Origin of the sequence: Wolbachia endosymbiont (group B) of Camptogramma bilineatum (assembly GCF_947251825.1) — a bacterium.
Classification (GTDB): Bacteria; Pseudomonadota; Alphaproteobacteria; order Rickettsiales; family Anaplasmataceae; genus Wolbachia.
Map to the genome: position 1 here is coordinate 518,379 of NZ_OX366391.1, position 57,671 is coordinate 576,049.

A 57,671-nucleotide genomic window follows, 5' to 3' on the forward strand; every position below is an offset into this window, starting at 1 on the left:
GCTTGAAGCAGATTTCACTCTTTCTGAATATGATACAGAGCTCTTTCGGCTATTTGGGTTGATAAATGGAAACTCGGTTTCTTTAACGCTTCGTGGAGGAATGCAAGGAAGTGGAAGTAATGATATTGAAGGAGTAATTATCAACCTCAGGGGAATATTCAAAGAATTTGACTTTGGTAGCTGGAAACCTGCTAAAAAAGCAACGCTAAAGTGTACTGTAGCTGCTCATTATTATAAACTTACGATAGGTGGCAATGAGCTGATAGAGATCGATGCTGAAAATATGATTAGAAAGATAAATGGTGTTGATCAGATGGCCTTGCTACAAACGATTCTAGGGATTTAATGTAATAGACGGATGCCTTTTTACTTCTTTATTGAAAAATTACTGATAATACTGTATAATTATTGATGTTTTTTAGGCATTTGTGCTATGGCTTTATCTAAATTTCTCGACCCTAAGAATGATGTAGCATTCCGCCGTATCTTTGGTACAGAAAAGAATAAAGATATCCTCATTCACTTTCTAAATGATATTTTGAGCTTTACTGGCAAAAATGCAATACAGGATATAGAGTTTTTAAGTACTATTCAAGATCCTGATATTGCATCTAAAAAGCAAAGTATTGTTGATGTGCTATGTAGAGATTCCACAGGAGTGCAATGGATAATTGAGATGCAGGTCGCTAAAACCAAAGGCTTTGAAAAACGTGCCCAATACTACGCAGCTAAAGCTTACTCAAGACAAGCTGACAAGGGCGATCAATACCATGACCTTAAGGAAATTATCTTTATTGCTATAGCAGATTGTATACTATTTCCGGATAAGTCTGAGTATAAATCAAAACACACCATTCGAGATGAAGATACTAATGAACATGATCTAAAAGATTTTTACTTTGTATTTATTGAACTGCCTAAATTTTCCAAAACTAAAGAAGATCAGCTTTCAAATATAGTTGAGAAGTGGGTGTATTTTTTTAAGTACGCTGATGAAACAAGTGAAGAAGAATTGGAAAGGATAACAGGAAGTGACGTAATAATCAAAAAAGCGTATGAAGAGCTAAACAGGTTTAACTGGTCAGAAAAAGAGTTTATAGCCTATGAACAGGAGACTAAGCGTATTCGTGATGAACAGGCTGTCCTTGCTCAAAAACTTGATGATGCCAAAAAAGAAGGAAAGATTGAAGTTGCAAAAGCGATGTTGACTAATGATGTTGATATTAACACTATTGTCAAGTGTACAGGTCTTTCTGTCGATGAGGTTCAAGAATTAATTCAAGTTGAAGGGAAATAACCCCTATTATCATCTTTATATTGAGAAATTTAGTATGAAGAATCGTTAATCAAACACAAAAACTATAGTAACAAAAATTAGTTATGTAAAAGCCGATATAGACTTTTATTTAATTAACTTTTTCAGGAGAAGTATGCAAGCTATAACACTTAATAACCCAATAACAGTTGATGGAATTTCTGTCTCAGAATTATCGATACGTGAACCTAAAGTAAGAGATTTACTTGCTATAGAACGCATAGAAGGCGAAGCTTTAAAAGAAGTAGCTTTAATTGCTAATCTAGCATCCGTACCAAAAGAAGTAGTTGAAGATTTATGTATTAAAGATTATGTAGAAATACAGAAGGTGCTAAAAGGTTTTTTGTCGCCGCTGGAACAGAGGAGTTAAGATTCAATATTTTAAAACTTAGCTCAACAACAGGAAGTGGAATTGAGCAAATTATTAATATGAGTACAAAAGAGTTTCTAAAGTGGTTAGAAGTAAGTGAAGGAGTAACAAAAAAATGTCAATGCTTTCAATAAAAATAGGTGCAACGTTAGATGGCAGTTTTAATAATGCAATGACAGGTAGTGCAGCAAAGCTTTCTAAGTTGGGTGATAGTATAAAGCAGCTTGATTCATCAATGAAATCGGTTTCCAAATTTAAGCAATTAAATCATGATGCCCTTCAAGCCATGAAGAATTGGAAGGAAGCGGAGAAGAAAGCGAAAGAATCAGCTACAGCAATTGCTAAAGAGAAGAAGGAAAAAAAAGAGCCAAGCAAAGCACTGAGAAATGAATTCGAAAAATTGAAAGCATCGGCATCAAAGGCAAAAGAGGCTTATATTAAAAAGAGAGATGCACTTCACACATTAAATGAAGAAATTAGGAAAAGTGGAAAGGATGTTAAATCTTTAGTGAGAGATCAAACTAAACTTGGTTCATCTATTGAAGTACTAAAAGGAAAATACAGTAAATTAGGATCTGTAATACAAAAACAGCAAAATGCTTTAGCAAGAAAAGCGCATTATAGATCACAAGTAATGGAGACTATAGGACTAGGTCTTTCGCTTGCAGCGCCAATTAAAGTTGCGATTAACTTTGAAAGTGCTATGGCTGATGTTAAGAAGGTTGTAAAGTTTCAGAATGATGAGGAATTTAATAAGTTTAGTGAGAATATAAAGAAGTTATCCCGTAAAATACCTCTATCAGCTACAGAATTAGCACAAATAGCTGCAAGTGGTGGACAACTTGGAATTCAAAAAGATAAGTTAATTGGATTTACAACAACAGTAGCTAAAATGGCCACAGCATTTGATATGTCTGCAGAAGAAGCAGGTGATTCTATAGCTAAGCTTGCCAATGTTTATGGAATTGAGGTAGCAGGCATGGAAAGAGTAGGTAATATTATAAATCACCTTTCAGATAATAGTGCTGCTAAAGCAAAGGATATGGTCCAAGCACTTGCTATAGTTGGTGGTACTGCAAAACAGTTTGGTTTTGATATTAAACAGACAAGTAGTTTAGTAAATGCCTTTATTAGCCTGGGCAAACAACCTGCAAAAGCAGCAACTGCAATAAACGCTCTACTTAGTAAACTTCAGACTGCTGAAGGACAGGGGAAAAAGTTTAAAGCAGCATTGGAAGATGTGGGAATAACTGCAGAAGAGATGACACAAAGGATTAGCAGAAATGGCCAAGACGCACTACTTTACTTTTTTGAAACTCTAGAGAAGGTAGATAAACAGGAACGTTCGCAAATCCTTCTTGATCTGTTTGGTCAAGAGTATCAAGATGATATTGCATTACTAGTTGGAAGCTTAAAGAATTATAAAGATGCCATAAATCATTTAGCTGATGAGGAAGAATTTAAACAGTCCATGCAAGAAGAGTTTAACAATCGTGCAGCAACTACAGCAAATAACTTACGATTACTGAGGAATGCGATAGCAGAGGTGGGAATGAATCTGGGCTCAGTAATGCTACCTCCTTTAAAGTGGATAAGTAATATTCTAAGAGAGATAACTAACCCCATAGCTTGGTTTTCAGAAAAGTTTCCAGTTATTACTACAGGAATAATGAGTATAATTTCAGCTCTTATTATTGGTAAGATTGCAGTGGTAGGTTTTGGTTATGTATTTGCATTGGCTGGAGGTGGAATATTAACTTTTAAGGCTATTTTGCACGGAACACTTTTACCAGTATTAACTTCATTATCAGCACGAGTAATTCCAGCAGTAATCATGGGGCTGAAAGCTTTAACGCTAACCAATCCTATAGGAGCTGCTGTTGCTGGACTATCAGTTGGTGCAGCGCTTGTAATCGCTAATTGGCAGAAGGTAAAGGACTTTTTCTCAAGTATCTGGAAATCAATTACAAAACCTATAGAAAATTGGATTGGTGTAGGAAAATTGTTTAATGATAATCCAATAAAAGCATTTGAGAAACCAGTAGAAGCAAAAATAGGCAATACAACTAAGATAATCAGTGAAAATAGAAGTATTTTTAGTAAAGGAAATCCTTTATTAAATAATAATACTTTTAGTGGAATTTCGAATAGTAGAACGAATATTGAAAGTACTAGAGTGATTACAGAAAAAAGTTCTGTAGCAGATAATTCAGAGAAAGTTTTAAAAGACTGTGAAAAGTGTGAACAAAAAATTTTTAATCAAACTTTTACATTTAATATAAGTATAAAAGCAGAACCTAACCAAGATGTACGTAGTCTTGCTGATGAGTAATAAAAAGAATAAGAGAAAAATCGCGTGACGTTCTGTTTGATTCAATAGAACCAATTTACTAATGCTATCACTTGGTCAGCATAAGCTTTCTCCAACAAGTTTAAGGTATAGTAAAGAAAACCGTTGGAGTACAATTGAGTGTATTGGTAAAATACCTTCATTACAAAATATTGGCCAAGGTACAGAAAATATAGACTTAGAAGGAATAATTTATTTCCATAATCTCAATGATTTAAATCAATTAAAAAGTATGAAAGAAGCTGAGGAAAATCAGGAACCAAGTATCTTAGTAGACAATTTAGGAAATGTTTTGGGAAGATTTGTTATTGTGCGGTTAGAAGAAAAGCAAACGTCGTATTTTCCATGTGGATTACCAAAAAAGATAGAATTTAGCTTAAGTTTAAGGCGTTATATATGATAGTACATTATATAGCACGAGAAAATGAAATGTTAGATTACATATGTTTTAAACACTATGGATATAGCTCTGGAGCAGTAGAAATAGTATTGGAGGAAAACCCTGGACTTGCGGAGTATGGAAGTTTTTTGCCTGCAGGATTAAAGATCAGGTTACCTACAATACAGAGCAATTAAAAAAATCGAAGTTAAAAGTATGGGAATAAATGAAACCTGAATTTAGCATTGAAGGAATAAAAGATCATGTAATATCGGTGCATCTTACTGATGAATCTGGTACTATAGATGATGTTGCAGAGGTGTGCGTTGATTATGGCAATGAAAACGTGGAAGTTCCAAGTGAATTGAACATAGCGCTGGGTTATAAGGAAACGGGAATCTTTCCAATGGGTATATATACAGTCAACGAAGTTACGATACAAGGCCCACCTAAGACTCTACTAATAAAAGCTCATGCAACAAATTTAAGAATATCTTTAAAAGCAAAAGTATCAAAAGAATGGCATCAAATTACCATAGAAAACTTAGTGAAAGAAATAGCTCAAAAACATGGATATGGACATAAAGTCGATGAGAAATTTAAAGACGTACTTATATCTCACATCAATCAAACTGAGGAGAGTGATATAAGCCTTCTAACGAAAATAGCAATAGAGCGTGAAGCAATGGTAAAATTAGCTGGTGGGTATATATTATTTATTTCAAAAAACATGGCAAAATCAGCCACAGGAAAAGCTTTAGGAACAACGACTATTAGACCTCAAGACACAATTAATTGGAAAGTGCATTTTACCGTACGTGATAAATACAATTCAGTAGTAGCAAAATGGCACAGCTATGAAAAGGGTGAAACTATTAAAGAAATAGTTGGTAGCGGCGAACCAAGTTATATTATGCTAGAAATTTACCCAAATGCAGAGTCAGCGCTAAGCGCAGCAAATGCCAAATTGAAACAATTGAAGCGTAACAATGAAACTTTAGATATAACTATGTCTGGTAATCCAGAGTTATTTGCAGAAGCAAAGCTTAATCTTATAGATTTTAATCAAGCAGTAGATGGTGAATGGATAGTTAATAGAGCAGAGCATACTCTAAATAGCTCAGGTTACCTTACTATGTTATCAGCATCTTTAAGTAAGTAATGTTAAGGAAAAATAAGTACATAGTCTATTCAATGTAAAGAAACTACTGAATATGAGTCAACTAAAATGTAATGAAAAGGATAAAATACATTTTGTATGGTTTATATCATTAATAGTATGTGTTGTTGTTACATATTGCTACCAAAAATCCAAAGCTAACGAGAATTACAGAAAGATACTACAAGTAGCTACTGTAAGTTGTAGTTTAGAAACAACGAGATTTTTAGTAAAAGATATAATACCAAACTTAAGCGAAACTGCATTACATTATGCAGCAAGAGAAGGATGCTTAGATACTATTAGATTTTTAATAGTAGAAGAGAAAGTAAATATAAATGCAATCGATAAGAATGCTTTTAAAAGGACAGCTTTACATCATGCTGCAGGTGAAGGGCATTTAGGAATTGTAAGGTTCTTATTAGAAAAAGGCGCGAATCCTAACATAAAAGATAATGACGGAAAAGGAGCTAGAAAAATAGCTGTAATGGCATCGCGACACGATAAAAACAAACCTTATAAAGAAATAATAAAGTTACTGGCTAGAGCAGAGGAACAGTACAAATCAGAGAAGTAGTTACTATAAAGTAGTTATCCATAATAAATCCACATTTAAGTAATTATGAAAAATCAAAAAATCCCAATCGCAGTAATTGTAACGATGTTAATACAGACGGTAGCGGCGATTTGGTGGCTTGCCAAACTGGATTTACGAGTGCATATACATGAAAAACTCATAAAACAAAATAATGGATTAACTGTTACGGTATATCGTCTGGAAGAGCGGGTAAAAAATCTTTCTGAGGAATTGGATGAATTCAAAGCTAACTCAAAGTAACTATTCTAGCATATAAGGCTTAGAATGTGATTGGCGATCTTCCCAATTTTCGATGTATTGCTCAACTAGTGGAGAATCTCCAGTTATGATCAATAGATTCTCAGCATTCTTTTTCTGGGCAGCATCAGAGAAATTGAACGAACCCGTAATGATTTTTTGATTATCAATGATCATAATTTTGCTATGTGAAATTGCAGGTTTATAGTCTATATATATTGGTATTCTTTGATGAAACAGCTCATTGATAACGCTATACTTTGAGCTCACTTGCGATTCGTCGAGAATAACCTTAATATCAACACCACGTTTTTTTGCTCTAATTAAAGATTGTGCAATAGGCTTTGAGGTAAATTGGTATGCCTGAACCAACACGGATTTTTTAGCATGATCCATAGAATCAATTATTAGATTGGTACAATTTTCTCTAGGAGTGAAACATACAGTAGTACTTGGACAAGAAACACACCCTGATAAAAGTGAGCAAGTTAATAAAACTAATAAATATCTACTCATGACTAAATACATCCTTTCAATTGACGGTGGTGGTATAAGGGGCATAATACCAGCAGTAATTCTAGCAGAAATAGAAAAGAGAGCAAGGAAACCTATTTATCAAATTTTTGATCTTATGGCTGGTACTTCAACAGGCGGAATTGTTGTAGCTGGGTTATGCAAAAAAGATGAACGGGGAAATCTCCAATATTCAGCAAATGATTTAGTTGAGCTTTACCAAGAATACGGGTCATATATTTTTAAATCTTCATTCTTCAGGCGATCAATATTATCTTGGTTTAACTGTGCACAATACCCACATAAAAATATTGAATTTGTACTGGATAAATATTTTGGTGATGATACTCTACAAAATACTTTAAGTAAGGTACTGATAACAAGTTATGATATTCATAACAACTATCCTTTCTTTTTTAAGAGTTGGAGAGAAGATAGAGATTTTGTCAAATTAAAAGATGCACTCAGAGCTACAACGGCTGCACCTACTTATTTCATACCAAAATATCTAAAAATTGACCAGATAGACAGAGTATTAGTGGATGGAGGGGTTTTTGCAAATAATCCAGCAGCTTGTGCATATGCAAGTGGTAAGAGGTTATTTCCAAATGATGAGATTATACTGCTATCAATAGGTACTGGTGGAACAAATAGAAGTATAAAGTATGCTAACTCAAGGAGATTTGGCAAAATAGGGTGGATCAAGCCACTACTGAATGTGATGTTTGCTTCTGGATTGGATTGCGTTGATTATCAACTAGAACAAGTAATAGATGATAAATACATAAGAATACAATCGCAATTGAAAGTAGCATCGACTGAGATGGACAATATTACACTCAAAAACATCAAATTTCTTCAGCAAGAGGCAAATGCAATGATAGAAGGTAATCAAAAAGTAATCGATAAATTCTGTGATGTTTTATCTTGATACGTAGAAATGCCAAAAAAATTCTGCAGAGCTAAATAAGGGTTTAGAATAGATAATATATTGTACTAGACACAACTTAATCTGACAGCAACGAATTAACTGACAGAAGAATTGAGGTAGTTAAAACTAATATCAGTCTCTTGTTTAACGTTACTAATATTTTTCTAAAAAGCAATGTGTTTGCTATCAAGAAAAGTCTGCATAGGCGTTTTACCATAGCAATATTTACCTGAGTGAGGCCTGGTCTCATTGTAAGAGCGTAACCAATGATCAACATCTATCTGCAAATCTTCTAAAGAACTGTAGATTTTCTTTCTAAAGATAATATTGTAACACTCATCTTGCATAGTTTTATGAAACCTTTCGCATATGCCATTAGTTTGTGGTGAATTGGCTTTAGTTCTTGAATGATCAATATTTTCAATTCCCAAATAAAGCTGATAAGCGTGATTTTCTGGTTTACCACAATATTCTGTACCTCTATCAGTCAAAATGCGCAATAATGGCACGTTTTGTACATCGAAAAATGGTATTACTCTATCATTCAGCAAGTCGGCAGCGGTAATAGCAGTTTTATCTGTATAAAGCTTAGCAAAAGCCACTCTCGAATATGTATCAATAAAAGTCTGCTGGTAAATGCGCCCAACGCCCTTGATATTGCCTACGTAATAAGTATCTTGAGACCCTAAATAACCTGAGTGTTCTGTTTCAATTTTACCGTGAGCTTCTCTTTGCTCTTTAACTTTTTCCAATGCTGCAAGTTGCTCTTCAGTTAAAATTATGCCGTCTTGTGCAACCTTTGCTTCAAGGGCTTTAAGTCTTTTTTTGAACGTTTCAATGTCATTTCTTAGCCATACAGATCTTACGCCACCTTCGGAAATTATTACACCCCTTTTTCTCAGCTCATTTGCAGCTCTTTGTTGTCCATATGCTGGAAATTCTGTAGCTATGCCAATTATTGCCCTTTCTATATCTTCGGAAACTCTGTTTGCTAATAGGGGTTTTTTCTTACTTATTTCATGTAATGCTCCTTCTCCCCCACTTTCATATAACTCCTTAAATCGATAAAATGTATCACGCGAATAACCCATCACCTTACACGCTTGTGATACGTTACCTAATTGCTTTGCTAGTTCTAATAACCCTAACTTTGGTTTTAGTATTTTTGTTTGTATCGTACTCATATCTAACACTCCTTTCTTTTATTATTTTATAACTTACTTTTTTAAAGTGTCAGATCAAGTCTTGTTTAATACAAATATATTAACTACTTTTACTTATATCTCAAACACAATTCAATTTTCACACTCACCCAACTCACCAACAGTTAGGCCACTTGCTCGCAAAATAATATCAATAGAAACATCTGCCTTTGATAGATTCTTTGCAACCCTGATTTTTTCTGCTTTTTTAACTTTTTCCTTGCCACTTTTCATATCTTCAGATAGAGATTTGACTAATGCATCTAACGATTCTTGATTCTCATCTTCTCTGTACTCATCCATTAAACTCAATAGCTTTTTGCTATTCTCATCTTCACATTCTGTTATTTTAGGCAACAGAGCTTTTATTAAACTCAATAGTTTATTCTCTTCTTTACTTTCTCTCGTTTTAGGTAGCAAAACTTTAATATTCACTGATAATTCTCTTGCTATTTCATATAATTTATCAAATGATATGGCAGTATATCCTTTTTCATATTCGTGTATTTCCTTGAGCGTTAAATCAACTTTATCCGCCAAATCTTTTTGAGTATATCTCCTTATCAATCTCCATTCTCTTATTCTTTGCCCTACTCTGTAATATATAGAATCAGTGCAGACTTCTTTTCTTGTATCATTATACTCGTAAATAGATAAGCCGGTTGCTTGGGAAATTATGTCAACTGACACTCCTTCTTTAACTAGATTTTTTGCTACCTCTAATCTTGCCTCCTCTTGATTGATTTTCTCGCTAATATGAACAAACCTGACTAATGAAGGTACTATTTTGCCTAACTTTTGATTCTCGTATATTTTTGTTAGATAGAGTATTTCCTCGTCTTCATAGCTGTCTTCCCTTACTATTACTGGTTCAGGTAATAAATCTACAACATCAACTGATAATACTCTTGCTATTACATATAGTACTTCAATTGGAATAGAACTATACCCATTTTCATAGCTGTTTACCTCTTGGTATGTTAAACCTATTTTACTTGCTAATTCTATTTGAGTATGCCCTCGCATTAACCTGCTATTTTCCATTTTTTGCCCTATTTTGTAACTTATAGGACTAACATCTCTTACAGAAACAAACATATATACCTTATTTAGAAATAAATTTTCATCCAATTTGATCAGCAGATAAATCAACTACTTGCAAAATAATATCAAGAGGAATTCCCCCTTTTACTAAATCCCTTCCAACTTTAATCCTTTCTACCTCTCTCACTTTCTCCTCACAAAGCCGTATTCCTTCAAACAGAAATTTTATTAATGCATTACGTAGTTCTTGGCTCTCAATTTCTTTGTATTCTTTAATCAAATCAGGTAGCTCATTTTTCACTTTACTCCCTTCCTCTATTAGTAGATCCGTAATATTAATCGATAATGCTTCTGCCATTTCATATAATTTATCAAGTGGAACAGCAGTCCTTCCTTGTTCATAGTTGCTTATTTCGTGACGTGTTGTATTCATTTTCTCTGCTAAATCTTTTTGAGTATATTCCCTCACCAGCCTCCATTCTTTTATCTTTTTTCCTATTTGGCAGTATATAGAACCTGTTTTTTCTTCAACACATTCATCAGCAGACAGACCAATTGTTTTTGCAACAATATCAACAGAAACTCCTGCTTCAACCAAACCCTTTGCAATTTTTACTTTCTCTGCTTTCCTACTACTTTTTTCACTAACTTGGACAAATTGGGTTAATAAACAAAACATTCTAAGTAACTCCTGATCATTAATCTTTTTATATTCTCTTACTAGATTTAATATTTCCTCTCCCCCATCTTCAAGACAGCTTTTTGATACAGGAATAAGATCAGTAATACTGATTGATAGTACCTCAGCTATAGCATACAACCTTTCAATTGAAATTCTACGGTTCCCTTTTTTATATTGCAGTATTACCCAGTACTTTACACCAAGTTTCTCTGCTAAATCTTTCTGAGTGTACCCTCGCTCTAACCTCCAATTTTTTACTTTTTGCCCTACTTCATAGTCTAAACTTCTTTCCACAAAAAGAACCTTGCATATAATATTTTCTACTATATCTCAATTTTGTTAAGGCTCCAGATATAATGGTAGATTCTGAAACCTTAAAGTTAACCCATAAAATGAAGAAAGAAGGTTGGTTAAAGCCCTCTAAAGGTTTCTTTACTACCTCCACATACCCTATTTACCCACGAAGACAATACTTCATCATTGCTAACCTCTTTTATAGCATACTTTTCACTCCATATGCCACATCTAGTGAAATTACCTTTCTCTACTGCTTCTTTAACTTTCATTCTACCAAAAAGGCAGTTTTTTCCAATTTCTTCGCCTCTTTTTTGTAACTCAGCCCACATTTCCTTATTTGCTACTCTAACCTGCACCTGATCTGCCTCTTGGTACAATATAATATTTAGCTTACCAACGCTTGTAGGAAATTCTAACATGACAGAGCTACCATCTGAAATATCAGTATAGTTTCTTATACCTCCCTTCTCACTTTTAACTTCAACTGCATTATTGCCAATTTTAAAAATATTACTTCCTAACTCTCTGTTTGCTTTCAGTACTTTGGCAACTTCTACCTTGCTGTCCTCAGAGAATTCCACAAAAAACGTCCTATTATCTATTTCTAGATCTATTAAAGCTCCTTCCTGAACAGCACTTTCACCAGCTTTTCCTAGTTCTTCTAGTTGCTTATCTATCTGTGGCTGAATTTTTGGTTGTAGCTCATTATAGATTTCACCTATCAGTTTATTCTGCAATAAAGTATCATGAAACTCTGCACCGCTTAGCATTAATTTACGTATTAGCTTTTTTCGATCACTTTTTTCTAATCTGTGAAAATGTGTACCTAATACTACATATTCTGCAAAACTCCATTCCCCATCATTACATGCATTTAGCCTTGCTCCAGCAGCTAGTGCTTCGTCTACAGCCTTGTGCAGTTCGTTTACGTTCTTTGCCTCTACTACAGCACTCTTAAACCAGCTCAACTTTTCTGCACTTGGCTTTATTTTTTGCAAAGCTGAAGTAAATGGATTTAAATCTTCTGCTTGATCATTTAAAGGTTTTGTGCCATATATATAGTCAAGTCCTTTCCCATAGTTGATTTGGTTTTCGCAAACTTCTCTACCAGGGAAAGGTACTACTTCTTTATCTACAAGCTTTTTAGCCTTGTTAATTTTGCTTACAAAAGTAGACTGCTGGTTAGCACGACCAATTCCTATAATAGCATTTAGCATCTCACCTTTTGATAATTTATCAAGATTAACGTTTAACTCGTAGATGCCTCCTTCCTTATCACCAAAAGGTACGATTATTTTATTGCTCATACAATTACCTCCACTATTAAAAATACTTTTCAAATGTACAATTGTTATACACTCTGCTACTCATTATAAATTATAGCGAGTGGATTTGCAAATACTTTCTCTTAATCAGTTTAGATGCTAAATTCTTTCTTTTTGCTATAACAATCCACTTTCTCTAAAGCTAAAATACCCTGCACTTGTGATGATAATGTGATCAAATAACCTAACGCTTACAGTACTACATGCTGCTGCTAAACTCTTCGTTACTGCTTGATCTTCTTCTGATGGTTCTAAACTCCCACCTGGGTGGTTGTGTGACATTATTATTAATGCTGCATTTTTTATTAATGCTTTTCTTGTAATTTCCTTTATGTATACTGGTGCTTTTTCCATTTCACCAATATAGGATTCTTCTCCGATTAATTGGCGCCTTTTATTCAAGTACAGTATTTTTACACATTCCCTTTCTGAGTGGACTATACTTACGTTCAAATATTCTACTAGCCCTTGCAAGTCCATTATTGGCTCACTCTTAAGCTTTTCTCTCAATACCCTTTCTAGTGTTTCCTTAACGCACATAATCATTGCTACTGCAGAATCAGTTACTCCTTCTATAACTTTCAGGTCATCCATTTCTCGACCTAAAATCCTTCCTACTCCTGCATAGGTATTCACCAGATTTTTAGCAATTTCCTGAGCCTGCGGCCTTTCATGTACTGCACTTAGAAATGTTTCCATTATTTCACGATCAAGTAGTGCTTTGCCTTTGCTTTCTAATATTCTGAATTCGATTTCTTCTTTACTTTTATTCATATAATTTACCCTTCACTAACAACAAACTTTTTTTTAATATTTACTGCTGTTTTTTTATCAGCATTGGCATAGGGCCATAGCTTTCACGTGAAGTCAAATCAATTTTTAAATCTTTTTTACTTATTTTTTCATCAAAAAGTAAAAGTGTTAATAGATACTGATTTTTTTATTTTAAATTTGTTGAATTTCGTCTAAAGAGATGCCCACTGTTTTTAAAATAATATTGATAGAAATTCCTTCCTTAACTAAATTCTTTGCAATTTTCATCTTTTCTACTCTCTTCACTTTCTCTTTGCAAACTTGTATGCTTTCAAACAGAGATTTTATTAGTACATGACGTAATTCTTGGCTTTTAATCTTTTTGTATTCTTCTATTAACCTTGATAGTTCCACTTCACTATTCTCATTTTCTCTTGTTTCTGGAAGCAGACCTGTAATATTAATTAATAGTACCTTTGCTATTTCATCTAACATTTTAAGTGAAACAGCAGCTCGTCCTTGTTCATATTCATATATTCTTTGATTTATTATGCCTACTTTACTTGCTAAATCTTCTTGAGTGTATCCTCTTCTCAACCTCCATTCTTTTATTCTTTGACCTACTTTATACGGAATAGAAATTTTTTTCTCATCATTATCATATTCATCAATAGATAAACTGGTCGTTTGAGAGATAACATGAGCAGAAACTCCTTCCTTAACTAAACCCTTTGCCACCTCTACTTTTACTGCCTTTCCACTTTCTTCCTCACTAATACGGATGAATTTAGTTAATAAATAAAACGTTTCACGTAATTCTTGGTCCTTAATCTCTTTATGTCTTCTTACTAGATTTAATATCTCTTCTTCCTCATACCTTTCCTCATTTGATACTTCTTGTCCGCAAGCTAGATCTCTAGCAGTTGTTGATAATGCTTCTGCTAATTCATATAACTTCTTAATTGAAATTCTGCGTGTTCCTTTTTCATATTGCAGTATTACCTGATATGTTGTATCGATTTTTTTTGCTAAATCTTTTTGAGTATATCCCTTTGCTAACCTACGATTTCTTACTTCCTGTCCTATTACTTTGTAATCTAAAAAATTAGAGCATTTATTCTCTTTTTTCACATTTTATACTCCATAACCAGAAGAGCTGTTACGTATACTTAATTGGGAACCTTTTTGACAAACTGAACTCATCTCCTTTCAAACAATTTTTCTATATCACTTAGTTTCATTTCTATATACGTTGGTCTTCCGTGATTGCATTGCCCAGCATAAGGTGTTTCCTCCATTTGTCTCATCAACTCATTCATCTCCTCCAACTTCATTTCCCTTCCAGCTCTAATTGACCCATGGCACGCAATGGTAGCTAGTATCTTGTTCACTTTTTCTTCTATAGGTAGCGTATCTCCTATCTCCATTAATCTATCAACTATATTCATCACCATCTCTTTCACATTTATTGTTCCTAAAATTGCAGGTATTTCTTTCACCCTTACTTTATCTTCTGATTCTATTTCAATACCAAAACCCATTTCGAAAAGCTTATCTTTATACATTTCAACCATCTCCATTCCTGCTTGGTTTTTAATCTCGACTATTTCAGGAAGAAGAAGCTTTTGCCTTTTTATGCTTGATTTTTGTTTTAAGCACTCATAGATCAACCTCTCATGAGCTGCGTGCTGGTCTACTATAATTAATTTGCCTTTAGCCTCAGCAATAATGTAAGTATTGTAGACCTGACAGCGTGCATATCCTAGAGGATGATCCGCTATTAAATCAATTTGCTTCCTTTCTAAAACCATCGTTCCCTTTTTGGGTGGAGATTCTCCATATTTAAACGTTTCTGGTAAGCTTTGCCTTCTTTCATCTGGTGCATTGAATTCTTTCATTAGACGATTTTCTAAAAGATTTGGCCTCCTTTCGTAAAATTCTTTTTGACCCTTTACTTCTCTGCTTTTTCCATTATTAACACGCTCATTATTCCTTTGACTTTCACTAACATCAAGAGGCGAACCACCCAGTTCTTCTCCAATACCTTGACACCTAGATCCATCAATATCACTCACTGAAGAGGTACCTATTCTCATTGACAACGCTTTTATTAGCCCTCTTCTCACTATTTCATATATTAACCTCTTATTTTGAAATCTTACTTCCGATTTATTTGGATGCACATTTACATCTACTTGGTCATATGGTACTTCTAAATGCAACACTGCAAAAGGATACCTATTGTTTGGAATAAAATCGTGATACGCATATCTAATTGCACCAACAAGTAGATTGTCTTTTATTGGCCTTCCATTAACAAACGTATAAATCTGAGTTGAGTTGCCACGATTGACATTAGGTTTACAGATGTGTCCCTTAAGTTTGATGCCTTCTTCTTCCTCTTTAACTTCCAGTGAATTGCTTTGAAATTCTTCTTCTATTTCACATAATCTGTTGAACAGCGAAGTTTGCTTAACATATTTTAAGAGCTTTTTATTACCAGAAGTGAGAGTAAACCCAATACTATAATTAATCATCGCTAAGTTATTCACAATATCAACAATACTTTGTGTTTCTGCCCTTTCGGTTTTTAGAAACTTTAGTCTATTTGGTGTAGCAAAAAATAAGTCACGAACTTCAATATATGTACCTTGCAACAAAGAACAAGGGGTAATCTCTCTTATTTTTTCTCCTCCCTCATACCTTATAGACCATGATTCCTTTGCTCCACTTGCCTTAGACGATAATTTCATTCTGCTTACTGCTGCAATTGAAGGTAAAGCTTCTCCCCTAAACCCAAGGTGCTTGATTTCTATTAACTCACTATCGCTTAATTTTGAAGTGGCATGCCTCATAAATGCTAGTTCTAAGTCGTCCTTTTCTATTCCATTTCCATCATCTGTCACAGTTATAAGGTTACGCCCACCACTTTCTATTTTGACTTCTATCTCTAAACTTCCAGCATCTATTGCATTTTCCACTAATTCCTTTACTACACTTGCTGGCCTCTCTATTACCTCTCCTGCTGCTATACGGTTTATAGTTTTTGTATCTAAAAGAATTATTGCCATACTTCCAATTCTCATTCTGATTAGTTTAATGTCAATGAAAATCAAGTTCTAAGCTACTGAATTACCTATTAGCAAGATCAAAAAACTTAAAAAGGAAAATATTTTTTAAATTTGTATCTCAAAAATCTGGGCTTGGGTATGAACGACCTCTAATTTCATCTCTGTTGTTAATTTGAGATATGTTTCCTGTTTCAACTCTTTCTAGATAGGTGTTAGGCTTATTGGGTGGAAAAAATACTCTTGTTATAGGTATCGTAGGTATACTATTATCATCAATACTATATTGACTGCGGCTTCGATCAGGAAGTCTTTTATTTTCCGCTGGATTTATAAGTATATGTCCAGTAACTCCTTCAGGGGCTTGTTTATTATGGCGGAAACATCATATCCAACATGAGGACCATGTGGTCCCTGTAAATCTGATTCAATTATAGGGTTATCAACGTCAATTCTTAATGTATATTTCATGTTTTCTTTAATATCTCGAACCCATATTTCAACTGTAGCTTCCATCTCTACTGGATATAGTGCTATGTCTATTTTACCGAATTTTCCAGTACATAGTATTGTATCATATCTTGTTGCCTTAAAATTTGTGGGATCAACAGATATACGTTTTTTACCAATATTAGAAAGTGCTTGGTTAATTTTATCAAGAGCTTCATTGTAAGCTTTAGCACGTTGTAGATGAGATTCCTTATTTGTTAGCACCCTATCTTCCCGTAAGTCTACGTCTTTATTTTTATCAAATTTCCATTCCCCTCTGGAATCAGAATGTTGATATGGCGATTGATTTTCTGCTTGTTCATTTAGTGTGCTAGTAGGTACAGAAATGTAACGCTTACCACCAAACGCACCAAGAGATATAGGAAGCCGGTGCCAGCCTTGCTGAATGTGATACCGTATTCCTTTATCATGTTTAATACAATCAGCTACCTTATCTCTGAATCCTTCTGGTGATATTATATTTTTTAATTCAGGTATAGCTTCTGATAAAGCCTCATATAAGCAATTATTTTTTGATTCACTACTTCTATTGTTTTCTGATGTGATGCTTCCACAAAACTCAAAATGATTATCTTTGAGCTCAAGTGGAATAATTATCCTTTCTGATCCTTCAGACATAGAGGAAAATTCTTGTCTTATACCACCATCTCCTTCGACAATAATGGTTAGTCCTGAAATTACAACTCTCTGCTCTTTTAGTATCTTATATACTACTTGAGTACACGCACTAACACATATCATATCCATTGGAATGTTTTCTCGGACTATATCTGCGAGCAAGTCAGGATTTCTAGTTTTAATCATCAACTTTCGCAAATCTTTATGATATTTTTCCGTAATATGGTTTTCTGTTTTAGATGTATTGTCACATTGTTGTTCACTCTGTAGCTTTTCCTTGTGCTCCTGTTTCAATTCTTCAAAGCGCTCAAAATACCCACTTTCTTTGTAAGACTGATATGCTTCTTGCACTTTTTTTTCCAATACATCTAACCAGATGATTAGCGCCTTCTTTAAGGACAGGGCTCACAATATGCCGTGCTATAATTTGCCCAGCCTTTTCGCGAAGCAATGATTTCCACTGATCAATTACTCCTTTTTTAAAACTCTCATAATCTTTCTCCACTTCTTGTTTTTGATTGCGTTCTAAGTCTTTTTCCAGCTTATTTAGTCTACCTTTTATTTCCCGATCTAAGTTACCTAAAAGATTATTAGTAATCACTATTATATTGGCAATCTGAACAGAACGTTCTGACCAAACCATTATCTTACTAATAGCATGAATAGGTAATACAAGCTTATTACTTGTTTTGCTTCTTTTTTTAACAGCTTCTGCAATTCCTTGAGTTACACTACTAGCTATCTTGTTGGCAATAGGTAAAAACTCTTCCACATAACTTTGCCTAGTAAAGACACTCTTAGTTAAGTCACCTATAACTTTTTCTGCTCTTTCTCTTCCTAATACTTTATAGACTTTTTCTAAACTTATAGAGATATTATGTTCTTCTACTTCGCGTTCAATATCTGACAAAATATCAGAGGCTATGCCTTCACATAGTGCTTGAAGGTAATTTTCAACGAGTGTATAAACTCCTGCATTAGCTAAGCCAAGCGCTAACCCTTCTATAGTTTTTAATGTAATACGCTTTGCAACTTCTTTTCCTACTACTTTCCAACCTGCAGTTTGAATCAGTTGAGTTCCGGACATTTCTGCTACTTTCTTACCAAATTCAAAATTAGGTCCAGCTAGTTTATGACCAAAACGTGATACCTTAGCACCTCTTGAAAGATAAGCTCCTATACCAACAGTAACAGCTGTCATCATTAAACTTTCAAGCTTATGTTGTCTATAATCTTCCCAACTAAAATGGCCTGATTTTAAAGCACCTGCTGCAAAGAAGAGATCATTTACACCCTCGCTAACAAATGCAGCACCAACATGGGTCATAATACCCACTGAATATAACTCTATAGCAGTACCTACAGCTATTTGGCTTACTTCCATAACAGTTACTGCTACAGTGTTGATAAGCATTTCTTGTGTCCATTTCTTCTCTTCTAATTGTAAAAGTTGATCTAATCCATTGAGAAAAAAGACATGCACTTCCTCTATATTTGCAAATTCACCTTGACCACAAAACTCAGTTAGAGATTTTAGTTTACTATCAGGAACCTTTAAAGCTTTCAATGAACTTCTGATCTTTTCAAGGTGCTAACAATATTTTTAATTGTATCTTTTTTCGCTAGTTGTAATTGATTGTCTAAAACTTTTTCCACTATTTTATCAATACTTTGCAACTTGGTCAGTACGTTTTTATGGCTTCCTTCGGGAAAAAAGTTTAAAGGTTTTTGTCTTTTGTCAGGGCTATTAATATAATAAAGATCTTGTACTAAAGATTTGCCAGCATTTTTAATGTTTTCCTTGCTAATACCCTCATCTTGTATAGACTGCATTGGATCGTACTGGGTAATCCATCCTTTCTCAACCAAGAAGCCAAAAAGCTTTTCTATACACTCTTCTTGAATGAGTGTACTTTTAGAAAGTATACATTTAAAATTATCTTTAGTCATTTTTTGACTATATATACTCTTCAACTTTTCCTCTAAGTCTTCATCTTTAGTTGCTACCATAGTAGGTCTGATAATTTTCTGTTCTAATAATTCCAAGACTAAACTTTGATGTGATTTTGTTATTAATTGCAGACGAACAGGAAAGTTTTTTTCTTCTAGCTGCACTGCAATTTTTTGAAGGGCTATTCTATAGGTAAAACATGTAGATAATAGTCCTTTTAGGACATTCTCATAAACTGGACAGAAAGAAAGCTGAACTTGTTTGATTTCATCAAATTTGATCTTTAGTCCATAAGCACTATTTTCTGAGCCATCCTTTTTTTCAATGACCTTTTGTTTAGCTAGTTCTGCTAAAATTTTTTCAGCTTCACTTTTAGTGATATTTACTTTAGTAAAGTCTTCCAGAGTAATGGAATCGTAACAAGGAAAAGTCATAGATTCAATTTTACTTTGGTCTATATGCGCTTTTCTGTTAAATGAAAGTACTCCTCTCTCTTTCAATATTTTATATTTGTCTTTGCCTACAATCTTTATAAAATCATCTTTTTTAAAAATATTACCTTTATTTTTCTGTTGTGTAACCCATTCTACATTTAAAAGAATCTGTTCATTATTGAGCTCTAGAGTTTGCTTTTCTAACTCTTTTTGGTTTATTTTTTCAGTCAGATGATCCAATAATGAAGGATCTGTTTCTTTCAATTTTTCATTATTAACTACAACACACTTAACTTCTTCATTTAAGATTTTTTGTTTAATCAATGACTTCCAAAATGCTTCTCTGCTAGGCAATTGTACTTCTTTTTTTAATTCTTTTTGAAATTCTTTCTCATTAATTTCCTTCCCTTCATATTTGGAAAGAAAAATTTTTAATGTTTCAACTGATACTCCATAGCCAGCACTGATCACTTTTAGCTCTTCTTCAGAAATGCTCTTTTTTACTCTCGGCTTTTTTAGCATGCCCTTTTCAAGAAGATCCTTATATAGACTTTCAGCCAGCTCTTCCTTAATATCATTATTAGCAAAAGATTGTGGAGTAATAGTGTGTCCAAAAATATCATCTATAGACCGTGAAAACATATAATAAAGGTTAGCCAAGCTCTTTTGCTGTTCTTCATAAGCGTCGATTTGAATGATACTTTCGTTATTATTCTTCTTAATCTTACCAATAATACCTGCTGCATTGATAGCAAATTTACTATGCTCATCTAAAAGCCTTGCAGCTTCTCGCAATTCTTGCTTAAATTCTTTCAAAACTTTCTCATCTTCTTCTTTTAAAGGCTTTTGTTCTAAATCAACCTTCTTTACTAATGCAAATGCCTTGTAATAACGTGCTGCTTCAGAAAAATATGGCTCTTTTTTAATCACCTCATCAACCAGCTCAAGGGCATTTTTATGAGCATTTTTATGTTCCTCATTTTGAGAGAGATACTTTCCAAGTTTAATCATTTGAATTGGATTTTCTTTAACCCAGGCTAACCAGTTTGTGCTATCATATTCAATAATTAGAGTTGGAGGTCCTTCATACGAAGGTAACCACTTTTCGCTATACCCAGTGTCTAAATTCTTTAATCGTGAGATAAATTTGTCCAGTAGGTTGTAAAGATTTCTTTTATCCTGTTCACCTGTCAAATTTCTTACATATTTAGTGTGTTCATCTAACCAGAAAGCCCATTTGTCCAAGCAACTCTGCAATAAAATTTCTTTAACTTCAGTAGGTACTTTTTTATCATAAGGTCTTTCTTCAATTGTTCGTACTGCTCTTTGAATGCTTTAAAACAGCTTTCTTCCATAGTAATCTGAGTATCATAGTAAGCTTTAATGTCAGATATACGATGTAATTCTTCCACATCACGCTCTTTCTTTAAATCAAGTATTTTTGAGTTACTATATTCTTGTCCTTTTGAATCCATGATGATTAACTGACCAGAACCCTGGTCTCCACTTCTTGCTGCTCGCCAAATGCTTGCTGTTCAACTCGAATATTGCTAGGTAGGTAAGTTAAACAAACATGTAATCCTTCTGCTTTCCTCAATTCTTCTGTAATTTTTATGTCAGTTCCACGGCCAGCTAAGTTCGTTGCAATAATAATCTGTCCTTGCCCCAGCTCTTTGTTACCTTGAACAATTTTAAACCCTTTATCAAACTCTTCGTAATCTCTTGTATATGTATGAACATGTTTTGCATCCTTTCCTCCAAAAGCTTTGTATAAAGTCTCTACATCATTTACTGTTTCACAGATGATTAAAACAGATCGTTTTTTTTCCTCAGTTAGCCTTTTTGTTTCATTACATATGCGCTTTATCCATTCATCTTTGCCAGTACAAAGAATAGGTTTTTCCTCACGAAATTGCTTAGACTTGGCTGTAGGGATAGTTACAAAGTCTACCTCATGTATCTCCTGCAATAAATCTCTTTCTCTCTGTGACCCTAAGGTGCCTGTTAATCCATATAAGTTACTGTACAATTTAAAGAAAGAAACATTAGAGATAAAAACAGCTTTTAAGCTTTGTAAAGATAATTTACATCCATGTTTGAGTTGTAAAAATTGGTGTAATGCTTCATCCCATTGAGAATTAGCTTGATCTGTTCCTGTATCTCTATCAAGAATTGTAATATTAGGATTGCGATCTGGACTACTTCCGGTTTTATCTACATCCACTACATAATCCTCTCCTGCTTTCATGAAGAACGCGGTTATAGCATTATTAATCCAAGATTCTAAGTGCTGTTCAATAAACGGTCTGAGATTATTGGGAACATGTATAAATTTTTCTCTTTCAATGCACTCTTTTAAAAGGTAAAGAAAACGATCTTTGTAACAATTAAATTCAGGTGAAAGTACTTTATTAAGTTCATTGTCATTAATGTTTCCTTTTAACAATTTGCCCTGATCATCTAATATCTCAGTTTTGATTAAACGTTCCCACATAATATTTTTTTGCTGCTCGCTTAATTCAGACCCAATCTTTCCAATATCTTCTTTTTTCACCAATCCATATAAGTCACTTATCACTGCTTCTTTAATTGCTTTAGCATCAAAAGCATAGCAAAGTTCTTTATTATCTCTAGCTGGTCTATTAATCCACTGCCAAATGTAAACAGATTCCAGCTTATCTAGTCCTGCCAGATCATGAGATAAGTACAACATATTGTTACCTTTATCGAGCAACATACTATCTACTTCATCAACAATTACATTGTTAAAATTACGATCTCCTAAAATATTTTTCCCGTAAAATTTATCTAATAAATAATCGCGCTGGAAATTAGATAAATCACCATATACCACTTGATTACCTGAATATGCTTCCTTTCTTTTTTCAATATCTTCACTACAGTTATGTGATACATTAATACCAAATAAACTATAGATATCTCTATTATCCTCAGCATCACGTTTTGCCAATACAGAAGAACTAGTTATAACATCTACTTTCTCTCCACAAAGTGCTTTCATAATTGATGCTGCTACTACAATTAATGATTTTCCCTCTCCAGTAGACACTTGTGCTAGGGTGCTGCGATCATTTGTCAATAACGCCAATACAGTTAATTTTTGAGTATCACGAAGCTTAAATACTCTTTTTAGTTCTAATTCTTTTTTTAACTCTATTGCTCTATATATTACAGCAAGCATTTCCTCTTTTACATCTTGCTTTCCTTTACCCATATTGCTCTGAAATTCTTTTACCCAATTTTTAATATCATCTTCCGTAAAACTACCTATAGGTTTTTCAGCAGTTATATACTTATCAATACTTTCAATATAATTCTTAATTTTTGGCAATTGGTTTTAAATTTCTTTCGAAGTATTAGCATTACTTTTAATTAGTTCAACTAACTGAGTTATCTTCCGTTCTTCTTTATTAGCAGTAAACTTCTCCTGCATTTTCTGTGCCCAATCATCAATTCTACAGCTGTTAAGGGTATTTAACTCTTCTGTACTTAAGTTCCATTTTTCATTATGAAAATTAGATAAAATGTTAGTAAGCTTATCAGATGACAATTCTTGTTTTTTCTTTTCTAGAGCCTCTATAAATTTCTCCGATAAAAGAGCGCCAAAAATATTCTCTATAGATAAAAGATAGTAAGAAGCTGTTGGTAAGTCATCCTTTTGCCAATCTACTAATTTTGACAGCTTGCATGTCCAGTATTTTTCTTTCAGTGCATAAGGCCACTCAGATAACTCTAGTCCTTCTAAACTAACTGTTTCATTTGGAATATTACTTAATAAATGCAGAATATCTTCAATGCATTGAGTAGAAATAGGATTGCTTGATTTATGTTGATCCAACTTTACTTTAAATAACAGTAAAACGTCCTTACTTTCTATTTTCGATAAGTACTTTCTCCATTCAGGTTTCTCTATTAATGTTTTTTTGAAATAATCTTCAGTTGTAATAACATCAATTCATCTATCCAACTCTTTTGAGGATAAGCTGCAACTATCCAACAAAAGATATTCAATTCTTTTTTATCTTCAATAACAGAAGTTAGAATTGAGTTCACTAAACAATATAATTCTTGAGAGGATACATGTCTTCCTTCGCTAGAAAAGCTTTTCAACATGTTATGCAAAATTCCTTGCTGCCCAATATATTGAGATGTAATTTTGTTCAATCGCTCTTTTAACTGTTGTTTTTCCCCTTCAGGAAAGTATTCTATAATTTTTTCTATATCTTCCTCTTCATTAAAATATTGTTCATCTTCTGAAGGACTGTTATTAGATAAAAAAGCTTTATTCTTTAAGTAATTATCAAATTCTTGTTTTTGTTTAAATGGTTCAATTTCTATAAGAATCCTTGTGTAAAAATTATCTTTTTTCTTACGCTCTTGCTCTAACTTTAAGTAGTTTCCATCTATATTTAATTGTATAAATTCATTATCTCTACATAATATGTGAATAATTTGCTTAGATGAAGGATTGTGATCACCTTGCAGAAACAATTTATTATCTTGATTTTTAGCTTATAATCTAATATTAACATCGAAAATGTAGGCTAATAATTCCCTATAGCTTTCTGATAATAAGCCTTTTTCTTGAATATAATCATCGTATTTCTGAAGAACAGCTTGATCTTTGCAACACTCTTTCCAATCATATTCTTGTCTAAGTTGATTATTAAAACGATTATAAAGAGCCTTCAAAAAATCGTCTTTTTGTATTTTTTCTTCTAGCTTACTTCTTAGAGATTTATCTTTAATACTTTCAATCCATAAACCAAATACTCCTGCATGTCTTGGCTGGGATAGCTCTCTTTTAAACGCTTCAAAGAATATATTCAAACTGCGTTCTTGTTTTTCTAGAAATTCTTTATATTCATTATAATATTTTTTAACATCTGTATGTTCCTCTTCTAATTTTCCTATTTCTAAGACAAATGCTCTCATTGAGTATTTTAAAGCTTCATTCTTTGTATTCTGTAATTCTTCTTTACCAAACTTGGAAATTTTTTCACTCTGCTCTTTACTATTTTCATAAAAATACTGATTTAGCGTTCCTAAAACATCATGAGAGATATTGCTATCATTTTCTTTTGCTTCAACAAGGTACCTTGCTGCACTTTCAGGTGTTAATTCTACATTATCTGTCACTTTTTGATAATGTGGTAATTGCTTTGCAATTTCTTGCAATGTAGCAAGTCGATATTTATCAATCAAAAGATTTTCTATATCCCGTAACTTACTATTTTTCGTATTATCCAGTAAACCTTGTACCGTAGTAGGTCGATTTTTTAGAGCTTCAAAATTTGAAAACAACTGATCAAGTTGAGAAAGACTCAGTTCTATATCTTTTAATTTAGACCAGTTATCTAGGTTATTTTTTAGCTCACTAATCAAATCTTCAACATCAACGATCTCTCTGTTGGACCTAGGTGTTGTAGTAGAGATATCATTATAATGCTTACTTTTATTCTGGTAAGGAGAATGACGCTTAATTCCTAATTCTGTAGTTTGCTTTTCCTGCTATTCTTGATTTTCATTGATCGCTTGTAAGGCTTGTTGTTTAGTATTTTCTAAATCAGATCGTAAGTTCTGCAGTATATTTTTTTTCCATAGAACTAAGATGATGAGAATAATTAGCTAAAATGCTGCTTTGTGAAATGTTTTTTTTCCTTACAGCTTGTGCGTGATGTTGTCGCTCACTATTCTGTCTAGTATTCTTCCTTTCCTCATATTTTTTTTGTTTTTTGTGCTCAATATTAGTAGCTACAATTTTAGCATATTTTTTATTATATGGACACCATACTCGATCACTTGAATTATTATCATAATATTCTAGTGTACACTTACTGCTTTGATCTGTACCGAAAAATTTAGGCCATTTTTCTGTGAAGAATTGTGAAACCCAATAATCCATATAACCCATATCCCAAACATTTTTCCCATGGATACCATGTAGACCTCCCTGTCCTTTTTCTCCTTCTTTTCCTTGGTTGGTATTTTTCATAATACCACACTCCTGGCTGCTATTTTCTAGATTTCTTACTATTATCTCTCCAGCATATCCCCCTTGACCACCTAACCCATATTCTCCACCATGCCATCCAGGTTGTCCTAATGACCCTTTATAGAGAAAAAAAGCCTGACGACGTGTCAGCCCGCCTCCACGCTCAAAAGAAAAAGTGACCTCATTTCCTTGACTTGTAACTGTTTTTATAAAAATATTCTCCTCAAAACTCTTGAGTGATGGAGTCGTATCACCAGCTAATGCAATCTGACATGCTGTTTCATTATAAGAGCGTATATCTTCAATATCTTTAATAATTTTTTCAATTGTTGCATTATTAGCCCCTGTATACCACACAGTTTCTACTGTTGATGAATCATTTTTAATGTTCTCAACAATCTTTTTTATTGTATATTCTCTCTGTATACTCCCTGAACTAAAATCAGCAACAGGAGGAAACTTTTTATCAAATTCTGCCTTCGTAATACCTACTCCATCCTTACCATCTCTTCCATTTCCACCATCTTGTCCTTTACTACCCTTACCACCATTTGAAATAATGGTAAAATTTTCCGGATTTTCTATTTTCTCTACTAGAATCAAGACATTGCCACCACTTTCCCCAGGATAACCATCTGTCCCTTGTTTACCATGACCATCTTTTCCAGTACCTGCATTATCAGAATAGGTATGATTGTTATCTTTCCCAGATACATTCCAGGTTACTTTATCATGTACTTTTATTGTTTTGGTTAAAACAACTACATTCTTTCCGTACCAAACTTTATTTTTAAAATCTGCATCAATATGTATAACATCAGCGCCAACAAAGCGTACTTCCTCTATATTTGAATTCTCTGAAAGTGTATTTTCTAATTGCCATAAAATTTCACTGACAACAATGTTCTTACCTGTTACTTCAACAACTAATCGACCATCTATTCTTCTTTCTTGTACTTCTACTGGTTTTATATAACCACCTATAACTTCCTTAAACTTGTCTATTAAAAAAAGATCTTCTTTCTCCTTTAAGCCTTCTGTCACTTTTTTCAAAACTATAAGATTTTCACCATAAGTATCTACTTCAAGCTTCATAATATTATTGATCAACTTATCAAACGATAAATCACCACGACAAAAGTCTTCTAATTCTAGTTCAACAATAATTGATTGAAGATTTTTAGAGGAACTTAAAAAGTCAACAAAAGTTTCTAGAAAAACTAATTCTTTTTCAGCAGAATCACTATAGGCAACTATTTGTTCCAAGCACTCTTTTTTAAACCGACTTATGAAAACTTTTTCATCTTCTTTCCTAACCAATTTATAGTGCTCCATTAAAAGGGTGTAATACTCAAGTTGGTTTAAAGGATTAGGAATCTGGCTAAAACCCTGTATGTCATCTAGTGAATTAAAAATTTCTTGAATAACAGTACGGCTTTTACTTTCAGTCAGTTCTTTTAGTAAATTTGTTGTTTCTTGTAGCCAAAGCCTTGCGCAATATTTTATATATTTTCTCTCAATATAAGCATTGTCAATAGTGCTAAGCGACCTATGAAGCCTTTCTTCTATATAATCTTTAACTTGCACTAAATTACTTTTATACTCTTTAACTTCTTTGCTAATAATATCTTTTATCTCCTGTTTCTTATCACTATGTTCCTTCGTTGCATTTACAGTTTTTTTGAGATTGTCACTAGTTCTCTTATATCGTATACTCAGTGCAGGTTGGCCAGCCAATTGATACACTTGACCTAAATAGTCAGACTGCTCTGCAGTAATGAAAGTATTTTTATACTCAGGTACAGTAATTGCATCTTCTAGCATATTAATGACTCTTAACAGCTGAATATTTTGAATCTGCTGTCTATTCTCAGCAGAGCATTGTTGCAAAGGAACCTGATTTATACTACCTAAAACAATACATAATTTTGTGTACTTTTTGAATTTATTAAAAGTGCTATATTTTGTCAGCAGATCTTCTTGCTGCTCATGTATTTTCTTTACTTCTGTCAAAAACTTTTCAGCATCATTCTTTAATTCTTTTGTTCCGTCTGAATAGCCTTCTCCGGAAACTTCAGCAAGCTTCTCTAAACATTTTTCTAGATATTGTTTTACGCTTTCTAAATCAACCTTATGCTTATTAAACAGCTCATCATTACAGTAGCATGCAAGGTTATAATAGTGATAGGCTAAGCGTTCACAATACTGTGAATACGACCAAGAATTAGTATTTTCTCTTATGTCTTTTCTTAGCTCCCTATAACGTTTATTTAATTCTTCCGCTGTACTTGCTAGCCAAGACTCACTACCCGTCCAAACTCCCCAAGAATTTAAACATTCAATAGCTTGCTCAATATTCAAAAAAGAGCTTACATTTCTTCCACTGTCACTAATCTGTTGATTTTGAACATTAAACATATATAATTCCTACCTATTTTGTTGTCTATTTACTGCTGGTTCCACAGATGGCTGATCTATATTAGTGCTACATTCTTTTTGAAAAAAAAGATTCAAGAAAATCGATCGTTATCTTATGGTTGCTTTCTGATTTTTTAATTCTCTCTTCATTATTTGAGCCTTTTTCTTCTATCTTCAATTTTCTGGTTGTATTTAAGCTTTGATAATCTACAGGAGCTTCTTTTTCCTTCATAAATCCAGCATTTATCAAATGTTCTTTGCAGAGTATCAATTCATAACTACCCTTATTATCTTTACGTGCAGTTCTACCTTTAATCTGTGTTTCTTCTTTTATATCAAGTGAAAAGAATGTCTGTATAACATGCACCCCGCCGCTATTTTCTACAGCAACACTAGACTTAAAATCAACACCACGACCCATACCTCTTGTTGCTAGCGTTATTGTTTTTGCAATACCTGCTTCATCAATATACTTCTCTTTGGCATGCTCTTCAGTATTTTCTGTTAATGTATGCAATCGATCAAATTTACCGGAGAATTTTTCTTTGAATTTGTTTATTTCTATATCTGTATTAAAAAATATTAACACTGATTGTCCTGAACCAACCTTAGAGTTTGCATGATTAAAAATTTTACTGAGCCATTCTTCTTCTGAATTCTGAGATGTAAAATTTTCACTTGAATTAAATTTTAAATGAGAATCACCAAAAAAAGATGGCATGATGGAATTTTCTCTGATGTTATAAGATTCTCTTACCACTTTTTTCTCATGATCATTAAGCGTAGCTAAGGTACCACTCACTCCTAAGATAAGAGGATATTTCTCAGGCAATTTTGCATAAGATACTACGCCACAATCTATATTCAAATACCCATAATTTTTACAATCAAAGTCTTTTTTCTTCAATCTAAAATAATTAAATATGTTATAGTAACCACAGTAAGTGTGAGTAGAATAAATCCCATCGGATTTTCTATAACTTATGATTCCTTTATCGTTAATTTTATAGTTGTTAATGTACCAATCTTGATCACTTCCTTTTGTAACACGTATTGCAGCATCAATCATTTCCTCTAGATGTTCTTGATAGAGAGACCGATTAGTATATTCTTTTTTAATAACCACATTATCTTTTTCTTTCAAAAGATAGTATTTTCCAGGTTTAAATAAAAATTTATTAAATTCTTTAAAATCTTAATTTCTTTCTCCTATCTTTTTCTTAATGAATTCTTCTACCGCTTTCAAAATAGTACTTTTTTCATAATTTTTGCTGGCCATTCCCCATATTTCTTCTTGAATACTAGCTAGTCCTGGAATACCTATAGTGTTACATGCACCATAAGTATTCCCATAGAATTATCAGAAAAGAAAACATCCACTTCATCTATTAAAAGAGTAGTATTACTAATATCCTCTTGCTTTATCTGTTCAGATTGCTCCGCACTGTGATTTAAAATAAGACCTTCAACTAATTCTCTTAAATCTTGTTTCTTGCCATTTACCTCAGGCTTTATCACTTCATTTGCCATCTTCTCAAATGTACCATAAGTTATCTTGTCACCAATACCAAACTCCTTAAAAAAGCCGTTAAAATCTTGTTGATCTCGAGCTGCTAAGTATTCACTATAACAAACAGTTCTGACCTTATGACCTGTCAATACTAATAGTGAAGAGAGTAAACCTAGTACAAGCGATTTCCCTTGCCCTGTTAAGACTTGCGCAAGATGCTTATCAACACCTTTAGAGTCTTTATCAACACTTAACAATCGCAAAATGCATAATATTTGAATACAATGTGGCTTTAAGCTTTTTCCTGTACTTGCAATATCCTTTGATTCTTGTATAGACCACACAGCAGCTAATCCAGCAAGAAGATCAGGTAAAGTTTCTCTCTTGAATTTTGTGTTCCATTCATCAATTTTAATTTGTTTTGATTGCTCCCGTACCTTTTCAGTAATAAATTTAATTTTATCTTGGTAATTTTTGTCAGAAGTCTCTTGTATATAGGAGTTAAATTCTTTTAAGTATCTGTTATAGCAATCTCTTAGTGTTTCTACTGTGCTATTATTGTTTTCTTTTCTATATAGCTCTAAAGCTTTGTCTATATCAATCTCATCTTGTTTTCTTAAATACCAAAAAGATTCCCCTATGATACCAATTCGTTTTTTAAAATCCTCATAAGACATGCTATTCCCTACTACAGAAATAAACGGCTTTGTACTTTCTTCTTTGAATATATCGAAAGACACGTAGTTAGGTTGCTCCTTTAGATAAAGAAAAGATTTCTTAATTGCTGACAGTAACTCACTTGCTGCACTAAAATTATCGTCATCAGACCATTTTTTTTGCTCAAGTAAATTACTTACACTATTTAATAGATCTTGAGTGATTTCAATTAAGTAGTGATTAGGGATATTATCCTTATATTTTTTGATGAAATTTTCAGGATCTAAAACCTTATATGAATTTTTATCTTTATTGGCTACTTCTACTTCAGTTAAGTCATTATTAGTTCCTTTAATAAACCAACTGAATTCTATACTATTTAAATCCTCTAAAAATTCATTAAACGATCTAAAGTACTTAATGAACCCTTGTGATTTTGCTTTTTTATCAAGTGCAGTACTTGCAATATCAAGTAGTGTGTTACGTATTGCTTCCATGTTTTGCTTGAACTCCCCATAAGGAAACTTATCAGGAATTTTTTCTAAAATAAATTTTCTATTCTTCCAATACTCGTTATATACATCTACCAAGTCTCTAAAATCACTAGATTGTTCATCTAAAAACGCCTTCTTAATAGATTTTATTTGTTTTGTTAAAATATCTCGATCAATTTCTGAAACTTCTTTTGAGAGATAAGGACTTGTTTGTGCTATAAACCTTATAACATTATGTGTTGCTATTCGAAATGACTCATCATGATCACTTTCTGTGTTTTTAATAAAATCAGTATAGCCTTGTATGAGAGGTTCAAATAACTTTAATTCTTCTTTGGAAAGTGGATTGGCAATAGCATTGTTAAGAATATAAATCCATACTAAGCGCTCTTCAGGTATAGCTGACAACTCGTCACTGCTAACAAACAAGCTCTTGATAAATTGCCATAATGTTTTATCATTCTCAAATTTCCTTTCGTTAGAATAATAACCTGGCTCAAAATGTTTCATTAGTGTAAAGATAAAGCGATATTGCTGCTCAAGAGAGTGGTTTAAAGAGGAAGTTGATGGCCAATTTATAGTTTTTATCAAGCACCATTTTCCTTGTTCATTTTTTTTAAGCAAATCATTAACAGGAATGTCTATTTTACTACTAATCTCTAAAATTAACTCCTGAAAGCTCTTACAAAGATAAAAATAAATAGGATGAGTTAAAGGCGCAAAATCCTTCAACGAATTGTACTTCATTATTTCATTTACCTTTCTAAAAAAAGAATCCTGCAAATTATCTAAAAATTCTGAGAAAAGTTGCTCATCCATTGCATTAGCAAGGTCAGAAAATAAATTTATGTCTTTGTTACTTACATGAAGTGCTTGTTGTTCAAGCAGTGCATCTATATTAGAAATCATTAAATAGGCTAGTGAGGAACTGTAGGAAGAACATTTATCACGTAAAGACTTTCTATGACACTCTATTAACTCGTTACGAATTCTTTGTAATTCTCCTAATAAATTCTTTATGCTGGGCTGAGCAGAATCATCGAGTCTAGGAAAATTCTTGTTTCTCTCACGCAAAGCTTTTTCTATATTTAACAAGCCTTGAATAACATCTTTAAGTTCAGTTGAGATGTAGTTATTGTTAGCTATATCAGTTAATATTGAAGTATCTAAATCTTTTAGTTTCTTATATTTTTCTAGTGTGATGGAAAGCTGTAAAAGATCCTCTGCATACTCAAGATTATCTGCAGTCTTATCACTTCTACCATGCAAAAGTTGTTTAAACTGCCCATAAGCAGTATTTCTTTTATCTAACAATTCATCTTTTAAAATCTCGGTTATTACAAGCTTTTCAGAAAGTTTTCTCTTAACATCTATGAAAGATTTAGTAAAATCTAACCTTTCTTGATTGTGAACTCTTATCCTCGCAACAAAATTATCTTGGTTAGAAGTAAATAAGCTTCCTGAACCATGTATTTTGATATCTATACTACCGTAAGAAAGTTTACCTGAGCATACTAATTTACCATCTTCTAACTTTTCCTTTATGTATTGTTTTTTATCTTGGTTAAATATTTTTCTTATTCCTTCTTTGCTTTGATCAAGATTGCTTTGATGAATATTATCAACTTCTTTATGCTGACTACCTTTCCAGGTATGCTGCTTAAAATGTGATACAGTAGGAATAGACTCCAGGTCAGAATCACTTTCACAAGATATAGAAGATCTCTCAACCTTATCACTAGCATCACAGTACTCCTCATCAGAGGAATGAGTTGAAGAAGGTAGCAAATTCTGACTTACCTGCTGACTATTAGAATTTCCTACGTGCATAATACTCCCTATAAAGAATTATCAACATTCTTAATTTAAGATATTTTATTCTTTGAAAAGAGGCAAGAAAAAATTTTATATGTCGATAAATAAGGTTCTTAAAACACGGTGTTTTTTTTTAAAAATTTGTTGATTGAGTTATGGTGGTTGAAATAGCAAACCAATTAAGTTGCCTCGTCCAGCGCTCTCTTTTAGTTAATTACTGTTTTTTCCTTATAAAAATTTAGCTTACCTTTTACATCTAAATAGCTAACAAAATTCGGCCTTTTATAGATGAGTAACCCTCTGGGAATTATCTTCTTGAATTCTATGATATTATTTTTTGTAACATTGTTATACATATCATAAGGATAACGCTATACTATTTATCTTCGTCTGTGGAGATTAAACGACAAAAGCATAACGCAGTTGTCGTCTTATTTTTAATTTTTTGCACTATGTGCATCTTATTTCTTTACAAAACTTCCAGTTTTTTAACCATATAAGCTGAAACGGGCTGTTTAAGACAGGCCAATTTTCAGGAGTCACAACTAGCTAATAGGGGGGTTCTTTTGTCTTTTTTCTACTTGGTAAATTTCTTGATGTTTGTAGCTAAAGTAATTTAAGAGAGGTGTCATCCCAGTGTCGGAGCACTGGGATGACAAGAAAAGGAGTACTGGAATGACACATTCCACCATGTCATTCCAGCGGATGACCAGATTTTTTTATTTGATCCCAGACTGGCTGGTTATGCAAGTTCCAATTTTAATAATATTTACATATAAGCCATACGCTTGGGTTGCAAAGTTCTAAAAAGCAGCCAAAATAAAAATAAGTAGACATTTACAAATTAAACTAAGTGTACAATCAACAAACAAGAGTATTGATTGCAACAATACTCTGTAGAATCGCAATATGGTATGACCATATGCTCTTTATTGATCTGGTTAATATAATTAGTAGAGAATTTTGTTATGCAAAAGATATCTACTACAGCATATTGCAATTGTTTGGAATTGCAGGAATGGGTGCAATGGTAAGACCACTTGGTGCATCTGTATTTGGTCACATTGGTGATAGGTATGGAAGGAGAATGGCGTTAACGATTGCTATCTTGCTAATATCGATTCCTTCTAGTCTCGTTGCGTTTATTCCAAGTTATAGTAAAATAGGAATAACCTCTACTATGTTGCTTCTTACAATCCATCTGATACAAGGGGTTGCACTTGGCGCTGAGCAAGGAGGTAGCTCTGTTTATCTCATAGAGCATTTACCTAATAAGAAAAAACTAGGAATGTTTTTTGGAATAATAAGTTTTGGTCGCTCCATTGGCATATTGCTCTCTGTGGTTGCAGTGATCATTTGTAAAAAAAACACTGATTTTAACGCTTGGGGTTGGAGGCTGCCGTTTATTTTTTCAGCCATTTTAGGATTAATAAGCGCATATAGTATATATACACTAGGAGAAACTCCAGCGTATGAAAAAAATCGAGAACAAAGAAATTTACCTAATTTACCAATAATAGAGCTTACAAAACGCTATAAAAGAGCCCTGATACTTGCCATTTTAATATCTGTACCTGTTAATGTTGCTGTTGGATTTACCATATTTCTTAGAACAATTGCAAAAGAAATAGTGTCTGTTGAAACTTATGTAACAACGTATGTCAACGAAGTTGTACTCATTATAACCAGCATATTAATGCCGATATCTTCAATAGTGCTTGGAATTTTAGCTGATAAAACAGGAAGAGAACGCACTGCAATCTTATTTATAGTGATAACAATGGTATTATGTTGTCCTATGTTGTCTATTGCATATTACTATAAAAGCTATCTTATAATCATGTTGAGTGTTATGGCTCTTTCTATAATCGAGAGGGGTATTAATCCTATAGGGATAGTTACTGCTGAACTTTTTCCTACTAATGTTAGATTTAGTGGTGTTAGCTTATCACGCAACATCTCTTTTGCCTTGCATGGAGGATTTACTCCTATGATATGCACTTGGTTTACTATAATGTTTCCTAAAATAGACTTTGCTGCTGGGCTTTATGTAATTTTTTGCTTATTAGTCAGCTTAGTAGCAATATTGAAAATAAAACCACAAGATAAAAAGTGTGATTGGTAATTTTCTCTATTTAAATTTATTTCACTTATTTAGCTAATTTTTATTACAATTATAATTTTGGCTTTTATGAAAACTGCATACGTATGTCAATTCTGCGGTCATAGCACTGGAAGGTGGGTAGGAAGGTGTATTGCATGTGACAGTTGGGATACGGTTGTCGAAGAAATAGTACTAAAAACAGAAACGAGAAGTACATCTGCACCAATTTCAATAAAAGCGTTATCAGATAGTGAAATTATTACCCCCGATCGTTTTTTAACAGGAATAGAAGAGTTAGATAGAGTTTTTGGTGGAGGTATCGTTCAAGGTGCTAGCATTTTAATTGGTGGTGAACCTGGAATTGGAAAATCTACTCTTTTGCTTAGGATTGCAGCTAATGTTGTACAACTTTCCTCTTTTGAATGTCTTTATGTATCTGGCGAGGAATCTTTAGAACAAGTGAGCCTCAGAGCAAAGCGTCTTAAGATAAATGAACCTAAAATTAAGCTTTTATCTACAGTATCTTTAACTGATGTAGTAGCAACAATAAGGAAAAATAAAAGTATTAAGTTCTTGATAATTGATTCTATACAAACTATGTATGATAGCAAAGTCACATCAGCACCAGGAACTGTAACTCAAGTCCGTACCTGCGCTCATGAATTGACTGTTCTTGCAAAGCAATATGGTGTTTCTCTCTTAATAGTTGGCCATATAACGAAAGATGGACAAATAGCGGGACCTAAAACCCTGGAGCATATGGTAGATACAGTACTATATTTTGAGGGTGAAAATAGTAATCAATATCGCATTTTACGTACTATTAAAAATAGATTTGGCCCTGCAAATGAAATTGGTGTTTTTGAGATGTCTAAAGCAGGACTCATGCCTGTTGATAATCCATCATCATTATTCTTGACCGTACATGATAGAGAAGTAGTTGGCAGCGCCGTATTTGCAGGAGTTGAAGGCTCAAGACCAATCTTAATGGAAGTGCAAGCATTAATAGCAAGGACTAATATGGCAACTCCAAGAAGAGCAGTAGTTGGTTGGGATATTAATAGATTAGCTATGATAATCGCGGTTCTAAGTGCTCGTTGTAAAATGTTTTTGCATGATAAAGAAGTATACCTAAACATTGCGGGAGGACTCAAAATACAGGAACCATCAGCTGACCTTGCTGTTGCTGCTTCCCTTATTTCAAGTTTAGTAAATTTACCGCTGCCAATTTCTTCAATAATCTGCGGTGAGGTTGCACTTTCAGGAGAAATTAGAAATGTTTCGCATGCTGATCTCAGATTAAGGGAAGCACAAAAGTTAGGATTTAAAAAAGCGATTATGCCTAAAAATGGCAATTATTCTTCTCATGATATTGAGATAATTAAGCTTGGTCATATAAAAGAGTTAAAAGAGGTCTTCAATCACAATTAAATATTATCTGCATGAACATTTTGCTTGTGAGAAGGATGTCATCCCAGCTTCCATAATGTCATCTGAGTAGGTGACACTGGCTTCTTTTTTTACTGTTTTTACTGTAATTAAAAATTCATTGGATCTTGATTATATATTTCCTCTGCTATAAGCGATAATTTTTCGCTCTCATCAAAGAGACTTTTTGCGCTAGCTGCTAATTTCTCACTAATTTGTGAATGAGGTTTAAAAACTTCAGAACTGTGCCTCTGAATGCATTCGTCGACGCATCGATAGTATTGATCTGTATAGCCGTCTCTGTAGTTATAGCATTTCATTTCACATCGAGATTTTGCATATTCTGTTGGTGCTTGTTGTTTCATAATATACTCCTTAATTAAAAGCCAATACTTATATTAGAATATAAGTATGAATATTACATTAATATAATTACTTTTTAGGCATAAGTGACAAGCTGAAGTGGTTTTTGGTTGCCCACAAAACATATTAGATCCTTATTTCATATTCTTTAAAATATTTTTTTCTTATACTTTCTTTATAAAAACCATGGGCGCCCATTGATTTTTATTGGCTAAAGTAAAGGTCAAGTATCTGGAATTCTGGACATAAAATCCTCCTGTATAAAAAAGAGTTAGAAAAAAAATGCAGTGCACATACGACAGATATACACTGAAGAATACATTTTTTAATAAGTTTGATTAAAAAGTCTGCAGACTAAAGATAGATTTTGAGCTCTTTAAATATCTCTATTTGTAATTATAATGAGATTGAAAATATGCGGAAGTAATTTTTATACGTTAACGGCTCACCCAACCCACTTGCAATCTGGATCCCAGACTGGGATGACAAGAAAAGGCTACTCAAATAGGAAGTACTGGAATTATACCATCTAAAAACGGCTTCTCATGATAATTAAGCTTGGTCATATGAGAAAATTAAAGAGATCTTCAATCATATTTAAACAGCGCTTCAGCAAACTCTTTGCCAGTAAATTCCCTCAGGTCTTCTATACTTTCACCAATTCCTATAGCGTGTAATTTCACCTTATAAGCTTCTGCAAGCCCAATCACTACTCCACCTTTGGCAGTACCATCTAGCTTTGTTACAATTAACCCGGTAACACCAACCATTTTACTAAACGCCTCTAATTGGCTATAAGCATTTTGGCCAGTAGTTGCATCAAGAACTAAAATAACATCATGAGGAGCAGTATCATCCAATTTCTTTATCGTTCTATGTATTTTTGACAGCTCTTGCATGAGATTTACATTGTTTTGTAGCCTTCCTGCTGTATCAATTAAAACAACATCAACGCTATCTTTGATCGCTTGATTTACAGCTCTATATGCCACACTTGCAGAATCGCTACCGTGCTCTCCAGTAACAATAGAGCAATCAGAACGTTCTGCCCAAATATTTAATTGCTCACTCGCAGCAGCTCTGAATGTGTCGCACGCAACAAGCATAACGGATTTTCCTTTTTCCTTATATTTATAGGCAAGTTTACCTATAGTTGTAGTTTTTCCATTACCATTCACTCCGCATACCATTATTATGTGTGGTTTTTTATTCAAAATGAGCGGCTGCACAACAGGGTTTAATATTGCTTCTATTTCGCTCATTAACTGCTGTGTGATAACGTTGTGCTCAACTTCTGATTCAAATTTGATACTTGCGAGCTTATCAATAAGCAATCTAGAAGTTTTATGACCTATGTCCATGCTGATCAGCAGCTCTTCCAGATCATCTAAAAGCGACTGATCTAATTTTTTTTTGCCAGAAAAAATATTTTTTACTCCATTACTAAAACGGGAGGAGGTTTTTAATAGTCCTTGATAAAGATTACTGAATAAACTCAAGAAATACTCCTTCTAAAATTACCATATAAAGAATGACATGCACTATATGTATTTGTAAAGTAAATACACTAGTAACCTATATATTTTGTGAGTAAAATGTACCGCTTGCTAGTGTATTTTACTTTAGTTTTTAACCTAAATATGTTATAATGTAAGTAATGGTTTACGGGTAGTTCTATGAGTTATAATGAGAAAATTTTAGATCATTACGAAAATCCAAGGAATGTTGGCTCTTTGGACAAAAATGATCCAAATGTTGGTACTGGTTTAGTTGGTGCACCATCATGCGGAGATGTAATGAAACTGCAAATAAAGGTCAACGATAAAGGTGTTATTGAAGACGCAAAATTTAAAACTTTTGGTTGTGGTTCTGCCATTGCTTCAAGCTCTTTGTTAACAGAAATGATCAAAGGGAAAACTATTGAGAATGTAACAAAGATAAAGAACACTCAAATAGTGGAAGAATTGTCTTTGCCGCCAGTAAAGATACACTGTTCAGTACTTGCTGAGGATGCTATAAAAGCTGCTATTCATGATTATCAAAATAAACAAAAACATTGAGGAACATGAGTGAATTTCAAGGAGTAAATTCTGTTAAAAAACCTATCACTCTAACTGCAAATGCAGTAGAGAGGGTAAGGTTTTTATTGGACAAAAAGAAGCATGCTAACCTTGAAGAAGCAATAGGAATAAGAGTTCTAATTAAGCAAAAAGGATGCTCTGGTTTAAAATATGATATTGAATATGCATATGATGTTCGTCCTTTGGAGTCGGTAATTGAAGAAAGCTGCAGTGATGATCAAAAAGTCAAGGTGCTGATCGATCCAAAATCTATCATGTTTATCCTTGGCTCTGAAATGGATTATGTAGAGGAAAAATTCTCATCAGGTTTTATTTTCAAAAATCCTAATGAGAAAGGAAAATGTGGTTGTGGAGAGAGTTTTCATGTCTAGCAACCATTTCACATTATTTGGAATTGAACCGGCTTTTAACATCAGCTTTGATGAGCTGGAGAAAAAATATATTGAGCTAAGCAAAACTGATATAAATGAAAGAGAGTCCAAAAATATGGAAAGTATCAACAAAGCTTATCAGGTACTGAAGTCACCGCTAAAGCGTGCCGAACATTTGTTGGATCTTTTTGACGTACAAAGCAAAAAAGAGCATCTTGATCCTGAAATATTAAATGAATCAATGGAAATAAGAGAATACTTTCTAGACTGCGATGATTTACAATTTGCAAGTAGGATGATTGATGAAAAGGTAAAAGATTGTACTAAAAACCTAATTAATGCTTTTGCTACAAAAAATTTTGATGAAGCTGCTACGCAAGTTTTTAGATTGAGATATTTATATAAGTCATTTGAGGAGATGAAGGAAAATGCGGCCAGTTCAAATTTCTGAACCAAGTTCAAATGAGGTAGTTTTTGGTATAGATCTTGGAACTACTAACTCTTTAATTGCCATGGTAAATAAAGCTGGCAATGTAGAAATATTTAAAGATGAGCAAGGTCGTGAACTATTACCTTCTGTCATTTCATATGAAAAGGATGTACTAAAAGTAGGCTACGATGTTGGCGAAAACGCTATCTGCTCTATAAAACGCTTAATGGGTAAAAGTGTTAAAGACTTGCATAAAGAAGGTATCAATTGTGAAATAGATAACGAAAGTGAAAAAGTTATTAGGGTAAAATGCTCAGAAGAAAAGTATCTCACTCCTATTGAGATCTCTGCTGAGATACTCAAAACTCTATGCAAGAGGGTAAAAAAATTCACAGGGATGAAAGTTAACAAAGCAGTGATTACTGTACCAGCTTATTTTGATGATTCAGCACGTAACGCAACCAAATATGCAGCAAAATTAGCTGGCATAGATGTTCTTCGCCTCATTAATGAACCAACCGCTGCAGCACTTTCTTACTCCATTGAAAAGAACAATAACAGTGGCATATATGCAGTTTATGACCTCGGTGGTGGAACATTTGACATTTCAATATTAAAATTACATCAAGGAGTGTTTCAAGTTCTTGCAGTTGGTGGTGATACTAAACTTGGTGGTGATGATTTTGATCATCTGCTTAGTTTAATCGTGCTTGAAAAGTATAGAGAACAGGTAGGTTTAAATAAAAAATGCTCTAGTGTCATCCCAGTCTGGGATCCAGAAAGTTTGATTGCAAGTGAACACACCAGAAAGTTATATAATAAGAACTGGATTCCAGTGTCAAGCACTGGAATGACACCATCTGATACAACTACCTACAAATTACAACATTCATACACTAAAACTGGTATCTGCAATATACGTGCTATAAAAGAGTACCTAAGTGAAGATACCTCTGGCACTTTTGAATTCAGCATCAATGGTGAATTATTTAAGTGCAAAATTACCAAAGAAGAATTCGAGCAAGCAATCAGTCCTTTGGTTAATAAGACTATAAATATAGTTACTCGTACTATAAGCAACATAGATCTTAAAATCGATGATATAAAAGGGGTAATTTTAGTTGGTGGCGCAACTAGAGTGCCATTAGTGCAAAATTCACTAATCAAACTCTTTGGCAATAAAGTGCTGAATGATGTGGATCCGGACAAAGCAGTTGCCAATGGGGCAGCTTTGCAGGCTCATTATTTAACTTCAAACTCAAAAGATAGGAATATTCTCCTTGATGTGCTGCCTTTATCACTTGGCATAGAAACTATGGGGGGAATAGTTGAAAAAATTATACCAAGAAATACACCACTACCAGTTTCAGAAATAAAAGAGTTTACAACTTACGCTAACGGGCAAACAGCAATGAAAATTCACGTTTGTCAAGGAGAACGTGAAATGATAAAAGATAATAAATCTCTAGCACTATTTGAACTCAAAGGTATACCACAATTGCCTGCAGGTTCTGCAAAAGTTAAAATAGGATTTACAGTTAGCATTGATGGAATATTGACTGTCACTGCAAGAGAAAAAACTACTGGAGTCGAACAGACAGTTGAAATAAATTCAAGCTCTGGCTTAAGTGAAGAAGATATTCAAGATATGGTCAATCAGTCAGTAAGTAACTTTGATGAAGACATGAAGGCTCGTTCCCTTGCAGAGGCTAAAATTAACGGTAACAAGCTCATACATCTAGTTGAAAATGTTTCCACTGAGCAAAAGTTAAAAATTTTACTACAGAACGTAAAAGACGCTTTACAGGAAAATGACTTAGACAACATTAATAATGCTATCTCTGAGTTAGAAACTCTGCTTTAGAATTATGCGAATCAGCAGACAGATAGAGTTCATACAACTTTGTGAAGTACCCTGTCAAATCTCAGAGCAATAGGTAACCTAAAATCAAACGGCAACCAATCAACTTTGCCTAATTTAAACGATAAACCAACCATGCTTACGCGTCCAACTATATTTTTAGTTGGTATTAACCCAATTTCAGAAAACCTGCTATCAAAAGAATTATTTCTATTGTCTCCCATAACAAAAAATTGATCATCAGGCACATAATAAACTGGAGTATTGTATGATAACTTATTAGAAAGATTATCTATTAGAATTTCATGCTCCTTGCCGCTCGGGAGTGTTTCGATGTATCTTGCTATATTACGCTTTGACTCATAATCAAAAAAATTTTCAATTTGTCTTCGCTTTACTTTCTGATCATTTAAATATAACTCCCCCTCTATCATTTGCACTTTATCGCCCGGTATTCCTATTACCCGCTTAACAAATCTAATGCTGTCATTTCTTGTAGGCTTGAAAACTATTATATCACCACGCTCCGGAGGGGTATAAAAGATTCTACCGCTAAAGATGTTTGGAGAAAATGGAAAAGAGTGTTTACTATAACCATATGAATATTTACTAGTAAAAATATAATCTCCCTCAAGTAGAGTGCTTTTCATTGAACCAGAAGGAATATGAAATGGCTCAAATAAAAGACTGCGTATTGATAGAGCAATTAGTAGCAAAAAAAACAGTGAAGATAAAAACTTTCTCGTTCTTGCTATCCGGTTCTCTCTCAATTCTTTCAATTTTATTTTCTTTATAAATTTAAGCTTATCATAACACATAAAAGTGGTAATGTGAAATTTTACTCATGGGTGTTATTGCTCTTTTTCGAAAGTCGAAATAAGCTCTCAAGTAATTGACAGTGATTGATAACCAATAGACATCATTTGCTATGCAATATTGTATAAATCACAATGCTAGTTTTACTGAAAATTATACTATTTTAGATATAATTATAATATTTAAACTTAAGGTATAGGGATGAACCCTACAATTAGAAAGGTTTTTTGTATTCTACTTATAGCATTATTTATTTCTTTTTCTCATGTTGGAAGTGCTGCTAACTCTAATGACGATACAACTGCTCAAGTAATATGTAATATTATTGGCTACGTTTGGGGAATAGGTGGACCGCTTATGACCGTAGTGATAATAGGAGCAGCTTTACTTGCAATATTTGGTAGAATGCCGTGGCCTGCTCTTTTCGCCCTCGGTGTATTTTGCGCTGTGTTTTTTGGCGCTAAAACTATTGTCATAAAAGTAATGGGTGGTATAAACTCTACAAATGCCTCTTTTATGGAAGAATGTGGAACGGGAGATAAAAAAAAGAGTCAATAGGACTATTTTTTTCTAAAGCAGACTTGGTGCACAGCTTCAACTATATCTTCCACTTGTGGTAATGCTTTCTTTTCTAGGTTTGCAGCATAAGGTAAGGGGACATCCTTGCCGGTTACCCGTACAACCGGAGCGTCAAGGTAGTCAAATCCTTGTTCCATAACCATGGCTGAGAGTTCTGCTCCTATTCCTGCAAATGGCCAACCCTCTTCTATGCTTACTAATCTATTGGTCTTCTTAATAGAGTTAATAACTGTTTCAGTGTCAAGTGGTCTTAAGGTTCTGAGGTCGATAACTTCAGCTTCTATTCCTTCACTAGAGAGTAAATCTGCTGCATTTAACGCATCCATTAGTTTCAATGAAAAAGCAGTGATAGTTACATCCTTTCCTTCCCGTATAACAGCAGCTTTGCCTATCTCAAGTAGATAATCTTTATTTGATAGCTCAGAGTCAGGAACTTCATGCTCATGTCCATAAGTGATCTCGTTTTCTAGAAATATTACCGGATTAGGGTCACGAATTGCAGCTTTAAGCAGACCTCTGCAATCGGAGGCAAAGTAAGGTGCTATTACTTTCAACCCTGGAACATGCGAATACCAAGATGCAAAGCACTGAGAATGTTGTGCAGCAACTCTTGCTGCAGCTCCATTTGGTCCACGAAATACTATAGGGCATCCAAGTTGTCCACCCGACATATAATTTGTTTTTGTTGCGGAATTCACAATTTGGTCGATAGCCTGCATAGAAAAATTAAAAGTCATAAACTCCACTATTGGCCTAAGTCCAGCAAATGCTGCTCCAACAGCAAGACCAGCAAATCCATGTTCGGTAATAGGTGTATCAACTACCCTATTTTCTCCGAACTCTTTCAGTAATCCTTTTGTTACTTTATAAGCACCATCATACTCTGCAACCTCTTCACCCATGATAAATACATCAGGGTCATTTTGCATTTCTTCTCTGATTGCCGTGCATAACGCTTCTCTTACACTTAAGCTTGCCATTTGTAAATCTGTAAATTTCAACTGAAATAACTATATCAAAATTACCAGGAAGCGCACAAGTTAAGTTTTACAAGCATCATGTTGCATTGAGCATTGAATACTTACTTCTTTAATTCAGTAGGTTGCGGTGATAGTGCGTATGTAACTCCACCGACTATCAATGAAGACATCACAGAAATTGCAATCATTGATAGAATTGGTAATTGGAAAGCTACACTAAAGATAACACCTACTGTCAACATGGTTACAAGGTTTACAGAAGCAACTTTTAAGAAACACAGTTGTCCTTTTTCTGTTTTTTCTAGTAATACTTTATTTGCTTTGGTTTTGCTTAATTCACTATTAAGTGTTGTATTTTTACTTTTTAGATCTTGTATTTGTTGTTTTAGTGATTGATTCTCTTCACTGAGTTTATCAAGTACTTCTAACCTATTCTCATGTCCACCCATGCAATTCTTTACCCGTTTTAATTCCTCATCTGCCTCTTGTAATTTCTGGATTTGGCTATCTCGCAACTGAATTTGAGATGGCAAACTTTCTAAAGTTTGATTATCAACTGCCTCGTCGTGATTTATTTCGGAGCAGGAAGAGGTATTAAATGTAGTTTCAAGTTCTAGACCGCTGTCATCACTACTAACACTTTCGTCAATAGGAGTCTGTTTACCACTACATGTAGCACTTTTTCTTTGCGGTGACTCAAATTTTTCTACCATATTCTTAACACTAACACGTAAGTCTTGCTCACTTACTAAACTGTCACTACTTTCGCACGTAACAGGAGCCTGTGCACCACTACGTATGGTATCATATTGTTTCACAGAATTTATAACATCTGCTGGTGCAGCAGTTTTTTTCTCATGCTTTGTACAAAAATTTTGTTCTGCTTCCTTTAACATTTTTACTATAGCTTCTTTATTTTCTATATTACCAACCACCTCCCTTGGAGTCTTATTTTTGCTTTTTAATGAAGGATTAACTCGATCATCACTTAGTAGTTGTTTTACCATGCTTTCATGTCCACAAGAAGCAGCAATATGCAAAGCAGTTAGCCCATCATTTTTAGAACCATCTTTTACTCGAGCGCTAACACTTGCTTTCTTTTTCATTAGAAATTCCGCTATCAAAAGATTGTTGCATGCTGCAGCAAGATGTAACAACGTCCAATCTTCTGCAGCTTCTTCTGAAAATTTTATACTAAATTGATGTTCTTTACTAAAATTTTTACTAAACTTGTTGTACTCTCCTGCATCTTTTCCTTTTAACTCATTCTTTATTCTTTCAAGTAAATTATCTTCATCCAAACCTCCACTTTTACTTACCTCATTTATTATTTTAAAAAACTTCTCCTTCTCTATTGCCACAACCTTTCCCTCTCAATTTATTTTTATCACTGCATAATCTCACAAAAAAGTTAAATTTATCAAAATTCTATATTTTATATAAAATAAAATTTCCTGTTTCCAAAAATTGGTAAGCATGTTTTTGATGAGATTGTAGAAAACATACTTTTATGACACCATTTGTTGTACGAACTAACTTGGCGAAAACAGATGTTCATATAGTTGTGTGGCAAAATGTTTTGCACTAGTTATGCTACTTCGTTTTCCATAACAGTTGAAAAATTAGTAGCAAGTTGTTGTGAGTTTATGTATTTTGAGGCTGTAATGGTCAAAGGTACATGAAGTATGATCAGAGTTAAAGGTGCAAGAGAGCATAATTTGCAGGGTATTGATGTCAATATACCAAAAAATAAGTTAGTTGTTATAACTGGACTAAGTGGTTCTGGTAAGTCTAGCCTTGCATTCGATACGATTTATGCAGAAGGCCAACGCCGATACGTCGAAAGTCTATCGGCTTATGCACGTCAATTTCTTAATATTCAAGATAAACCAGATGTTGAGTCAATCACAGGCCTCTCTCCTGCAATATCAATTAATCAAAAGTCGATCTCAAAAAATCCAAGATCAACTGTTGGAACCGTTACTGAAATTTACGATTATGTACGTTTGATATATGCACGAGTGGGAATACCTTATTCGCCTGTAACTGGGTTGCCAATAACGAAACAGGCTGTATCTCAAATTGTAGATACTATTATAGCATTACCTTTAGAAACTAAAATATATATACTTGCTCCTATTGTGCGTGGCAGAAAAGGAGAGCACTTCAAAGAGATATTGGAAATTAAAAAGCAGGGTTACGTGAGACTAAAAATAGATGGTGAAACATACAATATAGATGACTTGCCTAAACTCGACAAAAACAAGAAACATGATATTTTTGTTATTGCAGATAGAATCTCCATGTCAGATGATATAGGAAATCGACTACCAGGCAGTATAGAATCAGCATTGAGGCTGGGCCATGGCTTAATGTATGCAGAAATAGTGAACTTACCTGATAACCACAATTCCGAGTATAAAAATGGTCAAACTTTAACTTTCTCAGAGAATTTTGCATGTCCTGAGTCTGGCTTTACTCTTGAAGAAATAGAGCCAAGATTGTTTTCTTTTAACAGCCCCTACGGTGCATGCAGTTCATGCAGTGGGCTCGGTAAAAAACTAAGTGTTGATGCAAAGCTAATAGTGCCAGACGAAACGCTCTCGATATCTGAAGGTGCTTTAAAGCCAATTGGATCAATGTTCCGTCAAGTGCATACAAACTATGGATTGCTAAAAAATGCAATTCTATCACTGGCTGAAAATTGCAAATTTAGCCTTGATGTTCCGTGGAAGAATATAGACCAAAAAGTGAAGGATTTAATACTTTTTGGCTCTAGAGAAATGAAATTTCAAGGTTTGGTCAGTATCCTAGAACGCCAGATGGATTACGATGCATCACTTATTGATAGGTATTGTTCTGTTACTGACTGCAAAGAATGTGCTGGCTATAGATTGAGAAAAGAAGCACTTACAGTGAAAATTGACGAAAAACATATAGGTGAAATATCAAGGCTCAGCATCGATGAATCCCTTAAGTGGTTTGGAAATTTATCAGACAAACTTACAGAACAACAAAGGCAAATTTCAAATAAAATATTAAACGAAATAATCAAAAGGCTGACATTTTTAAAGAATGTAGGGCTAAATTACCTTACACTTGACCGTGAATCTAGCACTCTCTCTGGTGGTGAAAGCCAGAGGATCAGGCTTGCTTCGCAAATTGGCTCTGGTTTAACAGGAGTGCTATACGTGCTTGATGAGCCCTCAATTGGCCTTCATCAATGTGATAATGATCGATTAATTACCACACTTAAAAATCTGAGAGACATGGGTAATACTGTGATTGTTGTTGAACATGATGAAGACACAATAATGGCTGCTGATTATGTGATTGATATTGGTCCTGGAGCTGGCGTGAATGGAGGAAAAATCGTTGCAGAAGGAACACCAGATCAGGTACAAAAAAATTCAGAAAGCATAACAGGACAGTATTTAAGTGGAAAGAAGGAAATTTCAATTTCAAAAAGAAGAAAGCAAACAACTCAGTTCATAAAGGTAGTTAATGCTTGTGAGAACAACTTAAAAAATATAAATGTTGAATTTCCTATAGGGAATTTTATTTGTGTTACTGGAATATCAGGAGGAGGGAAATCAAGTTTAGTGATAGAAACATTATATAAATACTCAGCACACAAGATAAATCATTCATCTGCAAGGCATGGTCAATGCGACAAAATAGAAGGCCTTGAGTATATAGATAAAATTATAGAAGTTGATCAATCGCCAATTGGTAGGACCCCAGCATCAAATCCAGCAACATATGTTGGTATGTTTACTCACATCAGAAATTGGTTTGCAGGTCTCCCAGAGTCGAAGGCACGAGGTTACAATATAGGCCGATTTTCATTTAATACCAAGGGAGGAAGATGTGAAGCTTGTAAAGGTGATGGGCATTTAAAGATCGAGATGCATTTCCTACCGGACGTTTATGTGAAATGTGAGCAATGTAGAGGACAGAGGTATAACCGAGAAACATTGGAAGTTACTTACAAGGGAAAATCAATTTCTGATGTGCTTGATATGACAATAGATCAAGCATGTGACTTTTTTGAAAATCTTCCAATGATAAAGGAAAAGTTGATTTCTTTACAGGAAGTAGGGCTTGGCTATATAACTCTTGGACAGTCGTCAACAACGTTGTCCGGGGGTGAAGCACAACGAATAAAGCTGTCTAAGGAACTATCAAAGCGATTTACCGGGAAAACATTGTATATTCTCGATGAGCCAACAACTGGGTTACATTTTGAAGATGTAAATAATTTACTGAAAATACTCCATAGGCTAGTTGATTTAGGAAATACTGTTATAGTTATTGAGCACAATTTACATGTTATAAAAACTGCTGATTACATAATAGATATTGGTCCAGAGGGTGGAGTAAAAGGTGGCGAAGTGGTTGCTGTAGGAACTCCAGAAAAAGTTGCACAGACTCCAAAAAGCGTTACAGGCAAGTATCTTAAAACATATTTATTGGATCAAGTATCGACTATTTCTTAATAATTAGGTTACGAGGAGCATTTTAAAAGGTATACCTAACATATTTAATTCATGAATCTTCTCTTATTAAAAAAAGCTACAGATCTCATATTTCCAAACGTATGCGTAAGTTGTGAACGTATAATTGATAAAAGTTATGATTTATGTAGTGAATGCAATAAAAAAATCAATTTTTTAACTAAGCATTACTGTAATGTTTGTGGTGTAGTAATTCCAGATAACATTGATACATGTGGTAAATGCATCAGTAACCCTTCACCATTTAAAGTATTAAGATCAGTTTTTGCTTATGATGAACATAGCAAAAATATGATTATAAATTTTAAATTTTTTGATAATTTAAATTATGTGAAAGTCTATGCAAAGTGGATGTACACAACTAACAAAGACATATTTCAAAATGCAGAGGTCATAGTTCCCATACCGCTACATAAAATACGCTTATTTAAACGTAAATATAATCAAGCAGCATTGCTCGCGAAGGAATTAAGTAAGTTATCTAATTTATCTTATACACCATTTGCAATAAAGCGTATTCGTCACACCAAACCTCAAGCTGGTCTTTCACTTAAACAGCGTGAAAAAAAATTGAAAAATACTTTTAAAGTAAGTAACAGCGAAATTATCAAAAACAAAATCGTGATATTGGTTGATGATGTAGTAACAACTGGCGCAACCGCAAGGTCTTGCTCTCAGGAAATTTTAAACTCTGGTGCAAGAGAAGTGAGAGTGCTATCGCTTGCAAGAACTGTATGAAAATCAGCTTTAAGGTATAATTTTCATTTTTGAAAACTGTTTAGTGTCTTAGTACTAACTTCTGTATCATTCCTCTTAAAAAAAAGTCTAGTTATAGTGTATACGGAGTCTATAATTATAGCTCTTTTTCTAATAGTTCGAATAGCTGAATATTCTTTCTGGCTAAATTTTTTATAACAAACCAATGGTTTGATTAAAATCAGGAGAATATGGAGGCAGATATATAACTTCAGCACCGACACTTTTAACAAAGTCACTTATTTTCTATGAAAAGTTGCATTATCCAAAATCACCCAGCAAAAAGCTTGAACTAGCTATTAAAAACGTCTGTATCGCAATAGCCTTCAAAAATCATAGGCGCCATAATTTTTCCCTTATTCAAAGCTGCAATCATATTTTTGAATACTCACTGCATTCAGAAAAAAATAGGTACATGCTAGTGTAATAGCACTGGATGTAATAATTGGAACAAGTAAAAAAGCCTCTATTAGTTTTCTTATAGAGCTGGCTGGTTTAATGCTGTTATTATTCAATGATGCAAAATAATTTTCACTAAGGTTGGCCATCCATTTTGCGCCAGATAAGACCCCCTCACTATTTTTTTAGATAAGTTGACTTGTATTTGCTTTCCCATGTTTATAATTATGCTAATAATAAATATGATAAGATCAGTATATTTTTTTTACTTCCGTGTTTTTTCTATTGTTGTTTATAATGACTATAGTTACATCACATATTTCTTTCAATTAAATAGATCAGTTATTTATTGCAAATCACTGACTTTTTTAATGGATTCTTTTTCTAAATAATTTCCAAAAATGTGTTTACTTTTGTTTGTAATTGTGTAGTAACTGCAACGTAAAGTTATAGGAGGTAAAGATGGATTTTGAAAATCTGAAAAAGATATTAAGTGCAATTGATAAAGATACAAGTGTAAATAAAGATAACGTAATTAATAAAATAAAAGAGGTATTGCGAAGGGAAGATACAATAGCGTATCAAGAGTGGGAAAATAAAAATTTTAGTATAAATCATACATTCATCCAAAGTGATCCTGATGCCGAATTTACATTATTAATTGCAGCTGCAGCAGCTGGCTGTAAGGATTTAGTGAATGTTTTATTAGATAGGCATGCGGATGTTCATGTAGAAGGTGAAAATAGAGAGACTGCTTTGCATCATGCCGTTTATAGTCGATGTGTAGGTGTAGTAAATGCTCTACTAAAAAAAGGTGCTGATGTTAATGTAAAAGACAGAAGTGGTAGTACTCCTTTGCATCATGCTACTTTAAGTAACCATGTAGAGGTAGTAGATGCTCTGTTAGCTGAAGGCGCAAGTGTTCATGTAAAAGATAGAAATGGTAGTACTCCTTTGCATTATGCTGCTAAAAATGGCTATTTAGAGATAGTAGATGCTCTACTAGACAAGAGGTGCAGATGTTTATGAAAAAGATAGTTTGAAGAAAACTCCTTTGTATTATGCCATTATAAATCACCAAGAAGATACGGTAGAGAGTATAAAAGGGTTTTTAAAAAATAAAGTAGTTCAAGGTAGTGTAGTTGTTGGTGGCTTAGTTGCCATGTTAGGGAATTTTGTAACATCGACGCTTTTTATAACCGAGACAATGGAAATTACATTAATATCTGTTACGGCAGCAATAGCTGTATCTGCATCAACATCATTAACATCTGGTTATGCTAAATATCTAATGTCAAAATTCGATAACGAAATAAAAGAAATAAAAGAGCGACAAAACGTAATGGAAGGGAGGCAAAGCTTAACAGAAGGGTGGCAAAATGTGAATCTACAAAGCATACTTATACATAATGCTCTTTCGTAACTTTTTACTTCCGCACTTCTTTAGTGTTGCTTATAATAACTATAGATTTAGATCTTAATTAGAGGCTTTAATTACCTACTTTAAGTTATTGAATTTCTTATCATAGCATTTATCATTCCAGTACCCTGGAATGAAAGAAAAAGAACACTGAATTAAAAATACAACATACCATCTTATATCTTAATACTGCATAATACCTCGATCATAGATTGATTAAGGATGCCTTAAGTTAGTCTTGCTTTACTATGAAAAGCTTGTACTCTTTAAATGTATTATTTATAAATTAACTGTTTATAAGCAAAAATATGTCTAATAGAGCTAATATAACTTTTTTTATAGCTGGTGCTATTGCTTCCCTTACATTAATTACATCTGGAGTTTTTGCTGTAGCTCCTTACGTTGCATTTTTATCTTCAGTTGCAGCTTTAAATATAGCTCCCCCTGTTATTTTTATTTTATTTGCGCTTTCTGCAGTAGTAATTGTGTTTTCATATAAAATGATTTAAAAAAAATAAAAAATCTCAAGAAAACTCGAAAGCTGAAGTCGAAGAGCCGAATAAAGGGTTAAGGAAAGAAGAAAATAAGCTAACTCCAATTAAAGAAGAATTAGAAGATGGAAAGGATAAAGAAAATAAATACGGGTTTAGTGGTCTAGAAGAAAAAGTTCATAGAATTTTAGAGAATTTTGTAACGAAAGATTAAGTGAATGGGTTAAAAAAAGAGGTTAGTGATCTTTCTGCAAGGTTAATTAATAGTCCTGCAACAAAAAATGAAGTAGAAGTAAAGTTGAATATAGCATTTTATGCAAAAGGTGAAGAAAGAGGATGGAATACAACATTTAGTGATATTATATTACCAAGTGACATAAAAGAAAATTTGAGAGAGATTTGTAAATCAAAAAGCGGAGGATATCTCTTAAATGGTAAAGGAGGGACTGGTAAGAGTAGTATTTGTGAAGCGATTGCGAATGAAATTAAATCTCAATTTGCTGTTATACGTATTTCCGCATCTTCCTTATGTAGTATATCGAATATAGATCAAGTTTTTGAGAGGGCAAGAAAAAACACTCCTTGTATAATTATTATGGAAGAGATTGACGGCATTGGTCTAGATCGCAAGAGTGGTAAGAACAAGAATGTAGAATCTTTAACTCATTTACTCGATAAATTGAATAAAACCTTTCTTGAAGAAAATATAGTAATTGCCACAACTAATTGTGCGAATGATTTAGATGAAACACTAGTTAGGCATGAGCGCTTGAGAAAAATTGAGATTCCTGGGCTAGAGAAAGAAAGTATACGTAGGGGGATACTAAAAGAATATCTAAAAGAATTAAGCCAGAGAGATATTGAAACTATTGTAAATAATACTAATGGTTTTTCACCAGCAAATCTGATTGGTTTAGCCAAGTATATAGAAAAGGAGAGGGAAAAAATGAAAAGTAAAGGCAAAAGTACTCCTTTTTCCACTTTATGTAAAAATTTCAAGAAGGAACATAACATAAAAGATGAGCCAGATAAGAAACATCGTAACAGTAAAACTAAAAACGAGGGGTCTTCTGGAAGCTCATTCTCATCTAGAAGCTTATCTAGAAGTTCATCAGTAAGCTCTTCATTGAGTGATGTATCTTCTCGAGGAAGTAAGCGGCAAATCGAGGAATAAAGAGAATTACTACACAGTCTGGGATGACGCCATGCAAGTCGAATCATGTCATTCCAGTGCTTGACAATAGTTTTTATCCAGAAGGGTCATTGAACTTCTAAAAGGGTGTCATTCCAGTGCGTGACGCTGGAATCCAGAAATAAAGAACAATGGATCCCAGTATCAAGCACTGGGATGACAGGAAAAGGGCTACTCGGATGACATCCTTTTTTTCCTGGATACCAGTCGCATGACACTACTATATAGTAGGTCCCAATTTTATCCCAGTCTGGGATCTTCTTTCAAAAATTCAAAACAATCTATTAAAAAGGAGAATATTATGTCTACAATAATTTTATCATCAATTTTAAGTAAAGCGGGCAGTATTTTTGGGCCAATTGGCCAGATTGTTGGCTCAGAACTCGGTGCTCTGCTTGGTTCACAGCTTGATAATGCAATATTTGGTCTTGATGCCGAGCAAAAGATAACGCATGGGGCGAGGCTGAAAAATCTGCAAGTTCAAACCTCAACTTATGGCAAAGCAATTCCAATTATCTATGGCACTGCTCGCATTGCTGGAAACATTATTTGGTCACAGCCAATAAAAGAGGAGGCGATAACCACTCAAAATAAAACAGGAAGAGGTATAAATATTACATATAACTACTATGCAACACTCGCAATTGCAATTTGCAAGGGGAAAGTAGAAAAATTAAATAGAATCTGGGCGGATATAAAATCGCTTAGTTTTGATGAAATAGATTATACTTTTTACCACGGCAGAGAAGACCAAAACCCTGATCCGTTTATGTTATCAATCGAAGGTGAGAAGAATGTACCAGCTTATAGAGGAATATCTTACATAGTCATCAAAAATTTCCCTTTGGCAGACTATAGTAATCGTGTTCCGGTGTTTACATTTGAAGTGCAAACTGCATTAAAATCAAGTGGATTTTCAGTGGCAGAAAATATTAAGAATATCAATATCATACCAGGTTCAGGGGAGTTTGTGTATGATACGAAAATACAGAAGAAAATTGCACGAGAAAAAATAAGCAGTAGTCAATATATTCCCTATGGACCGGTACAAAGAGTAAATCACAATAATCACACAAAAAAGAGCGATGCTATGCTTTCTTTGGACCAATTGAAGGAAAGTTTACCAAATGTTGAATGGGCATCGGTAGTGGTTAATTGGTTTGCAAGCAGTTTGAATATCAAAGATTGTAAAATATATCCTGCAGTTGAATTTCAAGACGATTCTGCTATAGTGCCTGATGATTGGCAAGTGGGAAATATAACCAGGGATAATGCCCAGCTCATTTCAAAAGATAATCATGGAAATCCAAGATATGGTGGTACAGTTAGCGATGCAGCACTAATAAGATATATAGAAGAGCTGCATAGCAGAGGTTATAAGGTGATGCTCTATCCAATGCTCTTGCTTGACACAAAAAACAAAGAGTGGCGAGGAAAATTGAGCGGTACTCCTTAGGATATAAGTGATTTTTTTGAGAATCAGTATAGCAAATTCATAGAGCATTACACGAGCATTGCCAAACAAACTAAAGTGGAAGGGTTTATAATCGGGTCTGAATTTGCGCAGCTCACCAGAGTGAAAGATGTAGAGGGTCACTATCCTGCAGTAGCAGAGCTAGTTAAAGTTGCAAAGCAAGTAAAATTTCAGCTTGGAAAAGAAGTAAACGTAACTTACGCTGCCGATTGGAGTGAGTATCATTCATATGATGGTTGGTATAATATGGATGAACTATGGTCTTCACAGTTCATCGATGTTATTGGCATAGATGCTTACTTTCCACTCACCGATGGCCCAGAACCTCCTTTTGGCTATTCCGCGAAAGATGTAACGGGTGGTTGGAGCAGTGGGGTAGGGTATGATTATTTTTACGATTACTCAAAAAGTGATCCTGAGAAAATAAAGTATAATGACAGCGAATATGCGTGGAAAAATATCGAGAAATGGTGGAGTGAAGTTCATGTAAATCCAGGTGGTAGTAAAACAAAATGGCAACCAAAAATGAAGAAAATATGGTTTACCGAATATGGATTTCCCAGTATGAACGGCTGCACTAATGAGCCCAATGTGTTTGTTGATAAAGGTAGTATAGAGAGTAAATATCCACGATACTCAAACGGAGAGGTGAGCTTTCTTTCGCAGAAAACTGCAATCGAAGGAACATTAAAAAAGTGGCAAAGCTCAGAAATGGTGGAGAAAATGTTTCTCTGGGCGTGGGATGCAAGGCCATTTCCTTATTTCCCAACTTGTGTGATATGTGGACTGACTGCCATAATTGGCAAACAGGGCACTGGATTCAGGGAAAAATTTCACAACTTAATGTTTCCGATGTTTTGTCTGATCTGTTGCAAAAGGTAGGTCTCAAAGGCGATCAGTTTGATACAAGTGATGTTAAAGGATTACTATCTGGGTATGTAATAAATGATCAGCAACCCGTACGCTCAATTATTAAAATGCTGCGAAGGTGCTATTTTTTTGATGTGGTTGAACAGAACTCAAAACTGAAATTTATTCAAAAGGGCAGGGGAGTGAAAACTGAAATACCAATTGGCGAGATGGTTACCAATAACGTTGCAAAACTTGTTAATATTAGTCAGCTAGATTTAAATAGTAAAGTCAATGTTGTTTATTTTAACCGCAATTTTGGCTATCCAATTGATGTAAAATATGCTGAACTGCCAAAGCAGGGCAATGCTGCAACAGTTCCAATACCGCTCATTATGGAGGAAGGGGAGGCGCAAAATATAGCTGAAGTTTTACTTTATTCTTCGTGGCAAGAGAGAAATGTATACAACTTTAAGCTCCCGATAAAATATGCATGGCTTTTACCAAGTGATGTCATAGCAATTTCAGATGGCGAGAAAAGACATACGATGAGAATTATAAAAACAAAGTTTGAAAGCATGTCCATTCAAGTAATGGGAGTTGGTTATGATCCCTCTATATACAAGCTCTCCTTTCCTTCAACAAGATCACTTATGCTTAAAGAATACCCTCCTTCTCGCGTCAGTAAATCTATCGTGGAAATGATAGATTTACCGTATATTAAAGGTAATATCGCAAGTTTTACTTTAATTAGTGAAGAGGAAGGTTGGAAAGGAGCAACGCTTTTTATTTCGTATGATGATAAAAATTATAAGCCCATCGCGAGCGCAAATATACAATCTACTTACGGATATGTAATCGAATTTACCGATGAGGGAATTACAGTAGTACTGCGTTTTGGTAAGATAGACGTCATGAGTCCAACTGTGTTAGCGCTGGTTGGAAAAGAGGTAATAAAATTCGAAAGAGCAAAGCTCATAGGTAAGAATAAATATCAGCTTATCGACCTAATTAGAGGCCAAGAAGGTACTAAGAAATATGAACACACCACAGGTGAGAAATTCATTCTACTTGATGATTCAATAATTTCTTTTGAAGTGCAAAAAGGGAGAAAGTTTTATCTTAAGGCAGTCACTTACGGTGATTCATTGGAAAATACGAAAGCGAAACTATTGATCAAGAACTTCAGCTAACCAACAGTTATATTGATTTACACTTTATTAAAAAATCCACTATACTATTAATATAGCGATATAGTAAGGTAAAATTATGACTAATAGTATAAATAAATTATCAAATGAAGCACCAATAATACTAACTTGGGTACCAAGAGTACATGGTGCATCTTTACCGGACGGTAAGAATAGCAAACTTAATTACTTAGAAATAATTACAAATCATAAATCAAAAAACAAAGAGGAGAGGGACATATATCTGGTTATAAATGGTCCTGGATTTGAAGAAAATCAAATAGATTATTTAAAACATGCACTAGAGGACACTAAAGGAGTACATGTTATAGACTTGCATCAATATGACTGGAGTGAAATAGACACAGGATGGAAAATAGATGGTAAAGACATTAGCATAAAGGATTTCTTTAAGAATATGTATAATATGTCAGAGGAGCAAAGAACATATTTTGCTGTTGAAATAGATACTTTTAGATTAGTTGCTCTGGCACTCTTAAAGCAGTTTACAGGACACGAAGGTGGGATATATATAGATTTTGATTCTTTAAAAGCCATTGACTCTCATATAGGGAAGGATATAACAATTCCTGAGGGAATTTTATTAGGAAATGTTATAGCGTATTTTCTTGATCAAGAAGGAAATACGAACTACACAAGTGCAGTAGATATAAAGAACTCAAATCATTATGACGAATATAAAAATCTAATGATTTTTACAAATAATGATTGCATTGCGATAAATAATTCAAGTGTAGCAGTTAATATTTTGTCTGATTATAAAGATAAAATATTAAGCCAAAAAGAGGCTTGTAATGAGGTTAAAAAGCGCTTATCTACAGCTTTAGAACAAGAAGAAGAACTTGCTAAAGGAGTTTCCTTATTCACAAAAGATGAAGAACTCAAAAATGAGATAATTAAACAAACAAAGGAAAAGATTAAAAAATGCGTTTCAAACTTTGAAAGCAACGGAATACAAGAGCTATATAATATCGAGAACTTTCAGTGTATTAACAACGCGCTTGGTGAATTTAGCTTAAATTTTGCTCAAATGAGTACAGCACGAGTTCTTATTGTTCAATTATGTGATGGTGAAAAAGTGAGCAAATGTCCATCATTTTCTTTTAATTGTAACAATGGTAATTATGTTCCCGTACTAGAAAGTGATTTATCCTGGATGAAAGGAAAAGATCTATACCATGAACGAGTAGATAACAAGCTGGAAGAAGCAGAAGTAGACCAGATAGCAATGAAAAATCTATCGCTTGCATAACAGTTGTTAAAGATAGAAAGTCCTTTAAAGCAAAGGTTCTAAATAATTGACAGTCAATAAAATATAACACTAGTATTAATCTATGTGATAGAGGGAATAATATGTCAAAAAAAATAGTTAATGCACTGAAAGCTAAAGTAAAAGGGCTTAAATATCAAAATTTGAAAGCTAGGGAAATTGACTATCATCTTACATATATTGATCTTATCAGAGTGAATAACGTGATCATTAATGGTACAGTAGTAACCAATGAGGTTATTTGTCAGCTGCTAGTAAGTATGAGAGGAGAAAGCACAATTTTTCATGAAATGTTTCAGTACGCTGGCGCAACAGTTCCAAATGATTTGATTATTAAGGAGTTGGCAGCTCACTATAATCAGTCAGGATATGTTAAATTTCTTTATGAAAGTTATTCTTCAATAGGGGATTGGGAAAAAATTGGACTCAAATT

General features: G+C 33.7%; 49 protein-coding genes and 4 pseudogenes (2 of these 53 cut by a window edge). 28 read left to right on the plus strand and 25 right to left on the minus strand.

Annotation, left to right across the window (positions count from 1 at the left end; genetic code table 11):
* The 9 genes and pseudogenes from OPR44_RS02625 to OPR44_RS02665 form a co-directional block, all read left to right on the plus strand.
* Positions 1 to 346 carry the 3' portion of a phage major tail tube protein gene (locus OPR44_RS02625; RefSeq protein ID WP_265015248.1) on the plus strand. 161 nt of this gene lie to the left of the window's left edge, so 346 of the gene's 507 nt are visible here — the last part of the coding sequence; its start codon lies beyond the left edge, outside the window; it ends in the stop codon at positions 344 to 346.
* An 87-nt stretch (positions 347 to 433) separates the two neighbouring features.
* A complete protein-coding gene (locus tag OPR44_RS02630) occupies positions 434 to 1,297 on the plus strand; it encodes an Rpn family recombination-promoting nuclease/putative transposase (RefSeq protein WP_019236470.1) in 864 nt (287 codons plus the stop codon).
* Positions 1,298 to 1,430: 133 nt separating this feature from the next.
* Positions 1,431 to 1,685 (plus strand): phage tail assembly protein, encoded by a 255-nt coding sequence (locus OPR44_RS02635; protein ID WP_019236471.1) that lies wholly within the window; start codon positions 1,431 to 1,433, stop codon positions 1,683 to 1,685.
* Between the two features lie 115 nt (positions 1,686 to 1,800).
* Positions 1,801 to 4,079, plus strand: a pseudogene (locus tag OPR44_RS02640) (phage tail tape measure protein).
* On the plus strand, positions 4,079 to 4,435 hold the full coding sequence (locus OPR44_RS02645; RefSeq protein ID WP_019236473.1) for a phage tail protein: 357 nt from the start codon (positions 4,079 to 4,081) through the stop codon (positions 4,433 to 4,435). The pseudogene OPR44_RS02640 and the gene OPR44_RS02645 overlap by 1 nt, the downstream one beginning before the upstream one ends.
* A pseudogene (locus tag OPR44_RS02650) lies at positions 4,432 to 4,640 on the plus strand (tail protein X). Before OPR44_RS02645 ends, OPR44_RS02650 begins: the two are co-directional and overlap by 4 nt.
* Entirely contained in the window at positions 4,641 to 5,576 is a 936-nt protein-coding gene (locus tag OPR44_RS02655; RefSeq protein WP_019236475.1) for a contractile injection system protein, VgrG/Pvc8 family, read from the plus strand.
* Between the two features lie 52 nt (positions 5,577 to 5,628).
* Positions 5,629 to 6,150 (plus strand): ankyrin repeat domain-containing protein, encoded by a 522-nt coding sequence (locus tag OPR44_RS02660; protein ID WP_265015250.1) that lies wholly within the window; start codon positions 5,629 to 5,631, stop codon positions 6,148 to 6,150.
* Between the two features lie 45 nt (positions 6,151 to 6,195).
* Positions 6,196 to 6,411, plus strand: coding sequence for a hypothetical protein (locus OPR44_RS02665; protein ID WP_265015251.1), 216 nt, complete (start codon positions 6,196 to 6,198; stop codon positions 6,409 to 6,411).
* Here OPR44_RS02665 and OPR44_RS02670 read toward each other — a convergent pair whose 3' ends face one another.
* A complete protein-coding gene (locus OPR44_RS02670; protein ID WP_038197876.1) occupies positions 6,412 to 6,936 on the minus strand; it encodes a phospholipase D family nuclease in 525 nt (174 codons plus the stop codon).
* Here OPR44_RS02670 and OPR44_RS02675 point away from each other — a divergent pair.
* The gene (locus tag OPR44_RS02675) at positions 6,923 to 7,852 is read left to right on the plus strand and encodes a patatin-like phospholipase family protein (RefSeq protein ID WP_265015436.1); all 930 of its coding nucleotides are present in this window, start codon (positions 6,923 to 6,925) and stop codon (positions 7,850 to 7,852) included. The two genes, OPR44_RS02670 and OPR44_RS02675, sit on opposite strands and share 14 nt — an antisense overlap.
* Positions 7,853 to 7,947: 95 nt before the next feature.
* Here the strand turns inward: OPR44_RS02675 and OPR44_RS02680 are convergent.
* The 18 genes and pseudogenes from OPR44_RS02680 to OPR44_RS02765 form a co-directional block, all read right to left on the minus strand.
* Positions 7,948 to 9,036: pseudogene (locus OPR44_RS02680) on the minus strand (IS481 family transposase).
* Positions 9,037 to 9,147: 111 nt separating this feature from the next.
* Complete coding sequence (gene wmk, locus OPR44_RS02685) at positions 9,148 to 10,152, minus strand: WO male-killing family protein Wmk (RefSeq protein ID WP_265015252.1); 1,005 nt, start codon at positions 10,150 to 10,152, stop codon at positions 9,148 to 9,150.
* A gap of 25 nt (positions 10,153 to 10,177) precedes the next feature.
* Positions 10,178 to 11,074 carry a WO male-killing family protein Wmk gene (gene wmk, locus OPR44_RS02690; protein WP_265015253.1) on the minus strand — a complete coding sequence of 299 codons (897 nt, stop codon included), beginning with the start codon at positions 11,072 to 11,074 and terminating at the stop codon, positions 10,178 to 10,180.
* Positions 11,075 to 11,190: 116 nt separating this feature from the next.
* Complete coding sequence (locus OPR44_RS02695; protein ID WP_265015254.1) at positions 11,191 to 12,384, minus strand: hypothetical protein; 1,194 nt, start codon at positions 12,382 to 12,384, stop codon at positions 11,191 to 11,193.
* A 135-nt stretch (positions 12,385 to 12,519) separates the two neighbouring features.
* Positions 12,520 to 13,176 carry a JAB domain-containing protein gene (locus OPR44_RS02700; protein ID WP_019236972.1) on the minus strand — a complete coding sequence of 219 codons (657 nt, stop codon included), beginning with the start codon at positions 13,174 to 13,176 and terminating at the stop codon, positions 12,520 to 12,522.
* A 171-nt stretch (positions 13,177 to 13,347) separates the two neighbouring features.
* Positions 13,348 to 14,286, minus strand: a complete 939-nt coding sequence (gene wmk, locus OPR44_RS02705) for a WO male-killing family protein Wmk (protein WP_265015255.1) — start codon at positions 14,284 to 14,286, stop codon at positions 13,348 to 13,350.
* Positions 14,287 to 14,354: 68 nt separating this feature from the next.
* Positions 14,355 to 16,241: a DNA mismatch repair endonuclease MutL gene (mutL, locus tag OPR44_RS02710; protein ID WP_458694751.1), complete on the minus strand. Its 1,887-nt coding sequence runs from the start codon at positions 16,239 to 16,241 to the stop codon at positions 14,355 to 14,357.
* A gap of 312 nt (positions 16,242 to 16,553) precedes the next feature.
* Positions 16,554 to 17,702 (minus strand): hypothetical protein, encoded by a 1,149-nt coding sequence (locus tag OPR44_RS02715; RefSeq protein ID WP_265015257.1) that lies wholly within the window; start codon positions 17,700 to 17,702, stop codon positions 16,554 to 16,556.
* A complete protein-coding gene (locus tag OPR44_RS02720) occupies positions 17,659 to 18,918 on the minus strand; it encodes a hypothetical protein (protein WP_265015258.1) in 1,260 nt (419 codons plus the stop codon). Before OPR44_RS02720 ends, OPR44_RS02715 begins: the two co-directional genes overlap by 44 nt.
* Complete coding sequence (locus OPR44_RS02725; RefSeq protein WP_265015259.1) at positions 18,915 to 20,930, minus strand: hypothetical protein; 2,016 nt, start codon at positions 20,928 to 20,930, stop codon at positions 18,915 to 18,917. Before OPR44_RS02725 ends, OPR44_RS02720 begins: the two co-directional genes overlap by 4 nt.
* 26 nt (positions 20,931 to 20,956) lie before the next feature.
* A complete protein-coding gene (locus OPR44_RS02730; protein ID WP_265015260.1) occupies positions 20,957 to 21,211 on the minus strand; it encodes a hypothetical protein in 255 nt (84 codons plus the stop codon).
* 5 nt (positions 21,212 to 21,216) lie between these two features.
* Entirely contained in the window at positions 21,217 to 23,088 is a 1,872-nt protein-coding gene (locus OPR44_RS02735; RefSeq protein ID WP_265015261.1) for a preprotein translocase subunit SecA, read from the minus strand.
* Positions 23,089 to 23,094: 6 nt separating this feature from the next.
* Positions 23,095 to 23,595, minus strand: a complete 501-nt coding sequence (locus tag OPR44_RS02740; protein ID WP_265015262.1) for a hypothetical protein — start codon at positions 23,593 to 23,595, stop codon at positions 23,095 to 23,097.
* Positions 23,596 to 23,669: 74 nt separating this feature from the next.
* The gene (locus OPR44_RS02745; protein WP_265015263.1) at positions 23,670 to 24,248 is read right to left on the minus strand and encodes a hypothetical protein; all 579 of its coding nucleotides are present in this window, start codon (positions 24,246 to 24,248) and stop codon (positions 23,670 to 23,672) included.
* Between the two features lie 21 nt (positions 24,249 to 24,269).
* Positions 24,270 to 25,142: a hypothetical protein gene (locus tag OPR44_RS02750; RefSeq protein WP_265015264.1), complete on the minus strand. Its 873-nt coding sequence runs from the start codon at positions 25,140 to 25,142 to the stop codon at positions 24,270 to 24,272.
* Between the two features lie 181 nt (positions 25,143 to 25,323).
* Positions 25,324 to 28,170, minus strand: a complete 2,847-nt coding sequence (locus OPR44_RS02755) for a hypothetical protein (RefSeq protein ID WP_265015265.1) — start codon at positions 28,168 to 28,170, stop codon at positions 25,324 to 25,326.
* A 67-nt stretch (positions 28,171 to 28,237) separates the two neighbouring features.
* Entirely contained in the window at positions 28,238 to 29,314 is a 1,077-nt protein-coding gene (locus OPR44_RS02760; RefSeq protein ID WP_265015266.1) for a helicase-related protein, read from the minus strand.
* Between the two features lie 176 nt (positions 29,315 to 29,490).
* Positions 29,491 to 32,661 (minus strand): hypothetical protein, encoded by a 3,171-nt coding sequence (locus OPR44_RS02765; RefSeq protein WP_265015267.1) that lies wholly within the window; start codon positions 32,659 to 32,661, stop codon positions 29,491 to 29,493.
* A gap of 838 nt (positions 32,662 to 33,499) precedes the next feature.
* Here OPR44_RS02765 and OPR44_RS02770 point away from each other — a divergent pair.
* Together OPR44_RS02770 and radA are read left to right on the plus strand one after the other, a co-directional pair.
* Positions 33,500 to 34,771: an MFS transporter gene (locus tag OPR44_RS02770; protein ID WP_265015268.1), complete on the plus strand. Its 1,272-nt coding sequence runs from the start codon at positions 33,500 to 33,502 to the stop codon at positions 34,769 to 34,771.
* Between the two features lie 66 nt (positions 34,772 to 34,837).
* Positions 34,838 to 36,181 (plus strand): DNA repair protein RadA, encoded by a 1,344-nt coding sequence (radA, locus tag OPR44_RS02775; RefSeq protein ID WP_264377960.1) that lies wholly within the window; start codon positions 34,838 to 34,840, stop codon positions 36,179 to 36,181.
* 107 nt (positions 36,182 to 36,288) lie between these two features.
* On the opposite strand, the gene OPR44_RS02780 is transcribed toward radA, so the two are convergent.
* On the minus strand, positions 36,289 to 36,543 hold the full coding sequence (locus tag OPR44_RS02780; protein ID WP_264375347.1) for a hypothetical protein: 255 nt from the start codon (positions 36,541 to 36,543) through the stop codon (positions 36,289 to 36,291).
* A gap of 585 nt (positions 36,544 to 37,128) precedes the next feature.
* Positions 37,129 to 38,040: a signal recognition particle-docking protein FtsY gene (gene ftsY, locus OPR44_RS02785; protein ID WP_265015269.1), complete on the minus strand. Its 912-nt coding sequence runs from the start codon at positions 38,038 to 38,040 to the stop codon at positions 37,129 to 37,131.
* A gap of 177 nt (positions 38,041 to 38,217) precedes the next feature.
* Here ftsY and iscU point away from each other — a divergent pair, with 177 nt between their 5' ends.
* Genes iscU through OPR44_RS02805 form a run of 4 tightly spaced genes read left to right on the plus strand, consistent with a single transcriptional unit; the run spans position 38,218 to position 41,287 of the window.
* Entirely contained in the window at positions 38,218 to 38,601 is a 384-nt protein-coding gene (gene iscU, locus OPR44_RS02790) for a Fe-S cluster assembly scaffold IscU (protein ID WP_007302620.1), read from the plus strand.
* A 5-nt stretch (positions 38,602 to 38,606) separates the two neighbouring features.
* Positions 38,607 to 38,993 carry a HesB/IscA family protein gene (locus tag OPR44_RS02795; RefSeq protein WP_006012614.1) on the plus strand — a complete coding sequence of 129 codons (387 nt, stop codon included), beginning with the start codon at positions 38,607 to 38,609 and terminating at the stop codon, positions 38,991 to 38,993.
* A complete protein-coding gene (locus tag OPR44_RS02800; protein WP_264375344.1) occupies positions 38,986 to 39,444 on the plus strand; it encodes an iron-sulfur cluster co-chaperone HscB C-terminal domain-containing protein in 459 nt (152 codons plus the stop codon). The genes OPR44_RS02795 and OPR44_RS02800 overlap by 8 nt, the downstream gene beginning before the upstream one ends.
* Positions 39,422 to 41,287, plus strand: coding sequence for an Hsp70 family protein (locus OPR44_RS02805; protein ID WP_406829273.1), 1,866 nt, complete (start codon positions 39,422 to 39,424; stop codon positions 41,285 to 41,287). The genes OPR44_RS02800 and OPR44_RS02805 overlap by 23 nt, the downstream gene beginning before the upstream one ends.
* 29 nt (positions 41,288 to 41,316) lie before the next feature.
* On the opposite strand, the gene lepB is transcribed toward OPR44_RS02805, so the two are convergent.
* A complete protein-coding gene (gene lepB, locus OPR44_RS02810; protein WP_265015270.1) occupies positions 41,317 to 42,102 on the minus strand; it encodes a signal peptidase I in 786 nt (261 codons plus the stop codon).
* A gap of 199 nt (positions 42,103 to 42,301) precedes the next feature.
* On the opposite strand from lepB, the gene OPR44_RS02815 reads away from it, so the two are divergent.
* The gene (locus OPR44_RS02815; RefSeq protein ID WP_264377957.1) at positions 42,302 to 42,658 is read left to right on the plus strand and encodes a TrbC/VirB2 family protein; all 357 of its coding nucleotides are present in this window, start codon (positions 42,302 to 42,304) and stop codon (positions 42,656 to 42,658) included.
* A gap of 2 nt (positions 42,659 to 42,660) precedes the next feature.
* On the opposite strand, the gene OPR44_RS02820 is transcribed toward OPR44_RS02815, so the two are convergent.
* A complete protein-coding gene (locus tag OPR44_RS02820) occupies positions 42,661 to 43,659 on the minus strand; it encodes a pyruvate dehydrogenase complex E1 component subunit beta (protein ID WP_265015271.1) in 999 nt (332 codons plus the stop codon).
* A gap of 101 nt (positions 43,660 to 43,760) precedes the next feature.
* On the minus strand, positions 43,761 to 45,020 hold the full coding sequence (locus tag OPR44_RS02825) for an ankyrin repeat domain-containing protein (protein WP_265015272.1): 1,260 nt from the start codon (positions 45,018 to 45,020) through the stop codon (positions 43,761 to 43,763).
* 324 nt (positions 45,021 to 45,344) lie between these two features.
* Here OPR44_RS02825 and uvrA point away from each other — a divergent pair, with 324 nt between their 5' ends.
* Together uvrA and OPR44_RS02835 are read left to right on the plus strand one after the other, a co-directional pair.
* Positions 45,345 to 48,158, plus strand: coding sequence for an excinuclease ABC subunit UvrA (gene uvrA / locus OPR44_RS02830; RefSeq protein ID WP_010405033.1), 2,814 nt, complete (start codon positions 45,345 to 45,347; stop codon positions 48,156 to 48,158).
* A 51-nt stretch (positions 48,159 to 48,209) separates the two neighbouring features.
* The gene (locus tag OPR44_RS02835; RefSeq protein ID WP_265015273.1) at positions 48,210 to 48,914 is read left to right on the plus strand and encodes a ComF family protein; all 705 of its coding nucleotides are present in this window, start codon (positions 48,210 to 48,212) and stop codon (positions 48,912 to 48,914) included.
* Positions 48,915 to 49,029: 115 nt separating this feature from the next.
* Here the strand turns inward: OPR44_RS02835 and OPR44_RS02840 are convergent.
* Positions 49,030 to 49,311 (minus strand): annotated as a pseudogene (locus OPR44_RS02840) (transposase); the annotation flags it as partial.
* A gap of 482 nt (positions 49,312 to 49,793) precedes the next feature.
* On the opposite strand from OPR44_RS02840, the gene OPR44_RS02845 reads away from it, so the two are divergent.
* The 9 genes from OPR44_RS02845 to OPR44_RS02885 all read left to right on the plus strand — a co-directional run.
* Entirely contained in the window at positions 49,794 to 50,360 is a 567-nt protein-coding gene (locus OPR44_RS02845) for an ankyrin repeat domain-containing protein (protein WP_265015274.1), read from the plus strand.
* A gap of 10 nt (positions 50,361 to 50,370) precedes the next feature.
* Complete coding sequence (locus OPR44_RS02850) at positions 50,371 to 50,754, plus strand: hypothetical protein (protein ID WP_265015275.1); 384 nt, start codon at positions 50,371 to 50,373, stop codon at positions 50,752 to 50,754.
* A gap of 305 nt (positions 50,755 to 51,059) precedes the next feature.
* Positions 51,060 to 51,260 (plus strand): hypothetical protein, encoded by a 201-nt coding sequence (locus OPR44_RS02855; protein WP_265015276.1) that lies wholly within the window; start codon positions 51,060 to 51,062, stop codon positions 51,258 to 51,260.
* 196 nt (positions 51,261 to 51,456) lie between these two features.
* Entirely contained in the window at positions 51,457 to 52,416 is a 960-nt protein-coding gene (locus OPR44_RS02860) for an AAA family ATPase (RefSeq protein WP_265015277.1), read from the plus strand.
* Between the two features lie 319 nt (positions 52,417 to 52,735).
* Entirely contained in the window at positions 52,736 to 53,890 is a 1,155-nt protein-coding gene (locus OPR44_RS02865; RefSeq protein ID WP_265015278.1) for a hypothetical protein, read from the plus strand.
* 75 nt (positions 53,891 to 53,965) lie between these two features.
* Complete coding sequence (locus tag OPR44_RS02870) at positions 53,966 to 54,790, plus strand: baseplate megatron protein TIM-barrel domain-containing protein (protein ID WP_265015279.1); 825 nt, start codon at positions 53,966 to 53,968, stop codon at positions 54,788 to 54,790.
* Positions 54,688 to 55,950, plus strand: coding sequence for a phage tail protein (locus OPR44_RS02875; RefSeq protein ID WP_265015280.1), 1,263 nt, complete (start codon positions 54,688 to 54,690; stop codon positions 55,948 to 55,950). Before OPR44_RS02870 ends, OPR44_RS02875 begins: the two co-directional genes overlap by 103 nt.
* Positions 55,951 to 56,026: 76 nt before the next feature.
* A complete protein-coding gene (locus OPR44_RS02880; RefSeq protein WP_265015281.1) occupies positions 56,027 to 57,220 on the plus strand; it encodes a hypothetical protein in 1,194 nt (397 codons plus the stop codon).
* Positions 57,221 to 57,321: 101 nt separating this feature from the next.
* On the plus strand, positions 57,322 to 57,671 hold the 5' end (the start) of the coding sequence (locus OPR44_RS02885) for a hypothetical protein (RefSeq protein ID WP_265015282.1). Its footprint extends 469 nt past the window's final position; only the first 350 of its 819 coding nucleotides appear in the window; the start codon lies at positions 57,322 to 57,324; its stop codon lies beyond the right edge, outside the window.

What these genes read in the sequence shown, in the direction of transcription:
- OPR44_RS02645 (WP_019236473.1), top strand. Translation starts at nt 4,079, where the DNA reads ATGCTATCACTTGGTCAGCATAAGCTTTCTCCAACAAGTTTAAGGTAT.
- OPR44_RS02865 (WP_265015278.1), top strand. Translation starts at nt 52,736, where the DNA reads ATGTCTACAATAATTTTATCATCAATTTTAAGTAAAGCGGGCAGTATT.
- uvrA (WP_010405033.1), top strand. Translation starts at nt 45,345, where the DNA reads ATGATCAGAGTTAAAGGTGCAAGAGAGCATAATTTGCAGGGTATTGAT.
- OPR44_RS02670 (WP_038197876.1), bottom strand. Translation starts at nt 6,936, where the DNA reads ATGTATTTAGTCATGAGTAGATATTTATTAGTTTTATTAACTTGCTCA.
- OPR44_RS02635 (WP_019236471.1), top strand. Translation starts at nt 1,431, where the DNA reads ATGCAAGCTATAACACTTAATAACCCAATAACAGTTGATGGAATTTCT.
- OPR44_RS02765 (WP_265015267.1), bottom strand. Translation starts at nt 32,661, where the DNA reads ATGCACGTAGGAAATTCTAATAGTCAGCAGGTAAGTCAGAATTTGCTA.
- OPR44_RS02665 (WP_265015251.1), top strand. Translation starts at nt 6,196, where the DNA reads ATGAAAAATCAAAAAATCCCAATCGCAGTAATTGTAACGATGTTAATA.
- OPR44_RS02805 (WP_406829273.1), top strand. Translation starts at nt 39,422, where the DNA reads ATGCGGCCAGTTCAAATTTCTGAACCAAGTTCAAATGAGGTAGTTTTT.
- OPR44_RS02660 (WP_265015250.1), top strand. Translation starts at nt 5,629, where the DNA reads ATGAGTCAACTAAAATGTAATGAAAAGGATAAAATACATTTTGTATGG.
- iscU (WP_007302620.1), top strand. Translation starts at nt 38,218, where the DNA reads ATGAGTTATAATGAGAAAATTTTAGATCATTACGAAAATCCAAGGAAT.
- OPR44_RS02655 (WP_019236475.1), top strand. Translation starts at nt 4,641, where the DNA reads ATGAAACCTGAATTTAGCATTGAAGGAATAAAAGATCATGTAATATCG.
- OPR44_RS02800 (WP_264375344.1), top strand. Translation starts at nt 38,986, where the DNA reads ATGTCTAGCAACCATTTCACATTATTTGGAATTGAACCGGCTTTTAAC.
- OPR44_RS02630 (WP_019236470.1), top strand. Translation starts at nt 434, where the DNA reads ATGGCTTTATCTAAATTTCTCGACCCTAAGAATGATGTAGCATTCCGC.
- radA (WP_264377960.1), top strand. Translation starts at nt 34,838, where the DNA reads ATGAAAACTGCATACGTATGTCAATTCTGCGGTCATAGCACTGGAAGG.
- OPR44_RS02675 (WP_265015436.1), top strand. Translation starts at nt 6,923, where the DNA reads ATGACTAAATACATCCTTTCAATTGACGGTGGTGGTATAAGGGGCATA.
- lepB (WP_265015270.1), bottom strand. Translation starts at nt 42,102, where the DNA reads ATGTGTTATGATAAGCTTAAATTTATAAAGAAAATAAAATTGAAAGAA.
- OPR44_RS02730 (WP_265015260.1), bottom strand. Translation starts at nt 21,211, where the DNA reads ATGGATTCAAAAGGACAAGAATATAGTAACTCAAAAATACTTGATTTA.
- OPR44_RS02845 (WP_265015274.1), top strand. Translation starts at nt 49,794, where the DNA reads ATGGATTTTGAAAATCTGAAAAAGATATTAAGTGCAATTGATAAAGAT.
- OPR44_RS02815 (WP_264377957.1), top strand. Translation starts at nt 42,302, where the DNA reads ATGAACCCTACAATTAGAAAGGTTTTTTGTATTCTACTTATAGCATTA.
- OPR44_RS02835 (WP_265015273.1), top strand. Translation starts at nt 48,210, where the DNA reads ATGAATCTTCTCTTATTAAAAAAAGCTACAGATCTCATATTTCCAAAC.
- OPR44_RS02875 (WP_265015280.1), top strand. Translation starts at nt 54,688, where the DNA reads ATGTGGACTGACTGCCATAATTGGCAAACAGGGCACTGGATTCAGGGA.
- mutL (WP_458694751.1), bottom strand. Translation starts at nt 16,241, where the DNA reads ATGAGAATTGGAAGTATGGCAATAATTCTTTTAGATACAAAAACTATA.
- OPR44_RS02755 (WP_265015265.1), bottom strand. Translation starts at nt 28,170, where the DNA reads ATGTTTAATGTTCAAAATCAACAGATTAGTGACAGTGGAAGAAATGTA.
- OPR44_RS02880 (WP_265015281.1), top strand. Translation starts at nt 56,027, where the DNA reads ATGACTAATAGTATAAATAAATTATCAAATGAAGCACCAATAATACTA.
- wmk (WP_265015252.1), bottom strand. Translation starts at nt 10,152, where the DNA reads ATGTTTGTTTCTGTAAGAGATGTTAGTCCTATAAGTTACAAAATAGGG.
- OPR44_RS02855 (WP_265015276.1), top strand. Translation starts at nt 51,060, where the DNA reads ATGTCTAATAGAGCTAATATAACTTTTTTTATAGCTGGTGCTATTGCT.
- OPR44_RS02695 (WP_265015254.1), bottom strand. Translation starts at nt 12,384, where the DNA reads ATGAGCAATAAAATAATCGTACCTTTTGGTGATAAGGAAGGAGGCATC.
- OPR44_RS02820 (WP_265015271.1), bottom strand. Translation starts at nt 43,659, where the DNA reads ATGGCAAGCTTAAGTGTAAGAGAAGCGTTATGCACGGCAATCAGAGAA.
- OPR44_RS02700 (WP_019236972.1), bottom strand. Translation starts at nt 13,176, where the DNA reads ATGAATAAAAGTAAAGAAGAAATCGAATTCAGAATATTAGAAAGCAAA.
- OPR44_RS02795 (WP_006012614.1), top strand. Translation starts at nt 38,607, where the DNA reads ATGAGTGAATTTCAAGGAGTAAATTCTGTTAAAAAACCTATCACTCTA.
- OPR44_RS02780 (WP_264375347.1), bottom strand. Translation starts at nt 36,543, where the DNA reads ATGAAACAACAAGCACCAACAGAATATGCAAAATCTCGATGTGAAATG.